This is a genomic window from Flavobacterium sp. LHD-85 (assembly GCF_030929595.1).
Taxonomy (GTDB): domain Bacteria; phylum Bacteroidota; class Bacteroidia; order Flavobacteriales; family Flavobacteriaceae; genus Flavobacterium.
Map to the genome: position 1 here is coordinate 173,015 of NZ_JAVFVR010000005.1, position 57,671 is coordinate 230,685.

53 protein-coding genes and 2 tRNA genes (2 of these 55 running past the window's edge) are annotated in these 57,671 nt (G+C 33.1%); 30 read left to right on the forward strand and 25 right to left on the reverse strand.

Annotated features, from left to right (window positions below; genetic code table 11):
* The 6 genes from RB618_RS10675 to RB618_RS10700 all read left to right on the forward strand — a co-directional run.
* Positions 1–342: the 3' end of a glycosyltransferase gene (locus RB618_RS10675; protein WP_308068717.1), read on the forward strand. It extends 663 nt beyond the left edge of the window; 342 of the gene's 1,005 nt are visible here — the last part of the coding sequence; the start codon falls outside the window, past its left edge; its stop codon occupies positions 340–342.
* Positions 339–1,415: a glycosyltransferase gene (locus tag RB618_RS10680; protein WP_308068718.1), complete on the forward strand. Its 1,077-nt coding sequence runs from the start codon at positions 339–341 to the stop codon at positions 1,413–1,415. The genes RB618_RS10675 and RB618_RS10680 overlap by 4 nt, the downstream gene beginning before the upstream one ends.
* 3 nt (positions 1,416–1,418) lie before the next feature.
* Positions 1,419–2,555, forward strand: coding sequence for a glycosyltransferase (locus RB618_RS10685; RefSeq protein ID WP_308068719.1), 1,137 nt, complete (start codon positions 1,419–1,421; stop codon positions 2,553–2,555).
* Entirely contained in the window at positions 2,555–3,634 is a 1,080-nt protein-coding gene (locus RB618_RS10690) for a glycosyltransferase (RefSeq protein WP_308068720.1), read from the forward strand. The genes RB618_RS10685 and RB618_RS10690 overlap by 1 nt, the downstream gene beginning before the upstream one ends.
* The gene (locus RB618_RS10695; RefSeq protein WP_308068721.1) at positions 3,631–4,971 is read left to right on the forward strand and encodes an O-antigen ligase family protein; all 1,341 of its coding nucleotides are present in this window, start codon (positions 3,631–3,633) and stop codon (positions 4,969–4,971) included. The genes RB618_RS10690 and RB618_RS10695 overlap by 4 nt, the downstream gene beginning before the upstream one ends.
* A gap of 63 nt (positions 4,972–5,034) precedes the next feature.
* Positions 5,035–6,429 carry an exopolysaccharide biosynthesis polyprenyl glycosylphosphotransferase gene (locus RB618_RS10700; RefSeq protein WP_308068722.1) on the forward strand — a complete coding sequence of 465 codons (1,395 nt, stop codon included), beginning with the start codon at positions 5,035–5,037 and terminating at the stop codon, positions 6,427–6,429.
* A 4-nt stretch (positions 6,430–6,433) separates the two neighbouring features.
* Here RB618_RS10700 and RB618_RS10705 read toward each other — a convergent pair whose 3' ends face one another.
* Both RB618_RS10705 and RB618_RS10710 read right to left on the reverse strand, forming a co-directional pair.
* Positions 6,434–7,570, reverse strand: a complete 1,137-nt coding sequence (locus RB618_RS10705; protein WP_308068723.1) for a DUF4105 domain-containing protein — start codon at positions 7,568–7,570, stop codon at positions 6,434–6,436.
* A gap of 33 nt (positions 7,571–7,603) precedes the next feature.
* Positions 7,604–8,587, reverse strand: coding sequence for a PorV/PorQ family protein (locus RB618_RS10710; RefSeq protein WP_308068880.1), 984 nt, complete (start codon positions 8,585–8,587; stop codon positions 7,604–7,606).
* Positions 8,588–8,863: 276 nt separating this feature from the next.
* Between RB618_RS10710 and RB618_RS10715 the strand changes: the two genes are divergently transcribed.
* Positions 8,864–9,574: a CDP-alcohol phosphatidyltransferase family protein gene (locus RB618_RS10715; RefSeq protein WP_308068724.1), complete on the forward strand. Its 711-nt coding sequence runs from the start codon at positions 8,864–8,866 to the stop codon at positions 9,572–9,574.
* 9 nt (positions 9,575–9,583) lie between these two features.
* A complete protein-coding gene (locus RB618_RS10720; RefSeq protein ID WP_308068725.1) occupies positions 9,584–10,438 on the forward strand; it encodes a glycoside hydrolase family 25 protein in 855 nt (284 codons plus the stop codon).
* A gap of 22 nt (positions 10,439–10,460) precedes the next feature.
* Here the strand turns inward: RB618_RS10720 and RB618_RS10725 are convergent, their stop codons facing one another.
* The 5 genes from RB618_RS10725 to RB618_RS10745 all read right to left on the reverse strand — a co-directional run bounded on the left by RB618_RS10725 (position 10,461) and on the right by RB618_RS10745 (position 13,780).
* Entirely contained in the window at positions 10,461–10,682 is a 222-nt protein-coding gene (locus RB618_RS10725) for a DUF5808 domain-containing protein (RefSeq protein ID WP_095929367.1), read from the reverse strand.
* A 73-nt stretch (positions 10,683–10,755) separates the two neighbouring features.
* Entirely contained in the window at positions 10,756–11,496 is a 741-nt protein-coding gene (gene lptB, locus RB618_RS10730; RefSeq protein WP_111379889.1) for an LPS export ABC transporter ATP-binding protein, read from the reverse strand.
* Between the two features lie 160 nt (positions 11,497–11,656).
* The gene (locus tag RB618_RS10735; protein WP_274254318.1) at positions 11,657–12,007 is read right to left on the reverse strand and encodes a carboxymuconolactone decarboxylase family protein; all 351 of its coding nucleotides are present in this window, start codon (positions 12,005–12,007) and stop codon (positions 11,657–11,659) included.
* Positions 12,000–12,815 (reverse strand): twin-arginine translocase subunit TatC, encoded by an 816-nt coding sequence (gene tatC, locus RB618_RS10740; RefSeq protein ID WP_308068726.1) that lies wholly within the window; start codon positions 12,813–12,815, stop codon positions 12,000–12,002. Before tatC ends, RB618_RS10735 begins: the two co-directional genes overlap by 8 nt.
* Positions 12,815–13,780: a KpsF/GutQ family sugar-phosphate isomerase gene (locus tag RB618_RS10745; RefSeq protein WP_308068727.1), complete on the reverse strand. Its 966-nt coding sequence runs from the start codon at positions 13,778–13,780 to the stop codon at positions 12,815–12,817. Before RB618_RS10745 ends, tatC begins: the two co-directional genes overlap by 1 nt.
* Before the next feature lie 86 nt (positions 13,781–13,866).
* Between RB618_RS10745 and recQ the strand changes: the two genes are divergently transcribed.
* The gene (gene recQ, locus RB618_RS10750; protein ID WP_308068728.1) at positions 13,867–16,062 is read left to right on the forward strand and encodes a DNA helicase RecQ; all 2,196 of its coding nucleotides are present in this window, start codon (positions 13,867–13,869) and stop codon (positions 16,060–16,062) included.
* A 91-nt stretch (positions 16,063–16,153) separates the two neighbouring features.
* Here recQ and RB618_RS10755 read toward each other — a convergent pair whose 3' ends face one another.
* A complete protein-coding gene (locus tag RB618_RS10755) occupies positions 16,154–16,390 on the reverse strand; it encodes a hypothetical protein (RefSeq protein WP_111379894.1) in 237 nt (78 codons plus the stop codon).
* Between the two features lie 334 nt (positions 16,391–16,724).
* On the opposite strand from RB618_RS10755, the gene RB618_RS10760 reads away from it, so the two are divergent.
* From RB618_RS10760 to RB618_RS10770, 3 genes are all read left to right on the forward strand, one after another.
* Positions 16,725–18,284 (forward strand): FAD-dependent protein, encoded by a 1,560-nt coding sequence (locus RB618_RS10760; protein WP_308068729.1) that lies wholly within the window; start codon positions 16,725–16,727, stop codon positions 18,282–18,284.
* Positions 18,285–18,359: 75 nt separating this feature from the next.
* Positions 18,360–19,061 carry an SMI1/KNR4 family protein gene (locus tag RB618_RS10765; RefSeq protein ID WP_308068730.1) on the forward strand — a complete coding sequence of 234 codons (702 nt, stop codon included), beginning with the start codon at positions 18,360–18,362 and terminating at the stop codon, positions 19,059–19,061.
* A gap of 22 nt (positions 19,062–19,083) precedes the next feature.
* Entirely contained in the window at positions 19,084–20,166 is a 1,083-nt protein-coding gene (locus tag RB618_RS10770; RefSeq protein ID WP_308068731.1) for a hypothetical protein, read from the forward strand.
* A gap of 260 nt (positions 20,167–20,426) precedes the next feature.
* Here the strand turns inward: RB618_RS10770 and RB618_RS10775 are convergent, their stop codons facing one another.
* From RB618_RS10775 to RB618_RS10785, 3 genes are all read right to left on the reverse strand, one after another.
* Positions 20,427–21,386 (reverse strand): quinone oxidoreductase, encoded by a 960-nt coding sequence (locus tag RB618_RS10775; RefSeq protein ID WP_308068732.1) that lies wholly within the window; start codon positions 21,384–21,386, stop codon positions 20,427–20,429.
* A gap of 142 nt (positions 21,387–21,528) precedes the next feature.
* Positions 21,529–21,888, reverse strand: a complete 360-nt coding sequence (locus tag RB618_RS10780; RefSeq protein WP_308068733.1) for a cupin domain-containing protein — start codon at positions 21,886–21,888, stop codon at positions 21,529–21,531.
* A gap of 563 nt (positions 21,889–22,451) precedes the next feature.
* Complete coding sequence (locus tag RB618_RS10785; protein WP_308068734.1) at positions 22,452–23,864, reverse strand: aminopeptidase P N-terminal domain-containing protein; 1,413 nt, start codon at positions 23,862–23,864, stop codon at positions 22,452–22,454.
* Between the two features lie 263 nt (positions 23,865–24,127).
* On the opposite strand from RB618_RS10785, the gene RB618_RS10790 reads away from it, so the two are divergent.
* Positions 24,128–24,565 carry an META domain-containing protein gene (locus RB618_RS10790; RefSeq protein WP_308068735.1) on the forward strand — a complete coding sequence of 146 codons (438 nt, stop codon included), beginning with the start codon at positions 24,128–24,130 and terminating at the stop codon, positions 24,563–24,565.
* Positions 24,566–24,864: 299 nt separating this feature from the next.
* Here RB618_RS10790 and RB618_RS10795 read toward each other — a convergent pair whose 3' ends face one another.
* From RB618_RS10795 to msrB, 5 genes are all read right to left on the reverse strand, one after another.
* On the reverse strand, positions 24,865–26,109 hold the full coding sequence (locus RB618_RS10795; protein WP_308068736.1) for a DUF6596 domain-containing protein: 1,245 nt from the start codon (positions 26,107–26,109) through the stop codon (positions 24,865–24,867).
* A gap of 63 nt (positions 26,110–26,172) precedes the next feature.
* Positions 26,173–26,511, reverse strand: coding sequence for a YciI family protein (locus tag RB618_RS10800; RefSeq protein WP_308068737.1), 339 nt, complete (start codon positions 26,509–26,511; stop codon positions 26,173–26,175).
* An 81-nt stretch (positions 26,512–26,592) separates the two neighbouring features.
* Positions 26,593–27,045, reverse strand: a complete 453-nt coding sequence (locus RB618_RS10805; RefSeq protein WP_111424460.1) for a carboxymuconolactone decarboxylase family protein — start codon at positions 27,043–27,045, stop codon at positions 26,593–26,595.
* Between the two features lie 366 nt (positions 27,046–27,411).
* Positions 27,412–28,017, reverse strand: a complete 606-nt coding sequence (gene msrA / locus RB618_RS10810) for a peptide-methionine (S)-S-oxide reductase MsrA (RefSeq protein WP_308068738.1) — start codon at positions 28,015–28,017, stop codon at positions 27,412–27,414.
* Positions 28,018–28,024: 7 nt separating this feature from the next.
* Positions 28,025–28,579: a peptide-methionine (R)-S-oxide reductase MsrB gene (msrB, locus tag RB618_RS10815; RefSeq protein ID WP_308068739.1), complete on the reverse strand. Its 555-nt coding sequence runs from the start codon at positions 28,577–28,579 to the stop codon at positions 28,025–28,027.
* A gap of 294 nt (positions 28,580–28,873) precedes the next feature.
* Between msrB and idi the strand changes: the two genes are divergently transcribed.
* The 7 genes from idi (at position 28,874) to RB618_RS10850 (ending at position 31,981) form a co-directional block, all read left to right on the forward strand.
* Complete coding sequence (gene idi, locus RB618_RS10820; protein ID WP_073408979.1) at positions 28,874–29,401, forward strand: isopentenyl-diphosphate Delta-isomerase; 528 nt, start codon at positions 28,874–28,876, stop codon at positions 29,399–29,401.
* Positions 29,402–29,422: 21 nt separating this feature from the next.
* Entirely contained in the window at positions 29,423–29,833 is a 411-nt protein-coding gene (locus RB618_RS10825) for a 6-carboxytetrahydropterin synthase (protein ID WP_308068740.1), read from the forward strand.
* Between the two features lie 3 nt (positions 29,834–29,836).
* Positions 29,837–30,295, forward strand: a complete 459-nt coding sequence (locus RB618_RS10830; protein WP_129749009.1) for a peroxiredoxin — start codon at positions 29,837–29,839, stop codon at positions 30,293–30,295.
* A 57-nt stretch (positions 30,296–30,352) separates the two neighbouring features.
* The gene (locus RB618_RS10835; protein WP_308068741.1) at positions 30,353–31,321 is read left to right on the forward strand and encodes a type I phosphomannose isomerase catalytic subunit; all 969 of its coding nucleotides are present in this window, start codon (positions 30,353–30,355) and stop codon (positions 31,319–31,321) included.
* Between the two features lie 57 nt (positions 31,322–31,378).
* Positions 31,379–31,645: a hypothetical protein gene (locus RB618_RS10840; RefSeq protein ID WP_012022371.1), complete on the forward strand. Its 267-nt coding sequence runs from the start codon at positions 31,379–31,381 to the stop codon at positions 31,643–31,645.
* A gap of 76 nt (positions 31,646–31,721) precedes the next feature.
* Positions 31,722–31,795: transfer RNA gene (locus tag RB618_RS10845), tRNA-Thr, on the forward strand.
* 112 nt (positions 31,796–31,907) lie between these two features.
* A tRNA-Thr gene (locus RB618_RS10850) sits at positions 31,908–31,981 on the forward strand.
* Positions 31,982–32,119: 138 nt separating this feature from the next.
* Here the strand turns inward: RB618_RS10850 and RB618_RS10855 are convergent.
* The 5 genes from RB618_RS10855 to htpG all read right to left on the reverse strand — a co-directional run bounded on the left by RB618_RS10855 (position 32,120) and on the right by htpG (position 38,756).
* Complete coding sequence (locus RB618_RS10855) at positions 32,120–33,376, reverse strand: hydroxymethylglutaryl-CoA reductase (protein ID WP_308068742.1); 1,257 nt, start codon at positions 33,374–33,376, stop codon at positions 32,120–32,122.
* A 228-nt stretch (positions 33,377–33,604) separates the two neighbouring features.
* Positions 33,605–34,327: a DUF4369 domain-containing protein gene (locus RB618_RS10860; protein WP_308068743.1), complete on the reverse strand. Its 723-nt coding sequence runs from the start codon at positions 34,325–34,327 to the stop codon at positions 33,605–33,607.
* Between the two features lie 130 nt (positions 34,328–34,457).
* Positions 34,458–35,291 carry a hypothetical protein gene (locus RB618_RS10865; protein WP_308068744.1) on the reverse strand — a complete coding sequence of 278 codons (834 nt, stop codon included), beginning with the start codon at positions 35,289–35,291 and terminating at the stop codon, positions 34,458–34,460.
* A 149-nt stretch (positions 35,292–35,440) separates the two neighbouring features.
* Positions 35,441–36,706: a patatin-like phospholipase family protein gene (locus tag RB618_RS10870; protein WP_308068745.1), complete on the reverse strand. Its 1,266-nt coding sequence runs from the start codon at positions 36,704–36,706 to the stop codon at positions 35,441–35,443.
* A 166-nt stretch (positions 36,707–36,872) separates the two neighbouring features.
* Positions 36,873–38,756, reverse strand: coding sequence for a molecular chaperone HtpG (htpG, locus tag RB618_RS10875; protein WP_308068746.1), 1,884 nt, complete (start codon positions 38,754–38,756; stop codon positions 36,873–36,875).
* A 202-nt stretch (positions 38,757–38,958) separates the two neighbouring features.
* Between htpG and RB618_RS10880 the strand changes: the two genes are divergently transcribed.
* Positions 38,959–39,465 (forward strand): lipocalin family protein, encoded by a 507-nt coding sequence (locus RB618_RS10880; protein WP_274254294.1) that lies wholly within the window; start codon positions 38,959–38,961, stop codon positions 39,463–39,465.
* Positions 39,466–39,484: 19 nt separating this feature from the next.
* Positions 39,485–40,180: an OmpA family protein gene (locus tag RB618_RS10885; RefSeq protein WP_308068747.1), complete on the forward strand. Its 696-nt coding sequence runs from the start codon at positions 39,485–39,487 to the stop codon at positions 40,178–40,180.
* 71 nt (positions 40,181–40,251) lie between these two features.
* On the opposite strand, the gene RB618_RS10890 is transcribed toward RB618_RS10885, so the two are convergent.
* Positions 40,252–41,097, reverse strand: coding sequence for a thioredoxin family protein (locus tag RB618_RS10890; protein ID WP_308068748.1), 846 nt, complete (start codon positions 41,095–41,097; stop codon positions 40,252–40,254).
* 181 nt (positions 41,098–41,278) lie between these two features.
* On the opposite strand from RB618_RS10890, the gene RB618_RS10895 reads away from it, so the two are divergent.
* Entirely contained in the window at positions 41,279–42,229 is a 951-nt protein-coding gene (locus RB618_RS10895; protein WP_308068749.1) for an ABC transporter ATP-binding protein, read from the forward strand.
* Positions 42,230–42,337: 108 nt separating this feature from the next.
* Here the strand turns inward: RB618_RS10895 and RB618_RS10900 are convergent, their stop codons facing one another.
* On the reverse strand, positions 42,338–44,749 hold the full coding sequence (locus RB618_RS10900) for a prolyl oligopeptidase family serine peptidase (RefSeq protein WP_308068750.1): 2,412 nt from the start codon (positions 44,747–44,749) through the stop codon (positions 42,338–42,340).
* Positions 44,750–45,010: 261 nt separating this feature from the next.
* Here RB618_RS10900 and RB618_RS10905 point away from each other — a divergent pair, with 261 nt between their 5' ends.
* From RB618_RS10905 to RB618_RS10915, 3 genes are all read left to right on the forward strand, one after another.
* Entirely contained in the window at positions 45,011–46,018 is a 1,008-nt protein-coding gene (locus RB618_RS10905; RefSeq protein WP_111379936.1) for a 3-oxoacyl-ACP synthase III family protein, read from the forward strand.
* 367 nt (positions 46,019–46,385) lie between these two features.
* A complete protein-coding gene (locus tag RB618_RS10910; RefSeq protein ID WP_111379938.1) occupies positions 46,386–46,709 on the forward strand; it encodes a GIY-YIG nuclease family protein in 324 nt (107 codons plus the stop codon).
* A 181-nt stretch (positions 46,710–46,890) separates the two neighbouring features.
* A complete protein-coding gene (locus RB618_RS10915; RefSeq protein ID WP_308068751.1) occupies positions 46,891–47,562 on the forward strand; it encodes a copper homeostasis protein CutC in 672 nt (223 codons plus the stop codon).
* A 279-nt stretch (positions 47,563–47,841) separates the two neighbouring features.
* Here RB618_RS10915 and RB618_RS10920 read toward each other — a convergent pair whose 3' ends face one another.
* A complete protein-coding gene (locus tag RB618_RS10920; protein WP_308068752.1) occupies positions 47,842–50,262 on the reverse strand; it encodes a TonB-dependent receptor domain-containing protein in 2,421 nt (806 codons plus the stop codon).
* 333 nt (positions 50,263–50,595) lie between these two features.
* Here RB618_RS10920 and argS point away from each other — a divergent pair, with 333 nt between their 5' ends.
* The gene (argS, locus tag RB618_RS10925) at positions 50,596–52,374 is read left to right on the forward strand and encodes an arginine--tRNA ligase (RefSeq protein WP_308068753.1); all 1,779 of its coding nucleotides are present in this window, start codon (positions 50,596–50,598) and stop codon (positions 52,372–52,374) included.
* Between the two features lie 341 nt (positions 52,375–52,715).
* Positions 52,716–53,423, forward strand: a complete 708-nt coding sequence (locus RB618_RS10930) for a hypothetical protein (RefSeq protein WP_308068754.1) — start codon at positions 52,716–52,718, stop codon at positions 53,421–53,423.
* 71 nt (positions 53,424–53,494) lie between these two features.
* On the opposite strand, the gene RB618_RS10935 is transcribed toward RB618_RS10930, so the two are convergent.
* Positions 53,495–54,397 carry a DUF6607 family protein gene (locus RB618_RS10935; protein WP_308068755.1) on the reverse strand — a complete coding sequence of 301 codons (903 nt, stop codon included), beginning with the start codon at positions 54,395–54,397 and terminating at the stop codon, positions 53,495–53,497.
* 105 nt (positions 54,398–54,502) lie between these two features.
* Between RB618_RS10935 and RB618_RS10940 the strand changes: the two genes are divergently transcribed.
* Both RB618_RS10940 and RB618_RS10945 read left to right on the forward strand, forming a co-directional pair.
* A complete protein-coding gene (locus RB618_RS10940) occupies positions 54,503–56,656 on the forward strand; it encodes a TonB-dependent receptor domain-containing protein (protein ID WP_308068756.1) in 2,154 nt (717 codons plus the stop codon).
* 15 nt (positions 56,657–56,671) lie between these two features.
* Positions 56,672–57,671 carry the 5' portion of an HmuY family protein gene (locus RB618_RS10945; RefSeq protein WP_308068757.1) on the forward strand. It continues 416 nt past the right edge of the window, so the window shows 1,000 of its 1,416 coding nt (coding positions 1–1,000); it begins with the start codon at positions 56,672–56,674; its stop codon lies off the right edge, out of view.

Below are 57,671 nucleotides of genomic sequence, written 5' to 3' on the forward strand. Positions count from 1 at the left end.
GAAGATGCAGATTTTACATTACGAGTTTCAAAACAAGGGAAATTATACTTAAATACAGCAGCAAAATTATTTCATTTTCATGATGAATCGGGCCGACCAAATAAGTATAAATATGGAAAAATGGTTGTAAGAAATGGATGGTATGTGTGGAGAGTAAAAAATCCTAATCCAAAATTTAATGATCGTCTAAAATGGAATTTGATAACTATTTTATTAACTCTTATTAGAGGTATAAATATTATTACAAGTTCTAACAATAGAAAAGAAGCTTTGACTGAAACATTAGGACGATTGGCTGGTTTTTTTAGTTTATTATTCAATAAACCTCGTTTAGAAATATGAAAAAAACAATATTTATTTCTTTTTCTTTGGGAAATACTTCAATATCAGATTATTATGTTTCATTAGCTGAAAAGTTTAAACAAGATTATCAAATAGTTGTATTCTCAGATGTAAAACTTAATGAAACTATTTCTATAAGTGAAGACATTATTATTAAATATTGGCCCTCAAAGCGTCCAACAAAATTTGCTGATGGAATCTTTTTATATGAAAACATTAAAAAATATAGGCCAATAATGACAATATCAGTTTTTGGTTCGGTTAATATTTTTTTAATTGTAGGTTTTTTGTGCAGAGTAAAATTTAGAGTTGCTTGGATCAGTACAATATCAACTCATTTTAGACAAAAAAAAAGTTTGCTGTATAGAAAATCCTTTGCTTACAGACTAGCTACGACAATTGTCACAAATTCTAAGGCGACTAAAGAAGATGCAATAAAAAATTATTATGTCTGTGAAAGCAAGATTAAGGTTTTACCAAATTCAGTCAAAGATTTATATTCGACAATAAATGAAGATGAAAAAGAAAACTATAAAACAATTGTTTATGTAGGACGTTTATATAGCCAAAAAGGCGTTGATGTTCTTATTAAAGCATTTTCTATGGTTTGTCCGCAGTTTCCAGATTTTAAGCTTATAATTCTTGGAGGAGGTCAAGAAGAAAAAAAATTGAAGAAGTTGGTTGATGACCTAAAAATTGGTCAACGTGTAATTTTTAAAGGGAATCAGCCTAAGGTTAAAGTATTAGAAACTTTTAAAAACTCTTATTTGGCTGTGGTTCCAAGTCTTTCAGAGGGTTTTGGTTTTACTGTAATTGAAGCTATGAGTATGAAAACAATGGTGATAGGTTCAAACAATACGGGTATTAAGGAAATTATTCAGGATAATAAGACTGGCTTTCTATTTGAAACAAGTAACGAACATGACTTAGCAGAAAAAATTATTAAATCAATAAAACAGCCAGCTTTAAGAGATGAATTGGCATTAAATGGATTTAAGCACTTTCAGAAAAATTATGAAACAGACTTCGCTGTAGAAAGAGATTGGTCTTTTTTTAATAGTTTAATCAGATAGATTATGAATAAATTTCTCATAATTACAAGTGTTATTCATACGAAAGACAAAAATCGATATTTTGGTTATGGACCATACATTAATGAAATGAATGTTTGGTTACAATATGTAGATCAGTTAGATATTTTGGCCCCTCTCGAAAATAGAAATATAACTCCTATTGATTTAGCCTACAAGTTTGATGTCATTAATTTTAAAAGAGTTGCGAGTTTTAGTTTTACTACTATAAGGAGTAGATTTTTTGCGCTTTTTAAACTGCCAATAATATTTTGGCAAATTTTTCTTGCAATGCGTCAAGCGGATCATATTCATTTAAGATGCCCAGGAAATATAGGCTTAATTGGATGTATCGTTCAAATTTTTTTTCCATATAAAAATAAAACAGCAAAATACGCCGGAAATTGGGATCCAAAAAGTAATCAGCCTTGGACATATAAATTACAAAAACGTATTTTAAATAATAGCTTTTTGACTAGAAATATGCAGGTTTTGGTATATGGAGAATGGGAAAATCAATCTAAAAATATAAAATCATTTTTTACAGCTACTTACTCGGAGTCTGAGAAAAAAGAGGTAGAGAAAAGCAGATTGGATTTGGGAGTTAAATTTATTTTTGTTGGGAGTTTAGTAATTGGAAAAAATCCATTATATGCAGTTGAACTATTAGGTCAATTAATAAAATTAGGTCATAACGCTACATTAGAAATGTACGGAGAAGGCCCAGAGAAAAGTAATCTAGAAAGATATATTCAAACAAATCATTTAGAAGATTTTATTTTCTTAAAAGGAAATCAGAATAAAGAGGCTGTTAAAGAGGCTTATATAAAAAGTCATTTTGTAATACTGCCGTCTAATAGTGAAGGTTGGCCAAAAGCAATTGCAGAAGGAATGTTTTGGGGATGCTTGCCTATTGGTACAAAAGTTTCGTGTGTACCTTACATGATTGATAATGGTGAAAGAGGTATATTGTTAGAAATGGATGCCGATAAAGATATTCAGCAGCTGGAAAGAATAATATTTGACAAAAAAGCTTTTGATTTTAAAAGCTTAAAAGCACTGAATTGGTCACGAAGATATACTTTAAATGTATTTCAGGAAGAAATTAAAAAGGTACTACTGCCTAAAACAATAGCAGATTAATGAGAATTGTTCAAATAATAGATTCTTTAGAAGTAGGTGGGGCAGAAAGAATGGCAGTAAATTATGCCAATAAACTTTCTGAAAAAATTGAATTTTCTGGTTTAGTTGTAACCCGCTGTGAAGGATCACTTTTAAATCAAGTAAATAAAAGTGTACATTATTTATTCTTGAATAAGAAAAGCAGTCTTGATTTGAAAGCAGCTTTTCGATTAAAAAGTTTTATAAAAAAAAATAAGGTAGATATAATTCATGCACATAGCTCTTCCTTCTTTATTGCTGTTTTGGTGAAATTTATTTATCCTAAAATTAGGATAATTTGGCATGATCACTATGGGCCGAGAATAAGTGAATCAAAAAAAGAAAATAAGGTTTTGAGGTTTTCTTCTGTATTTTTTATTTCGATTTTTGTTGTAAATAAGCAATTAAGGGAGTGGAGCCAAAAATATATGCACTGTAAAAAAGTTGTTTTTATTCCTAATTTTATTCAGGAAACTCAATTTGTTGAACAAACAACAGTTTTACAAGGCTCAGAAGGGAAACGAATAGTTTTTCTTGCCAACCTAAAAAAACCTAAAAATCATTTTACAGTTTTAGAAGCTTTTTTTGAACTGAAATTATTTGATTTAGGCTGGAGCCTTCATTTAATTGGAAAAGATTACTTTGATTTATACTCGCAAAATCTAAAAGATTTTATAAAATCTAAAGATTTATATAATCATGTGCATTTGTATGGAGCAAGAAATGATGTCAGTTTTATTCTAAAGCAAGCTTCAGTTGGTATTTTGGCATCAACTTTCGAAGGTTTTCCCGTTACATTAATAGAGTATGGTAAAGCTAAGCTTGGTGTAATTAGTACAAATGTTGGTTTTTGTTCAGAAATTATTAAAGATAAAGAAACGGGGTTGTTGTTTAATCCTTTATGCAAACAAGAACTGCTATCTCAACTTAAAAAAATAACCGAGAATGAAAGTTTACGAAATAATATAGCTGTTAATTTGAAAAAAATAGTTGCGGATAATTATGAAGCGGATATAGTTATTGAAACAATAATTTTAGAATATAGTAAGATAGAAAAATGAAGAATACAAAAATTATTTATCTAGCGTTAGTTTTACTGCATGCTTTAATTGCATTATTGGTTTTTGTGCTTCCTTTTGTATCAAAAATTTATGCATTTTTAATTCTAGTCGTTGGTATTTATTATGTTTATAAAAATAAAAATAAAAATGACGAAGTGCTTTACGTTTGTGCTTATTTAATAGGAGCAGAGGTCTTTTTACGCATGACAGGAGGGAACTTTAATAATGAATATGTTAAATTTTCTGTAGTTTTTTTTATGCTCTTAGGGATGATTTATAATAATTTTTCTAGAAATGGTTTATTGTACCTTCTTTTTTTAATGTTATTGATTCCTGGTCTCTTTGTTACGGTAACTGACGCAGATATCAATTTAGATTTTAAAAAAGCCTTGATTCTTAATTTATCTGGACCGGTTTGTTTAAGTATATGTGCAATGTATATGTTTAAAAGGCCTATTTTGTTTGATAAACTTCAAAAGATAATATTGATGATCGGGTATCCAATCATAACAACAACAGTTTATTTGTTCTTATATACTCCAAACATTCAAAATGTTGTAATGGGAACCCAATCTAATTTTGAAACTTCAGGAGGATTTGGACCGAATCAAGTTTCAACAATATTGGGATTAGGAATGTTTATTTTTTTTACTCAATTAGTCTTTTTTTCAAAATCTAAATTTGACATTATTATTAATGGAGGCCTGTTAGTATTTATAAGCTTTAGAGGGATTGTGACATTTTCTAGAGGAGGTATTATTACAGCTGTAGTTATGATAATTCTTCTTATGGCGGTAGTATACTACTATTCTACTTTCGCAGGAAAAAAAAAGCTAATGTTCGTTTTTATTTTAACAGCCTTGTTGGGGATTGGTGTATGGATGTATAGTTCGTTGCAAACCAAAGGGTTAATTGATAAACGATATGCAAATGAAGATGCAAGAGGTAGATCTAAAAAAGATCGTTTAGGGGGAAGGGAAGAGATAATGGATGCTGATTTTTCTCTTTTTACAGACAGCCCCATTTTTGGAGTTGGTGCAGGAATGGGGAAATCTAAAAGACTAGATAAAATAGGAGTTGAAGTGGCAGCACATAATGAAATTACAAGATTACTAGCGGAACATGGTTTATTTGGTATTCTGGCTTTCTTAGTATTGTTGATTACTCCATTTGTAGTTTATATTAACAATAGGCAACACCTATATTTTTTATCGTTTTATGCTTTTTGGTTGCTGACAATAAATCACGCAGCAATGCGAACAGCTGCCCCGGCTTTTGTATATGCATTATGCCTTCTTTCAGTTCAAATAAAAATCCCTGAAGAAACAGAAAATTAATAGATTAGTTATTTTTTTTACGATACATTTGCTTTGCCCTAACCAAATTAAAACCTATTAGTGATGTTATCAAAAAAGAAAATGCATTTCGAAATTTCGGAGAGGAAAATACTGCTCCTTTCTTTCGATGCTGTTTTTATTCTATTTGCTTTATATTTATTAAGCGCAATCTTCGATTATCATTATTTCGCCTTTGATTTAAGTAGCTCGCTCAGTATACTTTTATTAGTCAGCTATCTTTATGCCTTTGGCGTAATATTCGAAATCTACAATTTACAAGTAGCAAGCAATCATCTTCAGATTCTGCAAAACGTTGTTTTTACTGCTACCGCCACTGTTTTGGCTTATTTGCTTACGCCAGTTCTTTCTCCTGTACTGCCCAAACAAAGATTGGTAATAGTAATATTTTACTTTGCAATACTAATTACATTACTGCTTTGGCGCTTATTTTATTGCTACTTTTTAGCATCTCATCGTTTTTCGCAAAACGTTGTTTTGATTTGCGATCAGAGTGAAGTTGAAGAATTAGTTTTAGGACTGGAAAATGTCGATCCGCATTATAAAATTATTGGTTTTGTTAGTTCGGATTCTGTTACAGATGAGAATTTAGATTTTCATTATGTAAACGAAATAAAGAGAGAAGATTTAGAACGTTTTGTGTCTACACACAATGTCTCAGAAATTGTAATTGCTTCTCAGAAAACAGATGGTATAACTCCAGATTTGTATCAGCAGTTGCTTCATTTATTAGAAAAAGGATATATTATACGTGAATACACTCAAGTTTACGAAAGCAAAACACAGCGAATTCCTGTTCATCATATAGAAAGAGATTTTTATCGATTTTTCCCCTTTAGCAGAAGTAATAGCAATAAACTGTATTTGTTTTTTGTGCGTCTTATAGAAATTATTTTTTCTATTTTGGGGCTTTTAATTAGTCTAGTTTTTGTTCCGATAATTTTTGTTTGTAATTTTTTCGCCAACAAAGGAAGTCTTTTTTATACTCAAGAAAGGGTTGGTAAAAACGGAATAGTTTTCAAGATCTACAAGTTTAGGACTATGACCGAGAACTCAGAAACAAATGGAGCTGTTTTTGCTGCTCACAATGATAAAAGAGTTACTCCTTTTGGTAAATTTATGCGAAAGTCTAGAATGGACGAATTTCCTCAGTTTATTAATGTTTTAAAAGGAGACATGGGAGTAATTGGACCAAGGCCTGAACGACCATTTTTTGTTGAAGAAATTGCTGCTGTAATGCCTTTTTATGAAACACGTCATGTAATTAAACCTGGACTCACTGGCTGGGCACAGGTTAATTATTCTTATGGAGAATCAATAGACGAAAGTTTAGTAAAGTTGCAATATGATCTTTATTACATCAAACACAGAAGTATATTTCTAGATTTGAGTATTACGTTCAAAACCATTACTACAGTTTTATTCTACAGAGGCCAATAAATTTTTAAATTATAATCGGAATTGGTTTTTTGTTGCGAATAGCTGTTCGCACTAAAACCACTCCGCTTGTAATAATCAATGGTAAAGTGATGAAGAAATGTGCTTTATTGATTAGGAATAAAAAGTAAATCACAAGTATTACAAAGTTGATCAACGAAAATCTATAAGTCCATAGTTTGTTTTTGAAAATAGAAAACAAAACTAAAAGCAATAAAAGCGGACTAAAAAGCAATACATTATAATTCATCGCCAGTTCTTGGTGAAAAGAATAAAATCCCATAATAACGAAGAATATCCCAATAAGAGATAAAATCACAAAGTAGATTTTATCGACTATTTTGTTTCTAGCAAAGATTACAAAAAGTAGAATAAAAAGATATGTATAGATATTATTCCACCAAGATTTTGGGGTTTCTTTTGTAAATTCTAATAACGTTTTACTTTTGGCAGCAAGAGGTTTGTTCTGGAAAGTGGTTTTGTCTAAACTGTTTTTCAATTCAAAAGGAAGAAAAATTCTAGTTCCCATTTGATCAACTTTAGTTCCAAAAATAATGCTGGTGCCCAATTGATCGTAAAAATGACCATCAAAATAAGGAAATAGGATAGAACGATAGGTTTTGTCTGTATCTTCTTTTTTGACAATTACATTTTCGCCTAAAGTTTTATTCACCACATCAACAACCATCGAAGTGCAGTTTCTATCGATGAATTTATAAGTGTAATAACGCTCTTCAGAATCTAAAACTGCATTTAACTGATTAAAAAGTTTTTGTTTTAAATCTTGAGATATCAGTAATTCCTGCTCATAAATGCTTCTTTTCTCGTAAGTGTATTCATTAAAAAAATCTGCATACGAATGCACAGTTGCAAAATATTGCAAATCTCCTTTAGCAAACTTTAGAACAAAATTCGGAGTTCTAAAATCAAAAGTTCCGTAATTGTAAACAACGTCAAAATTGTTTGTAGGATCTAAAACTCTAATTCCCGTATGTCCAAAATAAGAATATGTTTCATTTCCAAGACCGCAAGTCAAAATACTTATTTTAGCGTCTTTCGATAAAGCTAAACTCTGGCTGAAACCAATAAAACCGGTTAAGAATAATAAAATAAAAAGTGCTTTTTTGAACATGACAGTTTTCATGATTTAAAATTTTAAATGTTTTATGGTTTCTAATTATCTAAAGATACCTAAATCTACTTTCAACGAAAAGATATTAGAATACAAAGCGGTGCTTTGATTTCCTAAATCGGTCAAAGCGTAATCAATTTGTATGCCTTTATATCTAAAACCTAAACCAATATTAGGTTGAAAATTTACTTTTTCAGTATTATCCAATTGTGTTACATTCTGAAAGTTTCCTGCACCAGCACGTACGAAAACCAAATCGGTATAGCCAAACTCAAACCCTAGAGCTGGGTCTATACTTACTGCTTTTGAAGAGATGATATCATTGGTTTGCTCAAATCTCATGTTTAAATTAGCAGAAGTTACAAGACTGCATTCATTGTGAAAATCAAATCGTTTTGAAACGCCCAATTGTGCTTTTGGCAATGTTATTTCAGTGCTTTCTGGTAAAGTATTGTTTTCTCCTGGAATTGCATTAGCGATTTTTTCATATTCTTCTTCATCAATATTCCAGACGTTGTAAGTTGTAGTGATGTCGCGAAGCATTAAACCAAACTTCCAATCATTTTTTTCAAATTGAAGTCCAATATCAAATCCAAAACCCCACGAATTCGCAAATTTTCCAATTATTCTTCGAATTACTTTTGCATTTACACCATATTGAAACCCGTCAACAGGAAGTTTTCGAGCATAAGAAAAAGTAAAACCATAATCTGCCGTAGAGAAGAGGCTGATTCTATTGTAATCTATATTTCCTTGATTATCGATTAATTGCGTTGTGTCCATGATGTCATCAACTCCAAAACGAATCATCGAAATTCCCCAAGCACTTCTTTCATCAATGGGACTTGCATAACCAATGTAATCGTATTGTGCAATATTGGCAAAATAGCTAGCGTGCATTAAAGCAATTTGATGATCTTCAAGATGTGTCAAACCTGCCGGATTCCAGTAAACAGCATTTACATCATTTGAAGAAGCAGTTACGGCACTTGCCATTCCAAGAGCTGCGGCATCAACCCCAATATTCATAAATTCATTCGAATATTTTCGAGCGGTTTGCGCATACTGAAAAGTACAACTCCAAAAGAATAAAAACACTAAATATTTCTTCAACGTATATGTTTTTGCAGATCGAGGCCTGTTTTAAAATTTTTATCAAAAATATAATATTTTACTCATCTAATAAGTTCCTTTGCTTAAATATTCCCAAAGTCACGTTTAGAAATAAAAAACTCTTGAAAAAACTCGTTTTGCATCGAGTTATTATACTAAATTTGTTCTCTACCATTATCAAATTTTTAAGCTATGAACATTAAAAAGCATATTCCAAATCTAATTACATTAATTAATCTTTTTTGCGGTTGCGTTGCAATTGTGTATGTTTCTCAGAACAATTATTTAATGGCTTTTTATATGGTTTGCTTAGGAATCTTTTTTGATTTCTTTGATGGCTTTTTTGCCAGATTGTTTAAAGTGTCAAGTCCGCTTGGCTTGCAGTTAGATTCTCTTGCTGATATGGTAACAAGTGGAGTAACGCCAGGATATGTTATGTATAGCATGTTTACTAATAGTGCTCACGAATTTGGAACACATCCAGCAATTCCGTTTTTAGGATTTATTATCACTTTAGGATCTTGCTATCGTTTGGCTAATTTTAATATCGATACACGTCAGACTGATTCTTTCATCGGACTGCCAACACCTGCGAACGCTTTATTTATTTTAAGTCTTCCTTTGGTTATCTCTTTTTCAGATTCTTTGATGGTTTTGGAAATTTTGACCAATCAGTGGGTTTTATTAGTAATAACATTGTGCAGTGCTTATATTTTAAATGCTGAAATTCCGTTGTTTGCTTTAAAAATTAAAAAATTCAGTTTGAAAGAAAACGCGCTTCAAATTGTGTTTTTGATTATTTCGGTATTAATGATTGTTTTGCTTCATTACATTGCAATTCCATTGATTATTGCTTTTTACGTGTTCTTGTCGATCATTAATAATCTTTTTTTGAAAAAGTAATTCTGTTTAATGGCAAGAAAAACGACTTATCGTAAAACTTATTCAAGAAAACCAGCTGGAAGATCTTTTCTAAGCAGACTTTTTCGAGGACTTTTATTGATTTTTTTCGCACTTTTATTCATTGGGATAATTTATCATTATCGCAAGGGGCTTGCTTATTATTTAGGTTTTAAAACCGAAAAAGTTTTAGATGAAGATGAGGTAGACAAACATCTTTCTGATGTGCGAAATATTAGAGTTCTCGAAAATCATAAAGGAAAAGTTATTGGAATTGACGTTTCTGAATTTCAAGGCAAGGTAGATTGGGAAGAAGTTGAAATTTTGGATGAAAAATATCCTGTTCAATTTGTTTTCATTCGTGCAACTGCTGGAAATGACCGTGTTGATAGACAGTTTAAAAGAAATTGGGAAGGCGCAAAAGAGAATAAGATAATGCGTGGTGCCTATCACTATTATCGTCCAAACGAAAATTCAATAGAGCAGGCCGATCTTTTTATCAAAACAGTAAAATTGCAAAAAGGAGATCTTCCGCCAGTTTTAGATATCGAGAAATTGCCTAAAAATCAATCTTTAGACAGTTTGAAAAAAGGATTAAAGCGTTGGCTCGTTAAAGTTGAAAAACACTATCAAGTTCGTCCAATCATTTATTCGGGAGAACGGTATTATTCGGATTTTTTAAAAGAAGAATTTGGAGATTATTTGTTTTGGATAGCCAATTATAATTTCTACAGAGAAAAAATTGAAGATGATTGGTTGTTTTGGCAATTTACAGAAAAAGCTTCTTTGCCAGGAATCAAGCATCGTGTTGATGTTAATATCTACAATGGCGATTTAGAACAATTGCATTTTATTACGGTTGAATAACTTTCGTTTATAAAACTTAGATTTATTTCAATAAAACCAAAATAACAATTATTATAAAAGGCAATAAGAGCATTACAGAATACGGATTTGCAAAATTTATAGTATAGCCCATCCATTGAATCTTTTTGGGAGGGAGCAATCTTTTGTCTTTTGGGTTATAATAACAGGTGTTGAAGAAATACCAATTCTTTGGGTCTTTGTGCCAATTGTCGTAATCTTCCTGAGTTGGTTTTTCTGATTTCATTTGTAAATTAGTTTACAGTCTCGGTCACAGTATTCAGTGTTCACTGTGACTGACAACTGAGACTGAATACTTTTTAAAACTCCAATTTCTTTTTACGAAGCTCGAAGTTTTGTCCAAGATAAACACGACGAACCATTTCGTCTTCTACCAGTTCTTCTGGAACTCCAGCTTTAAGAATTCCTCCTTCAAACATTAGATATGTTTTATCAGTAATAGCTAGAGTTTCTTGAACGTTGTGATCGGTAATTAAGATTCCGATGTTTTTATTTTTTAACTGCGCTACAATTCGCTGAATATCTTCAACCGCAACAGGGTCAACTCCAGCAAAAGGCTCATCCAATAAAATAAATTTTGGATCGGTGGCCAATGCGCGGGCAATTTCTGTACGACGGCGCTCACCTCCAGAAAGTAAATCGCCTCGGTTGGTGCGAATGTGTTCTAAACTGAATTCTTCAATTAAACTTTCCATTTTGGCAATTTGCTCTTCTTTAGAAAGTTTAGTCAATTGTAAAACGCTCAAAATATTGTCTTCAATGCTTAATTTTCTAAAAACAGAAGCTTCTTGTGCCAAATAACCAATTCCTTGTTGAGCACGTTTGTACATCGGATAGTCGGTAATGTTTAAATCATCAAGAAAAATGTTTCCTTGATTTGGTTTTACCAATCCTACAATCATATAGAAAGACGTTGTTTTTCCAGCTCCATTTGGACCCAAAAGCCCTACAATTTCTCCTTGATTTACTTCAACAGAAATTCCTTTTACAACGCTTCGTCCTTTATAGGTTTTGATTAAATTATCGGCTCTTAGCTTCATTTTTTTTAATTAGATAATATCTTAATTAGATAATGTGTCAATTTGATAATGAGATAATTATTATCTCTGTTGGCAAAATAAGATAAAATAAATTAATCAATTAAACGAATTAACATATCGTGTGAAAATTATCTAATTGACTAATTATCTCATTTTCTAATTATTTGCCTTGCTCTTCAAGCGCTTCCCAGAATTCGTAAGCTCTTCTTAAATGAGGAATTACAATTGTTCCTCCAACAAGAGTAGCAATTCCCATTGCTTCCATCATTTCTTCTTTAGAAACACCTTCTTTGTAGCTGGTTTCTAAATGGTATTTTACGCAGTCGTCACATCTTAAAACTGCCGATGCTACCAACCCTAAAAGCTCTTTTGTTTTTACATCAAGAGCGCCTTCGGCATACGCATTGGTGTCAAGATTAAAAATTCGCTTTACAATTTTGTTGTTGTCAGCAAGCAGTTTTTCGTTCATTTTAGAACGATAGTCGTTAAATTCTTGAACTATATCAGACATTTTCTTTTAATTTATTTTTATAAACAATCTTCGAAATTAGAATACTAACCTCGTAAATAAGCAACATCGGAATTGCAACAATGGTCTGGCTCACAACATCTGGCGGCGTCACAATTGCAGCAATAATTAAAATAATTATGACAGCATATTTCCAATATTTTCTTAAGAATTCAGGAGTTACTAATCCTAATTTTGTTAAGAAATAAATAGCAATTGGAAGTTCGAAAAAGATCGCGCTTCCAAGAATACTTGTTTTAACCATTCCCATATAAGATTCTAGAGTAAATTGGTTTTTTACCACATCACTGATAGAGAATGTAGCAACGAAGTTTACTGACATCGGAATTACAACAAAGTATCCAAATAACACTCCTAAAAAGAAAAGTAAAGAAGAAACAAAGATGAATAATTTTGCATTTTTTCTTTCTTTCTCATAAAGTGCAGGGCTGATAAACTTCCAGATTTCCCATAAAATATAAGGAAAACTAAGGATGAAACCTGCCAAAAGACACATCCAGACAAAAATATTGACCTGACCTTCCATTTCGGTATTTTGAATAATGAAGTTCAGTTCTGTAATACAGATGCTGTCAGCAAATCCTAATGAGTGAGATAAGTCGCAAAACCAAACATACGTAAAGAATGTTGGTCTAATTGGACCTAAAATAATTTGATCAAATAAATAATCGCTAATAAAATAAGTGACAATTGCCATAATAATTGTTGCAAGTGTACTTCTAACCAATAACCATCTCAATTCTTCAAGATGATCTAAAAATGACATTTCGCCAAGATTTTTCTTTGCCATTATACGATTCCTTCTTTTAAAATGTCATGTAAATGTAAAACTCCTTTATATTCTCCATTATCCGCAACGATCAATTGCGTGATCGAAAAGTCTTCTAAAATATTTAAAGCGTCGACAGCCATAGTTTCAGACGAAACTACTTTTGGATTTTTTGACATAATATCCTTTGCAGTTAAGTCCGCAATACTATCTACGTCGTTTAGCATTCTTCGGATGTCTCCATCGGTAATAATTCCGATAATTTTATTGTCTTCAATTACTGCAGTAACTCCTAATCTTTTTTCAGAGATTTCAAAAATTGCTTTTTTGATTGGAGTATCTGGAGTAACAGCTGGTTTTAACGAATGCTCGATCATATCTTTTACGCGAAGCAGTAATTTTTTTCCTAAAGCGCCTCCCGGATGATAAACTGCAAAATCTTCTGGTTTAAAATCACGCATTTCCATTAAGCAAACAGCCAAGGCATCACCCATTACAAGTTGTGCCGTCGTACTATTTGTAGGAGCTAAATTGATAGGGCAGGCTTCTGTGTCAACAGTTGTATTTAAAACCAGATCGGAGCCTTTTGCCAAAAATGAAGTTGTGTTTCCTGTGATGGCAATCAAGGTATTTCCGAATCTTTTTAATAAAGGAACAAGGACTTTAATTTCTGGACTATTCCCACTTTTAGAAATGCAGATAATAACGTCATCATTTTGAATCATTCCTAAATCTCCATGAATAGCTTCTGCTGCGTGCAAAAACATAGAAGGAGTTCCAGTTGAGTTAAAAGTAGCTACCATTTTTTGTGCAATGATCGCGCTTTTTCCAATTCCTGTAACGATCAGACGGCCTTTGGATTCGTATATGCGTTGGACAGCTTCGTAAAAATTTTCGTCCAAAAAATCAATTAGTTTTGTAATTGCTTCACTTTCAGAGAGTATTGTTTTCTTGGCGATCGCCAATATATTTTCTTTTGTGATCAAAACAGAATATTTAAAATTTGTATGTATAAAAGAAAGTTGTATCTTTATGTGTTGCAAATTTATACAAAATACCATTAATATAGAGAATGAATTCAAATGAAATTGAAATACATAAAGAATTAAAGAAGTATTTCGGCTTTAGCCAATTTAAAGGCTTGCAAGAGCAAGTCATTACGAGCATTTTAGACGAAAAGAATACATTCGTAATTATGCCGACCGGTGGAGGAAAGTCTCTTTGCTACCAATTACCGGCTTTAATTCAAGAAGGAACAGCAATTGTTGTTTCTCCTTTAATTGCTTTGATGAAAAATCAGGTTGACGCAATTCGAAGTCTTTCGTCTGAAAATGGAATTGCACATGTATTAAACTCCTCTCTAACCAAAACAGAAATTGCTCAGGTTAAAAAAGATATTACATCTGGACTGACCAAACTTTTGTATGTAGCCCCAGAATCACTAACAAAAGAAGAATATGTAGCTTTTTTACAAAGCGTGCCTATTTCTTTTGTAGCCATTGATGAGGCACACTGTATCTCAGAATGGGGACATGATTTTAGACCAGAGTATAGAAATCTGAGAAATATAATTAAGCAGCTAGGGAAAGTGCCAATTATTGGACTTACTGCAACTGCAACACCAAAGGTTCAGGAAGATATCTTGAAAAACCTTGATATGGCCGATGCCAATACTTTTAAAGCATCGTTCAACAGGCCGAACTTGTACTATGAAGTTCGAACAAAAACAAAAAACATCGAGTCGGATATTATTCGATTTATCAAACAGCATAAAGGCAAATCTGGAATTATTTACTGCTTAAGCCGTAAAAAAGTAGAATCAATTGCCGAAGTTTTACAAGTAAACGGAATTAGCGCTGTTCCTTATCATGCAGGTTTAGATGCAAAAACGCGGGCCAAACATCAGGATATGTTCTTGATGGAAGATGTTGATGTCGTTGTGGCAACAATCGCTTTCGGAATGGGGATTGATAAGCCAGACGTTCGTTTTGTAATTCACCACGATATTCCAAAATCACTTGAAAGTTATTATCAGGAAACTGGACGTGCAGGACGTGACGGAGGAGAGGGGCATTGTCTAGCATACTATTCTTATAAGGATGTAGAAAAGCTGGAAAAATTCATGTCTGGAAAACCAGTTGCCGAACAGGAGATTGGTTTTGCCCTTTTGCAGGAAGTTGTGGCTTATGCCGAAACTTCAATGTCACGTAGAAAATTCTTGCTTCACTATTTCGGGGAAGAATTTGATAGCGAAACTGGCGAAGGAGCAGATATGGATGACAATGTTCGTAATCCGAAACATAAAGTTGAAGCCAAAGATCAAGTAGTTAAATTGCTGGAAATTGTTCGCGATACCAAACATATTTATAAATCAAAAGAAATTGTCTTTACTTTAATAGGACGTATCAATGCGGTTATTAAAGCGCATAAAACAGATGCTCAGCCTTATTTTGGTTCTGGTTCAGACCACGACGAAAAATACTGGATGGCATTGCTAAGACAAGTTTTGGTGTCTGGTTATTTGTCTAAAGACATTGAAACTTATGGAGTAATCAAAATCACAAAAGCTGGTTTAGATTTTATCAAAAAGCCAGTTTCATTTATGATGTCTGAAGATCATGAATACACTGAAGCCGATGATGAAACTATTGTAACAGGTGGAAAATCTTCTGGAACAGCAGACGAAGTTTTAACGGGAATGCTTCGTGAACTTCGTAAAAAAGTGGCTAAGAAATTGGGGGTTCCTCCATTCGTAGTTTTCCAAGATCCTTCAATTGAAGATATGGCTTTAAAATATCCGATAACAATTCAGGAATTATATAATATTCATGGTGTTGGGGAAGGAAAAGCTAAAAAATACGGAAGCGAATTTGTTGCTTTAATCAGCCGATATGTTGAGGACAACGATATTATTCGTCCGGACGATTTAGTCGTAAAATCGACAGGAGTAAATTCTGCCAACAAATTATATATTATCCAAAATATTGATAGAAAGCTTTCATTAAATGATATCGCTTCCGCGAAAGGACTTACGATGGATGCATTGATTAAAGAAATGGAACAGATTGTTTATTCTGGAACAAAACTGAATATCAAATATTGGTTAGACGATATTCTAGACGATGATCAGCAGGAAGAAATTCACGATTATTTCATGGAATCAGAATCTGATAAAATCGAAGATGCCTTAAAAGAATTTGATGGCGATTACGATATTGACGAATTGCGTTTAATGCGTATTAAGTTTATTAGTGAAGTAGCTAATTAAAAAGTTTACAGTCGCAGTTTACGGTCTCAGTAAACTGCGATTTAAAATTAGTCTCAGTGTAAAACTGTAAACTGTGACCGAAAACTGAAAACTACTCGTAGAGTTCCCCACGATGCGGTTTCAAAGCATCTCTTACCTGAATCATATTTTCGTCTGTTACTACCATAAAAGCTATGGCGTACATTTCGTCTATGATTTTATATCCAGTAATATTTAAAGGTAGTTTTTCAATTGCGATATATTCTTTTAAATGAATTTCGTGATGTTCTGCTGTTTTTGCAGAAGCTGGTCCACGGAAATCCCAGATCAGTTTTATTTTTCTAGACATTTTTTTAAGGTGCAAAGGTTCGGAGTTGCAAAGGTACAAAGTCTATTTGAAAAAAGGTTCTAAGGTTCTGAGATACTAAGGTTCTAAGTTTTTTTCTGTCGAGACATACTGCAGTGCATCTAACTGCTCTTAAAAGAAATCTTTTTAATCCAAATAATCTGTGGCTAAAAATAAATCGCAAAGATTTTATGAAAAAATAAATTAAGGATAAAATCTGCTTAGATCTGCTTAGATCTGCGTGAAAATTTAAAGTAAATATAAAATCTCATTTCAAAATAGTACTTTTGCATGTTCTTTTCATAGAAAGAAAAGCTAATAGAATAAACAAGACAAAATGCCTAAAGAACTTTTACTTCAAGTTACACCCGAAATTGCTGCAAACGAATCATTGCTAAAAGACCATTTGTCTAAGCAGATTAAAGTTTCTGCTCAAGAAATTCAGCATGTTTCAATTTTAAAACGCTCTATTGATGCACGTCAGAAAGCGATTAAAATCAATTTGAAAGTTCTTATTTATTTAAAAAGCGAACCTTTTCAGGAAACCAAACTTGAACTTCCTATATATAAGGATGTTTCGAATGCGCAAGAAGTTATAGTTGTCGGAGCAGGCCCAGCTGGACTTTTTGCGGCATTGCAATTAATTGAATTAGGTTTGAAACCAATTGTACTCGAAAGAGGAAAAGACGTTCGTGGACGCCGTCGTGATTTGAAAGCAATAAATCGCGAGCATATTGTAAACGAGGATTCAAATTATTGTTTTGGTGAAGGTGGAGCAGGAACATATTCTGATGGAAAATTATATACCCGTTCTAAAAAACGTGGTGACGTAACCCGAATATTAGAACTTTTAGTGGCTTTTGGCGCTTCTGAAGATATTTTGGTAGAAGCGCATCCGCATATTGGAACCAATAAACTGCCAAAAATCATTGAAGATATCCGAAATAAAATTAGGGAGTTTGGTGGTCAGGTTTTGTTTGAAACTCGTGTAGCTGATATCTTGGTGAAAAATAATGAAGTTGAAGGAGTTGTAACGCAAAACGGAGATAAAATTCACGCCAACAAATTAATTTTGGCAACGGGACATTCGGCTCGTGATATTTTTGAATTATTAGATAAAAAGAAAATTTTAATAGAAGCAAAACCTTTTGCTTTAGGAGTTCGTGCAGAGCATTCTCAGGAATTAATCGACAGCATTCAATACAGTTGTGATTTCCGTGGAGAACATTTGCCACCAGCGCCATATTCTATCGTAAAACAAGTTAACGGTCGCGGAATGTACTCGTTTTGTATGTGTCCAGGAGGTGTAATTGCGCCATGTGCAACTAGTCCAGGTGAAGTGGTTACAAACGGTTGGTCGCCGTCTAAGCGTGATCAATCTACAGCAAATTCTGGAATTGTAGTCGAATTGAAATTGGAAGATTTCAAACCTTTTGCAAAATTCGGCGCTTTGGCGGGAATGGAATTTCAAAAAAGCATCGAACAAAAAGCTTGGCATTTGGCGGGTGAAACTCAAAAAGTTCCAGCTCAAAGAATGATCGATTTTACTAAGAGCAAAGTTTCGGCAGATATTCCGAAAACATCTTATGTTCCAGGAACCACTTCGGTTGAATTGGGACAAGTTTTTCCAGGATTTCTAACTCAGATTATGCGTCAGGGATTTCAGGATTTTGGAAAATCAATGCGTGGTTATTTAACTAACGAAGCAATTTTACATGCGCCAGAAAGCAGAACGTCATCTCCAGTTAGAATTCCGAGAGATCCGATGACTTTAGAACATTTGCAAATCAAAGGTTTATATCCTTGCGGAGAAGGTGCAGGTTATGCGGGCGGAATTATTTCTGCAGCAATTGATGGAGAAAAATGTGCCTTGATGATTGCGGAATCCTTGAAATAATTGGCCTCAGGTTTTTTGGTGTAGTAAAAAGATTGTTATCTTAGTGGTTTGATTGTAATAGAATTTGCCCCAAAGATGACAATACAAGAAATAGAAAAAAAATACGGATTCCATTTTCCGCTTTTATACAAGCAGTTAGATGCTGACGGTATGTTAGACGTCGGAGAATATGGTCCAAATTGGTATACAGAAGTTTATCCAACCTTAAAAGATAATCCGCCTTTGCTTTTGCATTCGTATGATTTTGAATCGCTGAATTTGAAATCGGTTGCAGAAGAAATAGAAGAACTTCGAGATCCAGACGATTATCGAAATATCAACCCAGAATTTAAATTTATTCCGTTTGCCAAAAGTGGTGGTGGCGATCATTATTGCTTCTTTTTAAACGAAGAAAACAATGGTGATGTGCCGATCGTTTTTGTCTGGCACGATTCCAACGAAGTTAATTATCTGGCAAAAAACCTTCAAGATTTTATCTTCAAAGTTTTATTGATCGATATGTCAAAACAAGATGTCTACAATGAACTTACAGATGAAGAATTTAGAGATGATATTGAATCAGTTTTTAAATCGCACAAAAAGTATTTGACTGAGCAGCAAAATGCAATTCTATCAACTATTTTAGAGCGCGATATAATTGATTATGAAATACATGTTTCGCCAAAAATTGTGGAATCGGCGAGAGGATTATTGACAGATTTCGAATTGGAATCTATTGTCAATGAAGTAATTCCTTTTGATAAAATGAATCAGAGTTTTAAATATTCAAACGATTAATTTTTAATTTAAAATATTTCCCATGGGCTTTTTCTCCAATTTATTTAATAGAAATAACGATCCGAAATCAATCATTTCTTTTGATGTTATTAATACAATTTATAGTCATTTATATCATGAATCTAGTCTAGAGTTCAAAGTAAAAGGAATTCATGACACGGTTACTGTAAATTTATATTCTGTTCCTTCCTCATTGGATCACGAAGAAGGAAGAGCAGAAGTTAAAAAAGCGGGATTTAATAATGCGTATGAAGTTCTGAACGAACTTTATAAAAAACTGAATATTGGAGGCTTGTCAGAAGAAGCGATGCAGGATGATTTGCAGTATGATTTTATTCATATTCAGTTTTATTCGCGCCCAAGCCAGGAAATGAAAAAACACTTTACAAGTGTGATTAATAATTTTATGATTTTCTTTTGCTGCACCAATAGTTTAGAAATAAACGATTTTAGAATGTTATATTCCAGTAATCATTTTTCTGATTATGTAAAAGGTTTGCTAGATTCAGAATATCTTGATTTTAAGAACCCTCAAAATGAAACTCAGGAAATAGGGGTTAAAGATTTCAAAAAAGTTTTGCAAGCCATCTGTGAGTATTTTAATGTCGAAATTCCTGCGGATATTGAGCTTCCGTCTTCAGAAAATTTACTGCTAGATGATAAAGCGGCCGTGGAGGATTTTGAAGAATTTGTCAAATTAGTTTCGAGAAATAATATCGAGGAAGATGACGTAAAAAAATATTCGGAGAAGCTTTTTGATAGTTTTAATCATGAAACGAAAACGTATTACGAAACCACAGAAGATCATTTCAGTTTTTTTGAAGAAATAAATACTTGGCATAGCGATTGGAAATTTGATCCCGAAGATGCAGAATATTTTATTTCGGAGATGCTTGGCGAAGATTTCAAATTTGATTATCCAGAAGAAACCTATAGCCATGATTTGTTTCCATACATTCAATCTGAATTGGAGAAGTCAAATCTGGAGTTGCTGACTTATGAAACTTATGGAGACAGTTATTTGTTTTTTGTGGTAAATAAAGATGAAGTAGAGCGAATTTTAGAATTGTCAGAATTAACAAAAATTGAGGTTACCCAATTATAATTGGATTCTCGTAATAAAATCTTGTTTAGTCCCTACGGGACAATATATCTGTGGCGTTTAATTGTATTCTACCAATATTTAACTCCTAGCGGAGTTTTTTTTGAATCTTCTTTTTAGTGTCTCGTAGAGACTAAATATTGGTAGATCACAAATGATAAGGGAGACGTGTCCCGTAGGGACTATATTTTTCTAATGTAATAATCGCCACGAATTCACGAATTATTTGAAATGAAATTAGTGAATTCGTGGCGAAAACATTTTTACGGTATCAAAATAATTTTTCCTGTGCTTTTTCTGCTTTCTAAGAAATCGTGCGCCAGTTTTCCTTCAGATAATTTGAAAGATGTCGGTTCTGACAATTTGATTTTTCCTTCTGTAATCCAGTTGAATAGTTGAGTTGCTCTTTTGATTCTTTCTTCTTTAGAATTTAAATAACTCCATAAATCGCCACCCGTTAAAGTTTTAGAACCGTCCATAAGCATTCTAGGATCTACAGGTGCTGGGTCTCCGCCCGCCATTCCGAAGAAAACAACTTGTCCGCATTCTTTAGTGACTTCAAAGCTTTCCATTAAAGTGCTTCCGATGCTGTCATAAACAACATCGACACCATTTGGAACTACTTTAAGAGCTTGTGATTTCCAATCTTCATTGTAAAGAAAAACATGGTCTGCACCTTGTTCAAATCCGATTTTTGCTTTTTCAGCAGATGAAGTTAAACCAACAACAGTTGCACCAAGAAGTTTACTGATCTGGGTTAGAATCTGACCAACTCCACCAGCGACCGCGTGTATTAAAACAGTTTCTCCTTTAGCCGTTTTGTGACTGTCGGTTGCAAGATAATGAGCCGTTAAACCTTGAAGTAAAACAGAAGCCGCAGTTTCAAAAGAGATATTTTCAGACAACGGAATAATGTGATTTACATTTACAGCAACCAATTCTGCATTGGCAAATGGTGCATCGGCAAAAGCCACACGATCACCAACTTTGTATTCTGTATGGTTGTTGGGGTCGACCACAATTCCAGCGCCTTCATAACCCGCAATAAAAGGTGGATTTCCTTTTAAATGATAATTTCCTTTTCGACGGTAAACATCAGCAAAATTTAAGCCGATGGCTTTCATCTCGATTAAAATTTCGTCTTGTTTTAATTGCGGATTAGGGATTTCTATATATTCTAAAACATCTGAATTCCCAAAAGTAGAGAAGGTAAGTGCTTTCATTTTTAGTTTTTTGAGTTTACAAATAACGGAAAATATATTGGCTCCATTTTAAAGGTAATCTTAAAAATAAAAAAAAAAGTAACAACTTGAATTCAGGTTGTTACTTTGGGTTGAATTAAAAAGGTTGAGATGCCTTAGTGGTTTATTTTTTAGCTTTAGGTTTTATTTCTGTTACAATCAAATTCATAGTTGTATCTCCTAAATTTTTTGCCATATGTGTAACTGAAGGTATGTACATGGCATCTCCGGCTTTAATATCCATAATAATGGGAGCTTTGCCTTTATCGGTTATTTCAATTTTTCCATCAGCCAATGCATAGATGGTGTGGTCAGGATGATGATGCCATGGAATTGTTTCTCCCGGAGTAATCTGAACTTGCATTATTCTTACTTTTTCATTCTCTAGAAGTACTTTTTTATACGCGTTAGGCGCTACTTTTAAAGGGTCTTGTGCATAGATATTCATACTTAACATCAAAAGTAATAGTATGAACAGAGACATTAAATTCTTTTTAATAGTTTTCATTTCATTTCTTTTTTATTGGTTAAATTTTTCCAGAATTGTTTATCATGTATTCTTTTTGAGAACTTTATCATAGTTGCGTTTTATAAAAAAAGACAAAGCTCTCTTGCAATGCATTTTTTTAAATTAATGCGAAGAGGCAGATTTTTCCTGATTCGAAAAATTGCGGTTAGGATATTTTAGCTAGAAAAATTGGATTTCATTTTGCAGATGTGAGATCCTTGGATTTAGGTAAAGCAGATCCCCATGTTACCTGTTTGAATCCGTCGTTTTTTTCGGCTTACCTTCACTGGTTTGGGAAATTGAAGTGCGATAAATAGTGCCTATTTTGGGACTACTAATTTACGAAAAAAAGAGATGTGGAATGTCTTAAAATTAAACTATTAGTCTTGTTCTTGCTTGTAGCGCATTTGTTTTTGGTTATTTGTATTTGTTTTAATCCGAATATTCATGAAATTATATTAAAAAACCATTAGTAAATGCTCTGTTATTTACTAATGGTTTTATAATGTTTTAGGTTGCTTTTAAAAACTTTTCAGGGTTTATATTTTCGGGAATTTCATATCATTAAAAGTGCTCTTTTGCTTAGCCAAAGCTTCGATATCTTGCCATTTTCTTGGAGAATCTGCAGACAGGTTTTCATAAGAATCTTTAAGCATTAAAATATCATCTTCGATACGAACACCAATATTCCACCATTTTTTATCGCATTTGCTGTTTGCCGGAATGTAGATTCCAGGTTCTACAGTAAGAATCATGTTTTCTTTTATAAGAGTTTGTGGACCATTATAAGTTCCTTTGTCGTGAACATCTAAACCAAGAAAGTGCGAGCATGAGTGAGGATAATATAATTTTACATCTTTTGGATCTGTAATAATTCCAAGTTTGATTAGGCCTTTTGCTATTACATCTTTTGCAGTTTCGTTTAAAGCCACTAGCGGAGTTCCTTCTTTACAGATTTTAAAAACAGCTTCTTGAGCATCATATACTATTTGATAAATCGCTTTTTGTTCTTCGGTAAATTTTCCGTTTGCCGGAATTGTTCTGGTAACGTCTGCTGAATAGCCGTGGTACTCAGAACCAACATCCATTAATAATAATTGATTGTCGATTTTTGTGGCATTGTTTTCCCAATAGTGCAAGATACATCCGTTTGCTCCAGCTCCTATAATCGGGCCATAGCCTTCGCCTTCTGCGCCATAATGCTTATGAATGTAGGCGTGAATTCCGTCGGCTTCGTTTTCGCTCATATCTGGGCCAACAGCTTTCATCACTTCGTTGTGGGCAATACAAGAAAGTTTTACTGTTTTGCGCATCAAAACAAGTTCTTCAGGAGTTTTTATTTCACGAAGAGAACTGGTAATTTTATTGAATAAATCGGTTGAAGTTTCATTTGCTTGCGTAATTCCAGCTTTAGCTTTAAATGATTTTAATAATGCATATAAATTGTCAGGATTACTGTTTTCTGCAACATCTGTTGGGAATTTATCATAAATGATTTTATCAAATTTTGAGAAATCAACGGTAAACGCATTAAAATCTTTTCCGTTATAAACAGCTGTAAAACCTAGTTTCGATTTTGCGCCTTCAACTCCTAAACGTCTTCCTGTCCACATTTCGTGTGTAGCATTTCTTTCTCGTACAAAAAGGACTTCATTATATTTTTCGGTTCCTTGTCCTTCTTTAAAGATTAATAATATTGCATCTGGTTCTTTGTATCCTGATAAATAATACATGTCGGGATTTGAGTGATAATTGTAATCGATGTCTCTAGAAAAGACTCTTTCTGGATAAGAAAAAACAACGGCAACTGAATTAGCAGGCATTAAAGCTCTAAAAGCTTCACGACGCCCTTGATGAAATTCTTTTGTGAGATAATCTGTTGGAAGGTTTTCTTGCGAATGAGCAAATGGTGCTGTCAAGGCAAATACAAACAAAAATAGAATTTGTTTCATTTTTTTAGGTTTTTGTTGATGATTTTGGTTTTTTGATTGATGCAAAATACAAAAAAAAAAGTGTCACTTGTTTTATTTTAAACATTTGACTCATAAAACTTTAAATAATTTGTAGTAACTTAGAGACAAAAATAACAGTTTATACCAAGAACAAAACTTCAATAAACCTGCAAACTGGGCACGAATATTGAGAAAAGAATTTTTATAGAATTATTTTAGTTCAAAAAAACAAAACAAATTATAAATCTTTAAAATCCACTTTTATGAAAAAATACACATTTGCAGTCCTTTCAGTTTTAACTTTATTATTTGCTTCATGTACGGCATCAAAATCTGCTTCTAATGCAGACGATTTATTTGGCACAACTTGGGAGTTGGAATATATCTCGGGACCAAGAATTGCATTTCAAGGATTATATCCGAATAAAAAACCACAACTTACTTTCGATCAAAAAGAAACTAAAGTTTATGGAAATAACGGATGTAATGGTTATAGTGCCTCTTATACCTTAAAAGGAAAGTCTTTGACTTTTGGACAAGAGGGACCAACTACAATGATGTTTTGTGAAGGTGGCGGTGAACAAGTATTTCTAAAACAAATTAGACAAATTACAAGTTATTCTATTGATAAAGACGGTAAACTAAATTTAATTCAGGGCGATATTCCTGTAATGAGATTTAAAAAAGTGGCTAAACAATAGTTTTAAAATCAAAATAAGGAAAATAGGCTGTCTTAAAAGGACAGTTTTATTTGTAAGCTCCGGAGGAGCCAAATATTTATAGCAAAGAATAAATGTTTACAATATAAAGCTCCGGAGGAGCGACATATATTTAAGTTGAAGAAAAAAATATGTCGCTCCTCCGGAGCTTTTTTATTTGTCGTAGTGAAATTCTATAAATATTTTACCCCGCTGGGGTTTTACAGATAAAATAAATTTTATAAATATTTCGTTCAACAAAAAAACTATTCTTTTAAGGAGTCTATTTTTTTACATTAAAGCTAATTGGTTTTCAACTTCAACTGCTCCATATTTTTGCTGATGATGTTTTTGTCAGATGCTGTTTTAGCTAAGCCAAATGCGGTTTCAAAATGCTGAAATGCTTTTTTTGCATCAATTTCCGAATAAAGATTTCCTAGTAGAGAATAATAAAAATGATTATCTGTTAAATTTAATTTTTCGGCTTCTTTGATTGCTTCTTCTTTGCCGTTTACTTTAGATAAAGCATAGGTCCTGTTTAAAGCCACAATTGGCGAATATTCTAAAATGATTAGATTATTGTAGAGTTCTAGAATATTTTCCCATTTCTCGATGGTTTCATTTTTAATAGTGTGCCAATAAGCAATTCCGGCTTCTAAGTGATATTTGGAAAGTGTATTTCCTGTTGAGGATTGGCTAAGGAAATAAGTTCCTTTGTCTATTAATTCCTGATTCCAAAGTGATTGATCTTGATCTTCATATAAAATAATTTCGCCGTTTAAGCTAGTTCGCGCATCAAATCTTGAAGAATGAAAACACATTAAAGCCATTAAAGCATTGGTTTGCGGGAGATTTGTACTTTCATTTTGAATTAATAAATAAGTCAGACGCATGGCTTCGGTGCAAAGATCTTTTCGTAAAGTGGTATTTTGCGAAATCGAGTAGTAGCCTTCGGAATAAAGCAGGTAAATCGTTTTTAGAACGGTTTGAATTCTGTCTTTTATTTCAGAATTGCTTGGATGCTGAATTTTTATATTTTCTTCTTTCAGTTTTTCTTTGGCGCGATTAATCCTTTTGTAAATAACTTCTCTGTTGGATAAAAAAGCATCAGAGATTTCATTTATTCCAAAACCGCAGAGTAAATTTAAGGCAAGAGCAATTTGAGCTTCTTCAGAATTGCACGGATTGCAAACGGTAAAAATCATCGCCAGCTGACTGTCTGCAATATTTTGATCAGATAAATCAATATCTATTTCAGGATTGTTTAACGGAGTATTGTGTTTTATTTCGGTAACTATTTTGGTTTCAAAAACGTTATTTCTTTTCAGGTAGTTTTTGGTTTTGTTTTTGGCAACGGTATAAAGCCAGGCTGAAGGGTTTTCGGGAATTCCTTTAATTGCCCAGGTTTCTGAAGCAGTTAGAAAAGTATCGCTTACAATATCTTCTGCAATTTCGATATGCTGAATTCCAAATAAACTGCAGAGAACTGAAACTATTTTTTGATATTCGGTTCTGAATAAATTGGGGATAAGTTCTTTGTGCTCCATATTTTAAGGAAAAAATGCCTAAGAAAAGATACAAAGGCATTTTTATATAAGTTAGTTCAAAATTTAAACTGCCATTCTAATTTCGACATTTCCGCCAAAATTTAAAACCGGACATCCTTGTGCAATTTCGGCTGCTTCATCATAATCTTTGGCTTTAATGATTATTAGTCCACCAATAGATTCTTTAATTTCAACAAAAGGACCGTCAGTAATTCCTTTGTTTGAATTTACAAGTTTTCCCTGACCGTCCCATTTTTGTAAAGGTCTAGCCAGTTTATCCTGAGCAGCAAGACTTCCAAACCAGTTTTGCCATTGCTGTAAATGTTGCTGCAATTCTTCTGGAGAGGGCTGTGTTTCTTTTGTTTTAAAATCTCGTCTGAAAATCAATAAAAACTCATTCATTTTTTTATGTTTTATAATTGAATAATTTCCTTTTAGTTGTATAAAGTTAATTGTTTTTAGAAAATAAAAATCAATTATTGTTTACCCAAATTGTCCCACTCTGTAAGTTCCAGGTACGTTGGCAAAAGTGATATTAAGACGGTTCCAAGCATTAATAGCAGCAACTGCAAGAGTAAGATCGATTAATTCTTGTTCTGTAAATTCGGCTTTTGCAATTTCGTAAATTTCGTCTGGAACATCACATGCATTTACTGCTTCTGCTAGAGCAAGAGCAACTCTTTCTCTTTTTGTATAATAAGGAGCTTCTCTCCAAACGCTTAATCCGAATAAACGCTGTGGTGTTTCTCCAGCAGCTAAAGCTTCTTTTGAATGCATGTCTAAACAATAGCCGCAATTGTTGATTTGAGAGATTCTGAAATTTATTAATTCCATAAGAGAAGCTTCGATTGTTCCTTTTTTCAAGTAACCGCTGATTCCAAATAATGTGCTAACTGCTTTTTGACCTTGTTCGAATAAATTAAGTCTAGTTTCCATGATGTATATTTTTTAATTGTTTATACCCTAATAACAATCGAACTTTCAGGATTGGACAAAAAAGATGAAAAAAAATAAAATATTTTTTCAATTAAAAGAAAACCCCAATGTTTATAAGGGTTAGCAAACAAAAAAAAAGGATGATTAAATCGAAGAATTTATAAAATTATCTTGTCAGCAAGCCCCAGCGGGGTAAAATATGTATAGAATTTCATAAGACAAATAAAAAAAGCTCCGCAGGAGTGACATATATTAGATTATAAAATATATGTCACTCCTGCGGAGCTTTATATTGTAAAAAACGTTTTTGCTATAAATATTTCGCTCCTCTGGAGCTTTCCAAAAGATAGAAGCGGTTAATATTCTTTATTTCTTTTTGAGTTTGTCTTTAAAAACCTTTTCAAACTTTTCTATTTTCGGCTGAATCACCATTTTGCAATACGGCTGATTTTTGTTGTTGGCATAATAGTTTTGATGGTAATCTTCGGCTTTATAAAAAACTTTAAAAGGTTCCACTTTAGTTACAATTGGACTGTTATAAACTTTCGCTTTATTCAATTCTGCAATAATGCTTTGTGCCGCTTTTTTCTGTTCGTCATTTTTATAGAAAATAACAGAACGGTATTGTGTTCCCACATCTGCTCCCTGACGATTTAAAGTTGTCGGATCGTGAACGGTAAAAAAGACTTTGAAGATTTCGTTTATATCAGTTACATTTTTGTCGTAGGTAATCTGAACCACTTCAGCGTGACCAGTTTCTCCTGTGCAAACTTCTTCATAAGTCGGATTAGCAACTTTTCCTCCTGAAAATCCTGAAACAACAGATTTTACTCCGTCCAGATTTTCGTAAACGGCTTCAACACACCAGTAACATCCTCCACCTAGTGTTATGGTTTCTAGATTCGCTTTTTTATTTTGGGAAATGCCATTTAGCGAAAGCGCAAAAAGACATATTAAAAGTATGTTTTTCATTTGTAGCTTATTTAGTATCGGGAATAAAATCAAGAGCAATCGAATTCATGCAGTAGCGTTTTCCGGTTGGTTCAGGACCATCATCAAAGATGTGTCCTAAATGTCCGCCGCATCGCCCGCAAAGCGTTTCAATTCTTTCCATACCAAGAGAATTATCTTCTTTAAAAACAATACTTTTTTTGTTTTCCTGTTGGAAAAAGCTTGGCCATCCGCAGCTGCTGGAAAATTTAGCTGTAGATCTAAAAAGTAGGTTTCCGCAAGAGGCGCAATAATAAGTTCCTTTTTCGTCGGTATTCCAATATTTGCCTGTAAAAGGTCTTTCGGTATCGGCCTCACGCATTACGGCATAAACATCTTCGGGAAGTACTTTTTTCCATTCGGCATTGCTTACATTTAGTTTTGTTGTGTCGGTATTTGAATAGTAAGGATTTCCGGGTTTACTGATTTTATTTTCCATAACAGCAGTTTGTGCAGTTTGTTTTTTAGTGTTTTGTCCGCAGGCTTGTAAAATAAAAAGCGGAAGTAAAAAACAAAGACTGAAAATTAGGTTTTTAGATTTCATAAGTTCTTAGGTGCATTAATCTGTATATCAAAGATACGTTGAGAACCAGCTTCAAATTACAGACTGTGTTATTATTGAGATTTTTTTAAGTGTGTTTTAACTTTTTATTAGTTACGTAAAACAACGCAATGTAGTTTTTATGTCTTAATTTTAACTGCTTTTAAAATTTAACGTAAAATATAACGTTGTAAATCAGTAGAATAGAAATAGGATAAAAAGCTTAACTTTTGCCAAACTGAATTAGCATTTTTAAGCCATTTCTTTTTTCGTATTTTTGTTTGCTTAAGAAGCCTTATGACAGAAGAAAACGTAATACTAGTTAATCAGAACGATGAACAGATTGGCTTGATGCCAAAATTAGAAGCACATGAAAAAGCGCTTTTGCACCGTGCCTTTTCAGTTTTTATTTTAAATAGTAAAAACGAAATTATGCTGCAGCAGCGTGCTCATCATAAATATCATTCTCCGTTGCTTTGGACAAACACTTGCTGCAGTCATCAGAGAGAAGGAGAAACAAACATTGAAGCGGGAAGCCGAAGATTGTTTGAAGAAATGGGTTTTAAAGCTGAGCTGAAAGAGTTGTTTCATTTTATCTATAAAGCACCTTTTGATAATGGTTTGACAGAACACGAACTAGATCATGTTATGATTGGTTATTATAATGAGGAGCCAAACATAAACCCAGACGAAGTGGAAGACTGGAAATGGATGAGTATTGAAGATGTTAAAGCAGATATTGAGAAACAGCCCGAAATTTATACCGTATGGTTTAAGATAATTTTTGATGAATTTGATCATTATCTGGAAGACCATAAATTATAGCCAAACTAACCAAAAGCATAAATGAGAGTAACCATATCAAGAAAAGCACATTTTAATGCTGCACATCGACTTTATCGAAAGGATTGGTCATTTGAAAAAAACGATGCTGTTTTTGGAAAATGCAACAATCCCAACTTTCATGGTCATAATTATGGTTTAACAGTAAGTGTTACAGGAAAAATTGACCCCGAAACTGGTTTTGTTCTCGATGTGAAAGTATTAGCGGATATTATACGAGAAGAAGTAGAAATTCCGTTTGATCACAAAAATCTCAATCTGGATGTTCCAGAATTTGCAGATTTGAATCCGACCGCAGAAAATATTGCTGTTGTGATATGGAATAAAATTAGACAACGAATTCATGCCGACTTTGATCTTGAAGTTGTATTGAACGAAACGGAACGAAATTTTGTAACTTATAAAGGAGAATAAAAAATGTCATTAAAAATAGGAGATATAGTTCCGAATTTTACTGCGAAAGACAACAATGGTGAACTTTTTGAAAGCCAAAGCGTTTTAGGAAGAAAGCCGCTGGTGATTTATTTTTACCCAAAAGATAATACGCCAGGATGTACGACCGAAGCTTGCAGTTTTCGGGATCAATACGAGGATTTTAAAGATTTGGGAGCTGAGGTAATTGGTATTAGCAGCGATAGTGTAAAGTCACATCATAAATTTGCTGCTAAACATAAATTACCTTTTATTTTGCTTTCAGATCAGGATAAAAGATTAAGAAAACTTTTTGGTGTGCGTAATAATCTGTTCGGACTTCTGCCAGGACGTGTTACCTATATAATTGATAAAAATGGTTTGGTGATTTCGATATTTGATAGCGCAAATGCAGCTAAACATATACCGAAAGCGTTAGAAGCTGTACAGGAATTAGTATCATAGAAAACCAAAATAGTATCAGAATAGAATTAATTAAACAAATATATTAGCCTAAAAAACATGAGTCAAAATTTATACCCTTTGCAATTTGAACCGATTTTGAAAGAAAGAATCTGGGGAGGAGAAAAATTAAAAACAGTTCTAAACAAACCAATCGTTTCTAAGATTACGGGCGAAAGCTGGGAATTATCTACAGTACAAGGAGATGTAAGTGTGGTTGCAAATGGAGTTTTAAAAGGAAAATCTTTAATGGATTTAATCGACGAAACACCAGATGCTATTTTAGGAACTAAAGTTTATGAGAGATTTGGAAAACAATTCCCATTACTTTTTAAATACCTAGATGCAAGAGAAGATCTTTCTATTCAGGTGCATCCAAACGATAAATTGGCTAAGGAGCGTCACAATTCATTCGGAAAAACTGAAATGTGGTACGTAATGCAGGCTGATGCCGATGCTAGAATTATTGTTGGATTTAAAGAAGATTCTAGTAAAGAAGAATATTTAAAGCATTTAAATGATAATACTTTGGTTTCAATCTTAGACGATGTGAAAGCAAAATCAGGAGATGTTTTCTTTTTAGAAACAGGAACCGTTCATGCAATTGGCGCTGGATTGGTAGTTGCAGAAATTCAACAAACATCTGATATTACATATAGATTGTATGATTTTGACCGTGTAGATGCGCAAGGAAATAAAAGAGAATTACACGTAGATCTAGCTCTTGATGCTATAAACTACAATAAAGTTGATACACAAAAGAAATACGATTCAAAAATCAATACTTCAAATGTTGTAGTAGATTGTCCTTATTTCACGACAAATTTTATTCCATTAGAAGATAAAGTAGAAGTTGTGAAATCTGGAGAAACATTTACTGTTTACATGTGTATTGAAGGAAGCTTCGAAATCGAATATGACGGTTTTAAACATACTTACATTAAAGGAGATACTGTCTTGATTCCAGCTGCGATAAATGCATTTGTTTTGAACGGAAAAGCTTCAATTTTAGAAATTTACATTTCTTAGCACTTATTCTAAAGATAATATGTACTTTTGCAGACGCAAATTAAAATTATAATAAAAATGGCAAACGTTAAAAATTTAAAGAAAGACATCAATTTTGTATTAGGAGATATTATTGAGGCAGTTTACTTGTTTGAGATGTCTACAACAGGAAATCCTACTCCAGAAACGAATGCTTTAATCGATGAAGCTATCGCTGCATTTGATACTTTGATTACAAAAGTGAACGCTAAGAACGTTGAAAATAAAAAAGCACACTTCAAACAAATCAATGTTGAATTAGAACAAACTGCTAATCAATTGATTGAAAAAATCAACGCGCTTTAAGCAAAAAAAAGTGTAAAAAAGTGCAAAAATATTTTGGGAAATTGAAAAACCGCTTTATATTTGCACCCGTAATGACGCCGATGTAGCTCAGCTGGCTAGAGCAGCTGATTTGTAATCAGCAGGTCGTGGGTTCGAGTCCCTCTATCGGCTCAAAAAACGGAAACCATCACAGAAATGTGGTGGTTTTTTTAATTATAGAGAGAGGTGTGAAATTTTTTTTGGAATATTAAAAAACATTTATATCTTTGCACTCGCAAAATAGGCCGATGTAGCTCAGCTGGCTAGAGCAGCTGATTTGTAATCAGCAGGTCGTGGGTTCGAGTCCCTCTATCGGCTCAAAAACCATCACAGAAATGTGGTGGTTTTTTTTTTGTTCCAAAAAAGAAATAAACTCCAATATAAAAATTCCAAATCCCAATTTTTAACGAAATTGGAATTTGGAATTTGAAATTTGAATTTTAGGATTTAATTAATTTATCTTCCTAGGGTTTGATGTGCAGCTGTAAATTGTCCTGAAGACATTGCTGCCAAAATTGAAAGTTCGCCAGTTAAACATAGGGCAATTGCAATTTCAGCAAATTTGCCGCTTTTTCCAGCGCCATAGCAGTCTAATAGTTCAAGACATTCTCTTTGGGTAGGAAATGAAGTTCCGCCGCCAACTGTCCCTACAATCATATTAGACATAGTAATGGCAAAATAAATGTCGTTGTCTTCAGTGATTTCCATTCTTGTTACGGCAACAGAAGCTTCACCTGTACAAGCAACATCTTGTCCACAGGCAATAAACAAAGCTGCGAGTCCATTTGAAGGATGCATTCCGCCGCCTACTACACCTGCTTTTTTTGCCCCAGAAACGCATATTCTCCATTGTTCATGCAATAATGCCGGAGTTGTTTTTAAAACCGATTTAATGACCTCTTTTTTCAGTACGATTTCTGCAGTAACTTTTTTTCCGCGAACTCTGGTATTTAAGGGGCTTATTTTTTTATCGCCAGAAAAATTACCTTCAATAGTCCAGAAAACTGGTTTTATTGGACAGTTTTCCAAAATGTATTGGCATATTCTGTCCGAACAAATCGTTACCATATTTTGACCTGAAGCATCGCCCGAAGTAAATTCAAATTTTAAGATCAGAATGTTTCCTTCGATATTAATGCCAATGTCATTTAAAATGGCATAATTACTGGTTTCTCTGGTTAGTGCCGAAAAGGTTTCAGTATGGTCTAAAACCCATGACACAAATTTACCTAATTCAATAACGGTTTTGAATTTAAAAGTTGGAGTTCTTTGTACGCCCTCTTGAAGTGTAACGGCAGTTATAGGTCCAGATTCTCGACAGGCTTTTGCGCCTCTATTATAGGAAGCAAGTAAGGCGCCTTCGGTAGTAGCAAGGGGAACGTAAAAAGGGCCTTGGGCAAGACTTCCGTTTATTACTAACGGACCAATAATTCCGGTAGGAATCTGGCTCATTCCGATGTAATTTTCGATGTTGCCTTTAAGACTTTCGTTGTTAGAGAAAACTTTTTCTCCAGAAAGAAAATCTAGGTCTAAGTTTAATTGGCTGCGAATAAAATTCAAACGCAATTTTTGCCCGTTTAAAGTGTACGGGTCTTGGTCTGGAATTTTTTCTGCTTGGGAGTGTTTGGGATTGTAAGATTCTAGTTTGTGAAAAACAGACGAATCTATAAAATCATGCTTAGGTCGACTGATGTTGTTGATTAAATTTTCCATAAATGTAGTTTTTTAGTTTGAAGCTAAGTTATTACAAATCAGATGAATACGCGTGTATATTCTGACAATTTAACTTTTAATTGTTTAATTATCAGATATTTATGAAAATAAAAGTCAATTGCAAAAAAAAGGGCATAAAAAAATCCTGTTCTTTTAAAAACAGGATTTGTGAGAAGGTAGAAAAAGTGTATTTTTTAGTTGTAACTTATTGTTTTTTATTGGATTAAGTTATTTAGGTTGCTCGCTTTTTTTAATTTCGGCAACATATTTTGTCAATTTCTTTCCGTAAAGAGATTGAGCCACTTTTGGTGTCATTGATTTTTGAATCGTATCAAGAAACTTCAAATTGATATCGTAAATCTCTGCTAAAGCAATATAAGGTGCTACTTCGTGATCTTTATTGTTGATGGCAAAGTTTGTAGCGTATAAATATTTTCTTTTGATGTTTGACTGTTGTTTAGCATCAATGCTGTCAACTGCTTTTTGATCTTGTCTTTTTAATGCTTTAAATTTTGATTCAACCATTGAAAGGTTTTCATCTCTAAAACGAGTATTGATTTTTTGATATTCTTCGTATAGCTCTTGGTTTTTAGATCCCGTAATTTTTGCGCCAGCGATGAAGTTGTCTAAATTGGTTTCGATATTAATATTTCCCGGTTCAGCAAAGAATAAGATGTTGTTGTCTAGTGAATTTGTTACACCTCGATCTAAATATAAATATAACATTTCAGGAGATTCTAATTTAATGTCTCTTTCAAAAGCTGAATTTCCGTCAATTTTAATGCTGTCAATGGCAACAAGAGAAGTGTCAACAACTCTTTGGATATATAAAGTTCCGGTTTTTAAACCTTTAATGTTTCCTGTGATATGTAAATTATCAGCAGCTGTTTCTTTTTTGCTGCAAGATGCTAATACTGCAAGAGTAACAAAAGCAATTAATGTTTTTTTCATTGGTTTTTGAGATTTTGGTGCAAAATAAAGAAAATAGTTTAAAAGTAAAGAGGTAGCTGTTTTATTTTTAAAAAAAATAAATCCCAATCTATTTCTAAATTGGGATTTTAAAATCATGCAGGAAAAGGTCTTACATCGATAAATTGAATGAAGAGCCGTTCTCGTGCGTATACGTATAAATTGCATCACAGTCGTTATTTCCGTAATCTACAACGCCATTTAAAATACCTCCCTGTACTTTTAATTGTCCTTTAGAAATAAAAAGGCAAGAATATTTTTTGATTAATGGTTCTTTTACAGTCAAAGTAAGTGTTTCTCCATTTGAAGCTGTTACTGTGTGTGTGCCTTCTGTAACTTCATATACATTGTCAGATAAGACAAAAGGAGTGTCTACTCCCGCAGTTTGTTTAGTAGTATAAATTCCAGAGTTGGTATAAACGCCTCCTTGTAAATCTGTAAGTTTTCCGTTAGTCACTTTTCTAGTCCATTGTGGTACAGTTGGAGTAGTTGTAGTATTGGTATATTCAATAGTACCTTCCAATTTGATGCCTTTTATAGAATAGTCAATTCTTTCAATTGTCATTTTACTTCCAGTTTCAATAATTGGTCCTGAAAGAGTTACTTTTAATTTTCCTTTTCGTGTAAGATTGTTTCCGTCTGTGCATCCCACAGTTCCAAAATCTGCTAAAAAGACTTTTGGATAATTTCCTCCGTTTGGTGTGGTAACAGTGATCGTTGCGCAAATTCCAGGAGCTGTCTCTGTAGTTTTTCCAGTTGTAGAGGTGCTTGTTGAGATTAAAAGACCAGTGCTAAGGTCCATTTCGTTTGAAGTGTCAACAGCAACTGAAGCTCCAATGTTTGTCAGACTTGTTGAAGCGGTTTCTTCGTGATTGTCACTTGAACAAGATACGTATAAAAGTGCTGTAGCACAAATAGCTGATAATAAAATAGCTGTTTTTTTCATAATGGGTTTTGTTTTGGATTAGATTAATAAGGCAGTCAAATGTAACAAAAAAATAAATTACAATTAAAAAATCCTGTAAAGGTTAATTCACAGGATTTTATAACGGTTTTTTGAAGGAAAAATTATGGTTGGTTATCTTAAAAATAATTTCAAACAGACTTGTAGTAGTTGCTTTTGGCCTTTCTGATTTTTTTATATTCTTCCCAATTAAAGCGGTTTAAGAAAACGGCTGCATTTTGAGCGCCACGAATAAATAGATCAATTTTTGCATCATCGGTAAGATTAAAGTTTAGCCAATTATGGCTTCCAGTGTCTATATATCCGATGAGATTTTTAAAATCTGGGTTTTTTTGCAGGAATTCAGAATCGTAACCATAGCGTGAAGTGTCAAACATTGAGCCTATTAAGCTGGAGAATTTTTCGTTTTTATTGATTTCGCTTTTGTCGTAACCAAGTTTGATTCCGAAAGTTGGAGAAGCAGGCACATTCAAGTTTTCATGAAAAATGTCAATCGGAAAATTTGAAATAATACCGCCATCCATAAACATAACTTCCGAGGGTACCGATGTTCGTAGACAAGTTGCATCGTTCCACTTGTTCCAAGCATCAATTCCGCTTGGAATATTTTTGATTTTAAAAGGAGTAAAAAATAATGGAATCGACATAGAAGCACGAACAAAATCGGCTGGATTTTGAACGTCTGGATTGGCGTAAAATAAGTCGATCATTTTTGGAAATATGATTTTGCTTTCGGTTGTAATATCGGCCGTAATTATGGCCATTTGGCTCCAATGATCTACTCGAGTATATTCTTCTTTGTCGCCATGATTTAAGCGGTTTATTCGATATAGCTGATTTTTGTCTGAAACGCCTTTTTCTCTCAAAGCTTTCAAATCGGCATAATTTTTTATTCCTTTTTGCGAAAGCAGATTGGTCATCCATTGGTGGAAATTGTTTCCTGGATTTAATCCTAAATCATCTTTAAAATTATCCACCACCTGACAGCCTTTCATTACTAATTTTAGATTTCCGGCATCGCTTAAAAGTGCATCGATAAATTCGCGGGCATCATGATCGCCGTCAACAAAATCGTATAAATTTTTATTGCATAAACAGTCTAAAATCCATTCAGATTTCTGTATGTCGCATGTTCCCGCAGCTGCCATAAGCATAGTATTGATGCTTCCTGCTGAGGTTCCTGCCAGGCTTAAAAACCGAATTCCCATTTGTTCCAAAACATATACATAGCCCACTAATGCAATTCCGAGAACACCGCCGCCTTCTTGTACAAGATCAACATATTGGCAATTATTTTTGTCGACAATGTCGGAGAACTTTTTGTCCTTAATCTGTTCTTTTAAATCCTTTATAATTGCTAGAACTTCTCCGTTTTCTGTAAACTTTCTTTTATCCATGATTTCTAGAATTTAGATTTGATTGTTTTTTTGATTAACAAAATTATGGAAAGGGGATTTTGGAGAAAAGGGGAGAATGACCCTTTTTTATAGGGTGATTTTAGGGCAAAAAAAATCCTGCAAAATTTAAATTTGCAGGATTTTAGAAATATTATTTTTCGAATGATTATTTAATCATTTCAAAACTTCTTTTTACGAAAGCAGTAAGTGCTTCACCTTTTAAAAGGTTTTGAGATAATTTAGCCAAATCTAAAGCTTGTTTAACTAAATGTTCTTGGTGCGTTTTGTCTTCTGTATTTAAGATGCTTGAAGCTAAATCAGAATTTGTATTTACGACCAAATTGTACATCTCTGGCATATTGCCCATTCCGAACATTCCGCCACCGCCAGTTTGGCTCATTTCTTTCATTCTTCGCATAAATTCTGGCTGAGTGATAATGAAAGGAGCTGCTTGAGAATCCATAGCTTCTAGCTGAACGCTATATGCTTTTGGAATATAAGCTTCTAAAGAAGTTTTTAAAGCTGCTTTTTCGTCATCAGATAATTTAGAAATAGCGTTTTCTTCTTTTTTGATCAAGTTGTCAACATGATCAGAGTCAACACGTACAAAAGTTAATCCGCTGTTATCGTTTTCGATTTTCTGGATTAAATGTGAAATAATCGGAGAATCTAAAAGCAATACTTCGTATCCTTTTTCTTTTGCAGCTTCAATATAAGAGTGTTGTGCATCTTTGTTTCCAGCATAAAGAACTACAAGTTTACCATCTTTATCAGTTTGGTTTTCTTTTAGTTTTTCTTTTAATTCTTCTAAAGTGAAGTAAGTGTCATCTACAGTTGGATACAAAACAAATGCGCCAGCTTTTTCGTAGAACTTCTCTTCAGAAAGCATTCCGTATTCTAAAACGATTTTAATATCATTCCATTTTGCCTCAAAATCTGCACGGTTCTCGTTAAACAAAGCTTTCAATTTGTCAGCTACTTTACGAGTAATGTAGTTTGAGATTTTCTTAACCGCACCGTCAGCCTGTAAACCAGAACGAGAAACGTTTAACGGAATGTCTGGAGAATCGATTACACCTTTCAACATCGTCAAGAATTCAGGAACAATTCCTTCTACGTTATCTGTAACGTAAACTTGGTTTTGGTACAGCTGAATTTTGTCTTTCTGGATCTGCATGTCGTTTCCTAATTTTGGGAAATACAAAATACCAGTTAAATTAAACGGATAATCTACATTTAAGTGAATGTGGAATAACGGCTCTTCAAACTGCATTGGATACAATTCTCTGTAGAAGTTTTTATAATCTTCGTCAGATAATTCAGAAGGCTGTTTTGTCCAAGCTGGATTTGGGTTATTGATGATGTTGTCAGTTTCAACAGTTTCATTAACGTAATCTTCTGGAGCATCTTCTGGTTTTGGAAGCGTTTCAGTTCTTGTTCCGAATTTAATCGGAATAGGCATGAATTTGTTGTATTTGTTTAATAAACCACTGATTTTAGAATCGTCTAAGAATTCCAAAGAATCTTCTGCAATATGAAGAATGATTTCAGTTCCGCGTGAAGTTTTGTCAGCTGGTTCTAAAGTGAATTCAGGACTTCCGTCACATGTCCAGTGCGCAGCTGGCTCGTCTTTGTACGATTTTGTAATGATTTCAACTTTTTCAGCTACCATAAAAGCAGAGTAGAAACCAAGACCAAAATGCCCGATGATGCCAGAATCTTTAGCAGAATCTTTGTATTTGTCTAAGAATTCTTCAGCACCAGAAAACGCTACTTGATTAATGTATTTTTCAACTTCATCAGCCGTCATACCTAAACCTTGGTCGATAATGTGGATTTTTTTACCTTCTTTGTCCACTTTAACTTCGATAATCGGGTTTCCGTATTCAACTTTAGCTTCGCCAATGCTGATAAGGTGTTTTAATTTTAAAGTAGCATCAGTACCGTTAGAAACAAGCTCACGCAAGAAAATTTCGTGGTCACTGTACAAGAACTTTTTAATTAAGGGAAAAATGTTTTCTACCGAAACATTAATTTTACCTGTTGCCATATTTTTTAATTTTTGATTTAATTTGATGATTTTCATTTGTTCAAATAGAATACCAATTGTTTTTTGGGTGACAAAATGTCGGAAATGTTAATTTTGAAAGAAAATAATTGGATTCTAGAACTAAAAATATCTCAACGAATCGTATATTTGTGGTACAATAATTGTTAAAAAGACAAATATTAATCTAAAAAAATTGTACAAAATGAAGAAGAGTATTTTAATGTGTATGATTGCCGCTCTGTTTTTTGCGTGTAAATCATCTTCGTCCACAACAGCTTCATCTTCTGAGGCTACTACACTTTCAACTAAACTTGACAAGAAAACTCAGGTAGCCCTAAAAGGAAATTGGGTTCTAACTAACGTATCTTATCCGGGTTCAGATTATATCAAAGTAAATTCTTTTGATCTTGCCGATTCTAAATGTTTTATTGGAAGTACTTGGAGTTTTATTTCTAATAATAATAAAGGAAATATGGCTTTAACATCACCAAGTTGTACTGGATTTTCTTCTCCAATTGTATGGAGTATAAACAGCCAAGGTCTGTTTGTGCTTAAAATTCTTAATGCAGGCGAAAAAGCTAAGAAAGTAAGAGATGGTTATTTACTAAAAGTAGCTGGCGTAACTGAAAGTTCATTTCAGTTAGTAGATAATATAAATGTTGGAGGTCAGGTAAAAGATGTGGTCTACCAATTTCAAAGAGCTAATTAATATTTTAAAGGTATAAAAAATGAGAAAGATAACGGTTTTAGGTTTAAGCAGTTTATTGGTATTGGCTAGCTTTTTTACAAGTTGCGATTCAGTACAAAATGCAAATAACACGCAAAAAGGTGCTGGAATTGGTGCTGTTGCTGGTGGTGTTATTGGTGGTATTTTAGGAAATAATATTGGTAAAGGCGGTAACGCTGCACTAGGAGCTGTAATTGGAGCTGCTGTTGGCGGTGGAACTGGAGCTTTGATTGGAAACAAAATGGATAAGCAAGCTCGTGAAATCGATCAGGCGCTTCCAGGTGCCGATGTTGAAAGAGTTGGTGAAGGAATTCACTTGACTTTGAACGAAAATGCGGTTCGTTTTGATACTAACAAATCTACTTTGACTACTCAGGCAAAAGCTAATTTAGATAAATTGATTCCTGTTTTCACAGATTACGGAGATACTAATATTGAAATTTTTGGTTATACTGACAATACAGGAAAACCAGAATATAACTTGACACTTTCAGGACAAAGAGCGGCTTCTGTTCAAGCTTATTTGGTTTCTAAAGGATTGAAAGCAAGCCGTTTTAAAACTTCAGGTTTAGGAATTGCAGATCCAATTGCAACAAATGACACTCCAGAAGGAAGAGCGCAAAACCGTCGTGTTGAATTCTCAATTACAGCAAACGACAAAATGGTAAATGACGCTAAAGCGGAAGCTGGAAAATAATTTCAAGACAAAATAAAATATTAAAAAAGCTGTTTCATAATTGAGGCAGCTTTTTTTTGTTAATGATTCTTTTATTTTGATTTTTCATAAAAAGCATAAAGTTGATTGCAGTTTTCAATGACATTTTCTAAATCATTTTCTTTTAGAAATTTTTCTACAACAACTGCGTCTTCCAGATTATTCTTGACAGACAAATACTTTAAAAACCAATATTGATAATCGTTCAATTCGTTAATTTCTTCCGCTTTAATTGCTGAGATTTTTTTGTTCAGCTTTTCAAAATCAAAGCGATATGCTAATTCGTATAGGCCTAAAAGCTCAAGTTTTTGTTTCTTTTGCAAATAGTTTTCGTCACTTTTCTTTAATTCATCTTTAGCATCTTTTAAATATTCATTAGCAACACGAACTATTCTGCCTTTAATATTGTTATTTACTAATAGAGAATAATTGTAATATTTCTGCGCTATCCGAATAGCTGTATTGTATTTTTGAGTTTGGTAGAAACCAATTAATTCTGTGGCTAAATATTCTGTAGATAAACTATATTGTATTAATTCTCTTTTTAAATCAGAAGCAGTTTGATAACCTGTAAATTGATGAATAATTTTTCCGTTAAGATCAATAATAAATATACTGGGAAGAAGCCTAATCTGGTATTTAAAAGCAATGTCCCGGTTCATATCGACATCTATTTTTAGGGTTACAAAATCTTTAAGAATTGTTTGAATCTGGACATCATTCCAAGCATTTAAATCCATTTGCTTGCAAGGACCACACCATTTTGCAGTAAAATCTACAAGTATCAGTTTGTGTGTGCTTAAAGCCGCCTTTTGAGCATCTTCCATAGAAGTAAACCACGCTGCCTCAATTCTATATGATGTAAAAAGCAATATTATTAAAAGGAGCAATTTTTTCATAAATTAATTATAAATTTCAAACAAATAAAGTAAAAAAAAGATTACATATAAAATTATAATGTTAATTTTTAAATAATTTTTCTGACAATAAACTTACTTAAGAAGAGTTTCATAATTGAAGCAGCTTTTTTTTGACTTTAGAAATTAAACATTGTAAATTTGACGTCTCATATTACAACTCATGCTCGACATACAAAATATATCTTTTTCGTACACCGAAAGCCCCGTTATAAAAAACATTTCTTTTTCTATTGAAAAAGGTCAGAACATTGCCATTATTGGTGAGAGTGGTTGCGGAAAAAGTACGCTGCTCAAGCTTATATATGGACTTTACGATCTGGATGAAGGAAAGATTTTTTATGGGGATAAACCTATTTTGGGACCAAAGTTTAATTTGATTCCCGGAATGCCTTACATGAAATATCTGGCGCAAGATTTTGATTTGTCTCCTTATGAAACAGTTGCAGAAAATGTTGGGAAGTTTCTATCAAATGGTTTTGCAAACATGAAAAAACTTCGTGTTCAGGAATTGTTAGAGATGGTAGAAATGGATCAGTTTGCTAATGTTAAAACCAAATTTTTAAGTGGTGGACAACAGCAAAGAGTGGCTTTAGTAAGAGTCTTGGCTTTGGAGCCCGAAGTGATTTTATTAGACGAACCATTCAGCCAGATTGATGCTTTTAGAAAAAATGCTTTGCGTCGTAATTTATTTCGCTACCTAAAACAAAAGGGAATTACCTGTATTATTGCTACGCACGACAGTACAGATGCTTTGTCTTTTGCAGATCAGGCAATTGTGATGCGAAATGGTGAAGTATTGGTAAAAGACGATCCTTCAAAAATTTACGAAGATCCGAAAGTTAAATATGTAGCTTCTTTGTTTGGAGAAGTAAATGAAATTCCAACTCATTTATTATTGTCTTATGCAGACGAAACGCATAAAACGTTAGTTTACCCGCATCAGTTTAAAATGGTTTCAGAATCAAAACTAATGGTGAAAATTAGAAGAACTTATTTTAGAGGAAGCCATTATTTGATTGAAACGGTTTATAAAAGACAATTGATTTTCTTTGAAAGTGAAATAGATTTGCCGCTCGAACAAGAAGTTTTTCTGGCTTTAAATTATTTGTAATTAGGAAATGTACCAATTAGAAAATTAGATAATTTCTAATTGTTAAAATAATAAACCCGACAGGTTTCAAAAATCTGTCGGGTTTACTTTTGGAATTAAATGATGAATTTAGTTTTTCAGATATTTTTCTAGAAACTGATCTTGTTCCCATAATAAGTGAAGAATGTTTTCTTTTGCTACATAACTATGAGATTCTTTTGGTAGAATAACCATTCTTGCTGGCGCTCCTAAACCTTTTAATGCTTGAAAATAACGTTCTGTCTGCAAAGTAAAAGTTCCAGGATTATTGTCTGCTTCTCCATGAACCAATAAAATTGGCGTTTTCATTTTTTCAGCATTCATAAATGGAGACATTGTATTGTAGACTTCTGGTGCTTCCCAGTAATTTCTCTGTTCAGATTGGAATCCGAATGGGGTTAAAGTCCTATTGTAAGCACCGCTTCTTGCAATTCCGCAAGCAAAAAGATTAGAATGTGTCAATAAATTTGCGGTCATAAATGCTCCGTAAGAATGTCCTCCAACAGCCACTTTTTTACGATTGATATAGCCTAAAGCGTCAACAGCATCGATCGCAGCGGCAGCATTATCAACTAACTGAGAAATAAAGTTGTCGTTTGGTTCTGTAGTTCCTTCACCAATAATTGGAAAAGCGGCATCGTCTAAAACAACATATCCTTTTGTAACCCAATATACAAATGATCCGTAGTAAGGAAATGTAAATTCGTTAGAATTTTGAGTCGATTGCGAAGCGCTGTTTCTATCTTTATATTCAGCAGGATATGCCCAGATCAGTAGTGGCAGTTTTTCTTTTTTAGTTTTATCATAACCCGCAGGAAGATATAAAGTTCCTGAAAGCTCTAATCCGTCTTTACGTTTGTACTTGATAACTTCTTTGCTAACATTTTTAATGCTTTCAAACGGATTTTTGAAATCAGTAACTTGTGTTAAGCTATTTTGTTTTTTAATATTTCTAAAATAATAATTTGGATATTCGCTTTTTGACTGAATTTGAACTAGGACTTTTCCAGACTTAAAATCTTCAATTTCTAAAATATCCTCTTTTTTATCTTTGTAAGGAGAAGTATAAATACGTTTTGATTTTAAAGTTTCCAGATTGAATTCGTCTACAAAAGGAAATTGTCCATTTTTAGTGTAACCTTCGCCAATTCTATATAAGTTGTTTTTTTCGACAGCTAAAACATATTTATTATAAGCATTTTTTCTTGTTTCAAAAACTCCAGGGTCTGAATAAACATCCTGAGAATTTCTATCCGTAATCAGTTTTGGCTGTTGGCTTGGATTTGATGGATTTATTAAAAACGTTTTGGTATTTCTCGTATCGTACCATTCTTCTGAAAGAACCGCTAAATTATCATTTCCCCAAGTAATATCGCTGAAACGCTGTGGTGTTTTTGCCAATGAAGAAGCCTCTTTGTCGAAAGGGGCATCCCAAAGAAAAACTTCATCTCTAAAATCGACTTTGTTAGCAGGATCACCTTCGTCTAAAGCTACCACATAAGATAATGTTGCAGGTTTGTCATTTCTCCATGCCATTTCTCTTTTTCCTTTTCGAACAGCCATAAAACCTTTTGGCATAATTTCGTTCAAAGGCACATCGTTTACAGTTTTGATTTCTCTTCCGCTTAAATCGTAAACAATAGTTTTAGAAGGGAATCTGTATAAAGGAACTACATAAGAAAATGGCTTTTGAATTGTCGTTAGCATAATATAATTGCCATCAGGCGAGATTTTCTCTCCAAAATACATGGCAGCATCTTTATATAAGGCAGCATCACCGTTTAATTTTACTTTGTATAATTCAGAAGTTATGCAGTTTTCAAAATTAACTTCGTCGTTTTTGTTTTTCAGCATATCAGGATAAGTTCTGTTTTGAGATTTTTCTCCTGAAGTGTTTGAAATAATTGGGCCCGTTGGCAGATCTTTTTTAGAATCTAAAAGTGGCTGTCTATTTTTAGGAAGCATTTTTACTAAGATAGTTTCGCTGTCCAAAAACCAGCTAAACGGATTTCCAAGATTTCCATTTACTCTAGCTTCTGTGAGTTTTTCTGCCTGAGCTGTTGCCACGTCTAAAACCCAAAGTTCAACACCCGAATTTGTAGTATGAGAAAACAAGATTTTTTTGTCATTTGGCGACCAAAGAATGTTTGTTATTTTTGGATTATCAGGAAGGCCTTTAACCTGAATTTCTTCCTTGCCGCTTATTTTTCGTAGTTTTAGATTGTTTAGATAAGTTGCAGTACTTGAAATGTTAGTAACGGGATTAATTCTTAAACCTGCTAAACGAACTTCGTCTTGATTGAGATCATCGAGCGTTTTATAAGTATTGCGATACATTAAGAGCATGTTTTCTTTTTTTGTATCCATAGATACAGAAGGTGCTCTTTGATAATCTGCCAAATCTAAAATAGATTTAGAAGGTTTTTGATACCTTAGATTTTCTTGAGCAAAAGAGAAAAAACTTATATTTAAAAATAAAAACAGCGTAACCTTTAATTTCATAGTTTAAATTTTATGGGTTTGTAATGGTATTCAAAATGTTTGTCTAAAATACTTTTATGTTGTTACATCTTGGAGCTTATTTTTAATTTTTTTCAATGTTTGTGTCTTAATATTACCTTTTCAAGAAGTAAATGACGATAAGTCACCGTAGAATTAAAATATATTAAATTGCTAATAACGAAAAAAATAGTATTTTGTACACGTATATTTTAAAGTATGCGTAAATTTGCAATCCAATTTTTTAATAAATAATAATAGATTATGTATCATTCAAAAATAGCTGGTTTAGGATATTATGTTCCTTCCAATGTAGTGACTAACGATGATTTGTCTAAGATAATGGATACCAATGATGAATGGATTCAGGAAAGAACCGGAATTCAGGAAAGAAGACACATCATTAGAGGAGAAGACACTACGACTTCAATGGGAGTAAAAGCAGCTAAAATTGCAATAGAGCGTTCTGGCGTTGCCAAAGAAGATATTGATTTTGTAGTTTTTGCTACATTAAGTCCAGATTATTATTTTCCAGGACCAGGTGTTTTGGTTCAAAGAGATTTAGGTTTAAGAACAGTTGGAGCATTAGATGTTAGAAATCAATGTTCAGGTTTTGTTTACGCAATTTCTGTTGCAGATCAATATATTAAAACCGGAATGTATAAAAATATTTTGGTTATTGGTTCTGAGGTTCACTCTACAGGATTAGACATGACAACTCGCGGACGCGGAGTTTCTGTAATTTTTGGAGATGGAGCTGGAGCCGCAGTTTTAAGCCGTGAAGAAGACTTAACAAAAGGAATTTTATCAACTCATTTACATTCTGAAGGGCAACATGCTGAAGAGTTAGCGTTGCAAGCGCCAGGAATGGGAGCACGCTGGGTAACAGACATTATTGCTGATAATGATCCAAATGACGAAAGTTATTATCCTTATATGAACGGACAATTTGTATTTAAAAATGCTGTAGTTCGTTTTGCAGAAGTAATCAATGAAGGATTAGAAGCAAACGGTCTTCAGGTTTCAGATATTGATATGTTGATTCCACATCAGGCAAACTTGAGAATTTCTCAATTCATTCAAAATAAATTCAAATTAACAGACGATCAAGTTCATAATAATATCCAGAAATACGGAAATACGACAGCAGCGTCTATTCCGATTGCTCTGACAGAAGCTTGGGAACAAGGAAAAATCAAATCTGGAGATACTGTAGTTTTAGCAGCCTTCGGAAGTGGATTTACTTGGGCTAGTGCTATTATTAAATGGTAAAATAATCATCTTACATTTATATTTTTTTTAAAACCTGCTTCTTATTGGGAGCAGGTTTTTTTATACAGATTTGTCAGGCTGAGCGGAGTCGAAGCCCACGTTTCAATAGGAGCGCCCTTCGACTCCGCTCAGGGAGACATAGATTGAGTATAATTGTTTATGATTTTTCAGACTATGCAAAGTCGAAGTCTCATTCCAATAGGAGTGTCCTTCGACTCGGCTCAAGGAATCAAAACGTTAACGATTATAGAGTTCTTGACTCCTAATTTGTTAGGCTGAGCGAAGTCGAAGCCCCGTTCCTATTGGTATATTCCCTTAGTCGAATTTTTGAATTAAATTTCTTACTTTTATTTGCGAAATAGAAATTATGAAAAGATATTACGTTTACATATTGAAATGCTCTGATGGAAGTTATTACACAGGAATGACAAATGATATAAATAGAAGATTAAATGAGCATAATTATGGGTTAAATAAAGAAAGCTATACTTTTAATAAACGACCTTTAGAGTTGGTATTTTGCACCGAGTTTAATGATGTTATCCAAGCTATTGCATTTGAAAAACAAGTAAAAGGCTGGAGTAGAAAAAAGAAAGAAGCTATAATAAAAGATAAATGGGAGGATTTGAAAAAACTTTCTCAATGTTTGAATAAAACAACTCATGAAAATTTTAATAAAAAGGATGTTTAGTAGTAAATTAGCAGTCGATTTTGCTCAGTAGAACACAAGCTATTTGTCAGGCTGAGCGGAGTCGAAGCCCACGTTCCAACAGGAGCGCCCTTCGACTCCGCTCAGGGAAACAAAGATTGAACATAATTGTTTTGAAGTTTGTAAGGCTGAGTGAAACGAAAGCCCTTTTAATAAAATCAAAATGAAAAAAAATCAACTAGAAATAGCTTGTTTTAATTATGAATCGGCACTAATTGCTCAGGCAAATGGCGCGGACAGAATTGAGCTATGTGAAAACATGAAACTGGGAGGAACTACTCCAAATTCTATTTTGGTAGTAAAAGTCCGTGAAAGTTTAAATATAAAAATGCATGTTATTATAAGACCTCGCGGAGGTGATTTTGTTTATTCGGATGAAGAGCTAACCGAAATGAAGCAAGATATTAAACACTATAAAAAACTGGGTGTTGACGGTTTTGTTTTTGGAATCTTAAAGGAGAACGGAAAAGTCAATAAAAAGCAAAATAAAGAATTAGTGCATTTGGCGCATCCACTATCATGCACTTTTCATCGTGCTTTTGACGTGGTTAAAAATCCTGAAAAATCTCTTGAAACAGTGATTGACTGCGGTTTCAAAACAATTTTAACTTCTGGTCAAGGCATAAATGTTGAAGAAGGAATTGTTGCTTTAGAAAGACTTCAAGAACTAGCTGGCGATAGAATAGAAATTATGCCTGGAGGCGGTTTGCGATCTTCGAATATAAAATTGCTTCAAGAAAAATTAGATCTGACTTTTTATCATTCATCTGCAATAACAGATAATTCTGAAATTGCAAATCCAGAAGAAATAAAAGAATTACGCAATTTTTTATAGACTAAAATTTGCAGGACGACACTAACAAATGACTTAAGTTTAATCTGTGTAAATCAGCTTTAATCTTTTTAAATCTGCGTAAAAAATTATTCTCAAAAATATTTCACTCAGATCTGCACAGATTTCAGTAGATTAAATTAGATTTTATTTGTTGAGTAAAACTTTTTTTATTTTTAGTAGATTTAAATAAAACAAAAAAAGTCTGGAGTTGGCAAGCTCCAGACTTTTTTTCTACAAGAAATTATTCAAAAATTATTTAAAAAATCTTTTCAGACAAGATTAGAACATTCCGCCCCCGCCTTTGTTAGTATTGTCGTCTCTTTGTTTACGCTGTAAATTTTTGATTTTTCCACCTCCAAAGTTGTATGTTAAGCCAAAATATACCGTTTGACTTTCCCATTTAAACTGACCTGCTTGAGGATAAGGATTTTCAGTATCGAAAGCATATTTCATAGTGTTGAATACGTCATTGAAACGAACACTTAAATTCATTTTGTTGTCTAGCAATGTATAACGCGTACCAATATCCATTTTGTACATTTCGTGGCTGTTGTTTTGAAGTCCATCTGTAGCGCCTCTATAGAATCCGAAAGCTAAAAAGCTTAAACGTTTGTTTACTTTAAAGTTAGAATTCATACGTCCATTAAATGCAGCAACAGTAACTGTTTTATTTTTAGGCCCAATTTCATTTTTTTCTGGAATAAAACCATATATAACTCCTGATTGATCAATACTAGAAAAATCAATCGATGGCTGGATGTCCCACCATTTTGTAATTTTATAATTGAATGACATTTCAAATCCATAAGCAGTATTGTGATCAAAATTTGTATAACTCATAATTTGCTTTTGCTCACTTGGATCGTTAGGATCTGGATATAAAATTCTGCTGATTTGATCATTAATGCTTCTCACAAAAACACCCGCTGTAAAACTTCCTTTTTCAAGAGTTTTAGTATAATTTACTTCGACAGAGTTAGTAAATTGCGGTCTTAATTCTGGGTTTCCTATCGAAGTTACTAATGGAGTAGCAAACTCACGAATAGGTTTTGTCTGCTCTAAACTCGGACGGTCTACACGACGGCTATAGCTTAATTGCAAAGTGTTTTTCTCAGTCAAATTATAAGTTAAATATGCTGATGGATATAATGTGATATAATCATCATCAAATTTAGTTTGACCATAGTTTAAGTTAGCCTGAACTTTATAACTTTCAAAACGCGCTCCCAATTGGTAACTGAACTTTTTAAATTTTTGTCCAAATGTTACATAAGCAGAATAAATATCTGTGTCATAAGTATAGTGAGACGTTTGGTCGGCTACTGGTAATAAAGGATTTCCAGTTATATAATCATTAGCCGTTCTCGTGATTCTTGCTTCAGCTCCAGCTTCAAGTGTTGTTTTTTCGTTTAACGGATTAACATAATCTACGTTTACAGTGCTTAATTTTCTAGTACCTTGCAGAAAATCATCGTATACAACATCTGAAGCGTTATTGTCAATTTTAGTAGTTTTAGTGTCAAAAGAAGCATTTTGAGTTTCTTTATTATCACTATAATTTGCCTCAAAATCTAAAGTATGACCTTCTTTTTTAAAGATGTGTTTGTATGCCAAATTGTAAGTTCCAACACGGTCTGGTCCCCAATACTTTGATTTTTGCAAAATATTTGAAATATCAGAACCCGTTACATTATTGTAATCAATATCAGTGTCTACATAACCTTTTCCGTCAGATTTGTTTTGGTTGGTATAAATAGATAAAGTATTGTGATCATCGATTAAATAATCCATTCCGATTTTGTACAAGTACGAGTCGTTATCATTTAAAACATTAATTTTTTGAGTGATATCTTCATCAAATCTTTGGATAAAACCTTTGTTGTGGTATGTTCCAAAGTTTTGTCCCACATTTCCAAAGAAGTTTACTTTTCCTGTTTTATAGTTTAAATCTAAAGACTGATTGTATTTTGCAGTTTCGCCAAAAGTGATACCTCCGCTATAAGTTCCATTAAAACCAGTATTCGCGTTTTTATGCAAGACAATATTGATAATTCCAGACATTCCTTCTGGATTATATTTTGCACTTGGATTGGTAATCAACTCGATTTTTTTAATAGAAGTTGATGGAATCTGTTTCAATAACTGAGCAGGATCAATGTTTGTAGGACGTCCATCAATTAATACACGAACATTATCATTTCCGCGAAGCGAAAGCTTTCCATCCTGATCCACATTCACAGAAGGAATATTATTCATAATGTCAGAGGCAGAAGCTCCAGCAGTTGTTAAGTCCTTACCAACAGTAACTACTTTTCTATCAATTTTTTGTTCGATTGTAGAACGTTCTGCAATAATGTTAACACCTTTTAATTGAGTTGCTTCTTCTTCAAGAGCTACATTTACCGTTGCCGTTTTTTTGTTTTCACTCAAAAGAACAGAACCAATATATTTTCTAAATCCGATATACTGAATTTCGATTGTGTAACTTTTTAAGGCGATATTTTTAAATGAAAAGTCTCCGTTATCATCTGTATTCACGCCAGAAACTACTTTCCCATTTTCTTTAAGCGAAACAGTGGCATAAGAAATTGGCGCATTGTTTGACTTTTCTGTAATTTTTCCAGAAACACTTCCAGTATTCTGAGCCTGTGCAGTTGCGATTATACCTAATAACGCAAACAGAAAGAATTTTAATTTCATGATTTTTTTACTGATTATTTTTGATTTGATTGATGATGATGATTTCGTTTTGTTAGTTTTTCTTTTTTTTGTTTTTTCCTGACTTCAAAAAAAAGAAGTCTCTATTAAGACTCTTTTACAGTCGATATGTTACAAGATATCCTAGAAAAAAAAATATTTTTTTTCTCATTGGCTGTTTTGTAAGAGATTAAGCTTTTGATTTTTTGATAATTTTAACAATTAAAAAATGTGCTTTTTTACCAAATTGAAACTCTTTTCTCGAATTTAATATGTTTTTGATTTTCTGTAATTGATGAATAAGCAGTATCTTTGCTCACTTTAAAATAAGTTTACATGTCATTACAACAAATTCTTACACCTTCTATACAAAAAGCAATACAAGCATTATTTGATGTTACTGTTGATAAAATCGAGTTTCAAACTACCAGAAAAGAGTTTGAAGGAGATATTACAATGGTAATTTTCCCTCTGCTAAAAGTGATTAAAAGTAATCCGGCTGAATTGGGAAATAAAATTGGAAACTATCTAGTAGAAAATGTTTCTGAAGTTGCTCGCTTTAATGTAGTTTCGGGTTTCTTGAATATTGTGATTTCAGATGGTTATTATGTGAATTTCTTTAACGAAATAAAAGACCAGAAACAATTTGGTTTTGTGGCTCCAAATCCGGCAGAGAAGGCAGTTATGGTAGAATATTCTTCTCCAAACACCAACAAACCTTTGCATTTAGGGCACGTTCGTAACAACTTGTTAGGATATTCTGTTGCAGAGATTTTAAAAGCTTCTGGTAAAAAAGTATATAAAACGCAAATTATCAACGATAGAGGAATTCATATTTGTAAATCGATGTTGGCTTGGGAAAAATTCGGAAACGGAGAAACGCCTGAAACATCTGGTTTAAAAGGAGATAAACTAGTTGGTAAATACTACGTAGAGTTTGATAAAGCCTACAAAAATGAAATTAACGGTTTAATCGAAACTGGCAAAACAGAAGAAGAAGCTAAAAAACAAGCGCCGATTATTGTCGAAGCTCAAGATATGCTTAAGAAATGGGAAGCTGGAGATGAAAAAGTAATTGCCCTTTGGAAAAAAATGAATGAATGGGTTTATGAAGGTTTTGCAACGACTTACACTAATCTTGGAGTTAATTTTGATAAGTATTACTACGAAAGCAACACGTATCTTTTAGGAAAAGATGTTGTTCAAGTAGGTTTAGATAAGGGAGTTTTCGAAAAAGATCCAGACGGTTCTGTTTGGATTGATTTGACAGACGAAGGTCTTGACAGAAAAATTGTTTTACGTTCTGACGGTACAGCGGTTTACATGACACAAGATATCGGAACCGCAATTCAGCGTGTAAAAGATATGCCAGATGTTGGCGGAATGGTTTACACAGTGGGTAACGAACAGGATTATCACTTTAAAGTATTATTCTTAATCTTACAGAAATTAGGTTTTGACTGGGCTTCAAGTTTATATCACTTATCATACGGAATGGTAGATTTGCCATCTGGAAAAATGAAAAGCCGTGAGGGAACTGTTGTAGATGCTGATGATTTGATGCAAGATATGACAGACACAGCCAAACAAATCTCTGAAGATTTAGGAAAATTGGACAGCTATTCTGCAGAAGAAAAAGCGAAGTTGTATAAAACGATTGGTTTAGGAGCTTTGAAATATTACATTTTAAAAGTAGATCCTAAAAAACGTATTTTGTTCAACCCAGAAGAATCTGTTGATTTTGCTGGAAATACAGGTCCGTTTATTCAATATACATACGCGAGAATCCAATCGATAATTCGTAAGGCAGATTTTGATTTCTCTGCGAAAATAGAAATCGAAGAATTGCATGAAAAAGAAAAAGAATTGGTAAAACAAATCGAGCTTTTCCCAGAAGTAATTCAGAATGCGGCTCAAAATCATAGCCCAGCATTAATTGCCAATTATACTTACGATTTGGTAAAAGAATATAACTCTTTTTATCAATCAGTACACATTTTAGGAGAAGTTGATTTGACTAAAAAAATATTCAGAGTGCAGCTTTCTCAAAAAGTTGCCGAAGTAATTAAATCTGCATTTCAATTATTAGGGATTGAAGTTCCTGAGAGAATGTAGTTTTTGTATATTGTAAAGAAGAGCCGATAATTACTTTAATTATCGGCTTTTTTTATTGTCTTGCAAGAGATAATTACGCTTTCTATACGGAGTGTTTAGAGAAAAATTAAAGTATATGTTATTTTATTGATAAGAAATTTGCTGAATGAATTTTCGGGTAAAAAATAGAAAATAACATTTGTAAATATCGTTTTTATAACTATGTTTACGGTAAGAAAATATTTGATAATAATAGCTTTTAAGGCCAGTAAATATAAGTGTTTAGGTAGTTTTTTACTGTAAAAAGTAACCGAGGAAGCCGAAAATCGCGAGAGTAGGCAAAATTTTAAACCCAAAAACCAATGATCAAAAAAACTTTACTTTTAATGATGCTTTTTTTAGCATGTACAGCAACTAAAGCTCAAGATTTAATTAACCCATCTTATGGATTTTCACACAGTAAAACAGCTTACATTACGCTAACAGATGGAACAGAACTTAGCGGAACTATCAGGGATATTGATAGAGACAAAGGGTTAATTGAATTTATTAAGTTACAAGACGCAGCTGGAAAAAAACACAAACTTAAACCAGAGGATATTAAGCATATGTACTTGCCACCAAGCGGACTTGATAATTTAACTAAAAAACTAGATTTTATTTCAGATTACCAAAAATGGAACGACGATAAATTGAACCAAGAGTACCTTAAAGAAGGTTACGCTTATTTTGAAACAGCAGATGTACAAGTAAAGAAAAAAACTTCAAAACTTTTAATGCAGTTATTGAATCCAGCATTCAGTAAAGAACTTAGAATATATTGTGATCCACGTGCAAAAGAAACTACTTCTTTTGGAGTTGGAGGTGTTAAATTTGTTGGTGGAGATGCTAAATCTTACTATGTTGCTAAAAAAGATGCACCTGCATTTTTATTAAAGAAAAAAGAATACAAAAAAGAATTTGCAACATTATGGAGCGGATGTGATAAATTAATCACTGCATCTTCAGCAGATCCAAAATGGACAGATTTGTCAAAACATGCTGTTACCTACTCTGAGTGTGCTCAGTAATTGAAGTGAAAAAATAAAAAAAGCCGGAAGTTTCAAACTTCCGGCTTTTTCGTTTTAACAACTAATTCTAATTACTTAACAAATTTGTCAATGATTTTATCTGTTTCTGCTTTTGCAGTATCTGGTTTCAAATCAAATAAAAGAGAATAAAGTGCTTTTCTCTCTACTTTAGCTTCTAAGTTTAAGTCTTGGTGTCTGTCAAAAAGAGTTTGCCATTTATCGCGAACGTTTTTCCATAATGCATTATTTTCTTTCCACCATTTTTGAGCAGCAATACATTTTACGTCTGGAACTTTAGTGTAAACATCAAATCCTTTTTCTTGAGCTAATAAAACATTTTTTCCAGCGTCATCACGAACCAGTTTATCATTGTCTTGCTCATGATTCCATCCTGTAGAAGTGATTTCGTGAATGTTTCTTCTTTTTAAAACATTATAATCGTTACGTTTTGTCTGCTCTCTTCTTGGAAGCGGAGCGTCTGCAACGTTTGCCCAGTAATCTTGTCCGTCAACGTGTACCCAAGTTGAAGATCCTTCATATCTTGGACTATCATCTACTTGATATACTTTTTGAGTCCACTGACCTTTAACCGCTTTTTTGTCTAATTTCTTGTATTTCCAAGAATTGCCTTTGTCGAAAGTGTATAAGTCTGTGTTTTCGTAAAGCCAATCTTGTCTCCAGTGTTTGATAATCATATCAGGACTTACAATAAGTAAATGCTGCATAACAATTTTGTTAGGAGTATCTTCTAATAATTCTACCCATTCTAAAGCAGATTCATGTTTAGTTTCAGAAGGTTTATAAGTAAGAGAATCTTTTGGATAAGAGAAAGTTTCTGTGAAATTGAACTTCACCTCATAACAACCACACATCGATTTAATAGATTTTATGTCTTGTTGTTTCTTGTCCTGACTAAAACCAAGACCACATGTTAAAGCCATAGCGGCTGACAAAAAAAGGCTTTTTGAAATCATAACTTATTGTTTTGTTTTTAAAATTTTCGCAAATATATAAATTTAATTTAGAACAATTAAAAATAGTTATATATTTGCAATGATTATTAAGACTGAATAAAAATAATGAAAATTAAAATTACCCTTTTTGCTGGATTTCTATTTTGTACATATTCTTTTGCTCAGCAGAAAGATAGCATTCAATTAGCTGAAAAATTATCAGAAGTTGTGGTTACAGGACAACTGGAGCCGCAATCAATTAAGAAATCTGTTTTTAATGTTCGTGTAATTTCTAAAGAAGATATTAAACAATTAGCAGCAAATAATCTTTCAGATGTTTTAAATCAGTATCTAAATATTACAGTGCAGAATAGCGGAAGCGACGGACGTTCGACGGTTTCAATGTTCGGATTGGATTCGCAGTATTTTAAAATTTTAGTAGATAATATACCATTGGTAAGTGATACAGGAATGGGGACTAATGTTGATTTGACGCAGGTAAATCTTGATGATGTAGAACGCATCGAAATTATTGAAGGTTCAATGGGAGTAACTCACGGAGCTAATGCTGTAAGTGGTATTTTAAATATCATCACAAAAAAAGGAGGGCCGAATAAATGGGACATCAGTGCTACTGTTCAGGAAGAAACTGTAGGGAAAGAATATTCACTTACTGATAAAGGCCGACACATTCAGTCCGCAAAAGTTGGACATAACTTTGATGATAATTGGTTTATTAATATTGGTGGGAATCATAATAATTTTAAAGGGTTTTATGATGATAAGCAAGGAAAAGATTATAGTGTTAATGACGGTTTAAGAGGATACAGCTGGTTACCGAAAGAACAATGGGTTGGCAACGCTATGTTAGGATATCAAAAAACTGATTTCAAGGTTTTTTATAAGTTTGATTACTATGGTGAAAATGTAGATTATTATAGTCCAGTTTTAGTTCCTCAAGATAATTATCCTTTTCCAGAAACTTATTTTGCACGAGATAAACGCTATATCACAAATCGTTTTTACCATCATTTGAATGCAAATGGAAAGCTTTTTTCTAAGTTAAATTATAATGTTTCTGTTTCGCATCAAAAACAAGAGCGAGATGCCGAGTTGTTTGATTATCAAATGGAGACTCAGAAAGAATCAAATAATAATAGATTTACATATCAGTCTAAAGAAGTTCTTTATTCTACAGGGACTCTTAGCAACTTCTTTAATAATAAAAAAGTTGATTTTCAGCTTGGCTATGAGGTCACGAACGAAAATGGATTTTATAATAGTGCCGCAGGAACATTCTTAGACGATCAGCTTCAGTCAAATGATGTTAGAAAAAGACTTGAAAATTATGATATTTTTACGGTTGCCGAAATTAGTTTGTCAGATAAATTGTCTATTCGTCCAGGACTTCGCTACTCGATTCAAACTGCTTTTAAGGATCAGTACGCAAGCTCTTTGGGATTAAGATATCTTTTCAAAAAAGGATTAGAAGCTAGAGCATCATTGGGAAAATCATATCGCACACCTAATTTTGATGAACTATACACCTATTTTGTTGACTCAAATCATAATGTGCAAGGGAATCCAAATTTGGTTCCAGAAAACAGTACTTCGTATGAAGTAAGTTTTAAAAGACTATGCAATTTTAAATCGGGTGCGCAGATTGCAAATAATGTAGCAGTAACTTTTTTGGATGTCGATGATAGAATCGATATGGTATTGACTCAAATTACTCCTTCGAAATACAAATACATCAATATCAACAAGTATAAAATGTGGAATATTTCGACAACAGAACAATTCGCTTATAAAAACTGGAATTTAAAATTGGGCGCGGCTGTAGTTGGGATTTCACAAAAACTTGATTTGGCAGAATTGAATATTACTTCAGATGACAAATACTTGTATTCGCTACAGCTAAATTCGAGCGTATCATACAATATTCCTAAATGGAACACACTATTTGCACTTTATTACAAATATAACGGACAGCAACAACAATTTGCAGCAGGAACAGATAGCAATGGGAATGCTGAATTTTATTTAAACGAAATAAAACCATACAGCTGGATGGACGCTTCTATTCGAAAATCATTCTTTAAAAATCAATTTGAAGCTACAATTGGAGCACGTAACATATTTAATGTCACAAATGTACAGATTACACAAGGTGGCGGTGGATCTACTGGTGGCGCACATGGAGGGGGAGTCTCAGCGATGATGCTTGGATATGGACGCTCTTATTTTCTTAAACTTACATATAACCTAAATTTTAATTAATATATAATAAATACCATGAAAAAGAACTTTATCTTAATTCTTGCTTTCGTCTTTCTTGCTTTTACAGCATGTAATAGTGACGACAATGCTCCACAGTCAGATGTTGCTGTTGCGTTTGCTGAAACTTCATATAATTTGACAAGTGATGCAACGCCAGTTCAAATAAAATTCTCTAAGCCAGCTCCTGTTGCAGGAACGATTACTCTTGAAGTAACTGAAACAGCAGTGGTTTATACTACAGATTATACTACGACTCCTGCAGTTGCTTCAAAAAAAGTAGTTGTACCTTTTGCAAAAGATGCAACTTCGGTTGAATTTACTTTTAATAAAATTAAAAACGCAATTGGATCTGAAGTTAAAAATGTAGTTTTTACTATCTCAGGAACTTCTTTTGGGGGTCAGATATCTAGTAATAAAACAATTCAGTTAAATTTTAATGAAGCGGCTTCTTTAGGTACTGCTTTAGCGCCAGAAGTTGGAGGTCCTTTACAGCCAAATCAAGTTTATGTTGATTTAAGCAGTGGAAAAATGACAAGTGTGGTAAGAAATTCTTGGGATTTAGGATTCTATTCTGGGTCTGATTTTAGAGTAGTATTAAATAGCTCAGTTAAAATGGCTGTAAAAAAACTTGCCACAAGTAATATTGATGAAGTTCAGGTTGCTGACGAAACTATGATTATTGCACAAGGAACAGGATTTTCTGATCAAGTTGATGATTCAGCTGGAGATATTACAAAAACGGCTATTGGAGCAATTTCATCTACAGATTCTGATAACAAAGTATATTTGCTTTACTTAGGTAACAAGCCTGCAGCTACCGCTCCCGTTTTAGGAAAAGAAGGAGCTGCTGGAGGAGAGACAAGAGGATGGAAAAAAATTAGAGTTTTAAGAAGCGGAAGTGATTACAAGGTTCAATATGCTGATATTGCTTCGACTACTCACGAAGAAATTGTAATTTCTAAAAACAGTGCATATAATTTCACATTTTTAAGTCTGATTGATAAAAAAGTAGTAA

What these genes read in the sequence shown, in the direction of transcription:
- RB618_RS10765 (WP_308068730.1), top strand. Translation starts at nt 18,360, where the DNA reads ATGACAATACAAGAAATAGAAAAAAAATACGGATTCCATTTTCCGCTT.
- RB618_RS10930 (WP_308068754.1), top strand. Translation starts at nt 52,716, where the DNA reads ATGATCAAAAAAACTTTACTTTTAATGATGCTTTTTTTAGCATGTACA.
- RB618_RS10795 (WP_308068736.1), bottom strand. Translation starts at nt 26,109, where the DNA reads ATGGAGCACAAAGAACTTATCCCCAATTTATTCAGAACCGAATATCAA.
- RB618_RS10680 (WP_308068718.1), top strand. Translation starts at nt 339, where the DNA reads ATGAAAAAAACAATATTTATTTCTTTTTCTTTGGGAAATACTTCAATA.
- lptB (WP_111379889.1), bottom strand. Translation starts at nt 11,496, where the DNA reads ATGAAGCTAAGAGCCGATAATTTAATCAAAACCTATAAAGGACGAAGC.
- RB618_RS10710 (WP_308068880.1), bottom strand. Translation starts at nt 8,587, where the DNA reads ATGAATATTGGGGTTGATGCCGCAGCTCTTGGAATGGCAAGTGCCGTA.
- RB618_RS10830 (WP_129749009.1), top strand. Translation starts at nt 29,837, where the DNA reads ATGTCATTAAAAATAGGAGATATAGTTCCGAATTTTACTGCGAAAGAC.
- idi (WP_073408979.1), top strand. Translation starts at nt 28,874, where the DNA reads ATGACAGAAGAAAACGTAATACTAGTTAATCAGAACGATGAACAGATT.
- argS (WP_308068753.1), top strand. Translation starts at nt 50,596, where the DNA reads ATGTCATTACAACAAATTCTTACACCTTCTATACAAAAAGCAATACAA.
- RB618_RS10685 (WP_308068719.1), top strand. Translation starts at nt 1,419, where the DNA reads ATGAATAAATTTCTCATAATTACAAGTGTTATTCATACGAAAGACAAA.
- RB618_RS10885 (WP_308068747.1), top strand. Translation starts at nt 39,485, where the DNA reads ATGAGAAAGATAACGGTTTTAGGTTTAAGCAGTTTATTGGTATTGGCT.
- RB618_RS10890 (WP_308068748.1), bottom strand. Translation starts at nt 41,097, where the DNA reads ATGAAAAAATTGCTCCTTTTAATAATATTGCTTTTTACATCATATAGA.
- RB618_RS10755 (WP_111379894.1), bottom strand. Translation starts at nt 16,390, where the DNA reads ATGTCTAGAAAAATAAAACTGATCTGGGATTTCCGTGGACCAGCTTCT.
- RB618_RS10700 (WP_308068722.1), top strand. Translation starts at nt 5,035, where the DNA reads ATGTTATCAAAAAAGAAAATGCATTTCGAAATTTCGGAGAGGAAAATA.
- RB618_RS10870 (WP_308068745.1), bottom strand. Translation starts at nt 36,706, where the DNA reads ATGGATAAAAGAAAGTTTACAGAAAACGGAGAAGTTCTAGCAATTATA.
- RB618_RS10775 (WP_308068732.1), bottom strand. Translation starts at nt 21,386, where the DNA reads ATGAAAGCACTTACCTTCTCTACTTTTGGGAATTCAGATGTTTTAGAA.
- RB618_RS10785 (WP_308068734.1), bottom strand. Translation starts at nt 23,864, where the DNA reads ATGAAACAAATTCTATTTTTGTTTGTATTTGCCTTGACAGCACCATTT.
- recQ (WP_308068728.1), top strand. Translation starts at nt 13,867, where the DNA reads ATGAATTCAAATGAAATTGAAATACATAAAGAATTAAAGAAGTATTTC.
- RB618_RS10835 (WP_308068741.1), top strand. Translation starts at nt 30,353, where the DNA reads ATGAGTCAAAATTTATACCCTTTGCAATTTGAACCGATTTTGAAAGAA.
- RB618_RS10895 (WP_308068749.1), top strand. Translation starts at nt 41,279, where the DNA reads ATGCTCGACATACAAAATATATCTTTTTCGTACACCGAAAGCCCCGTT.
- RB618_RS10705 (WP_308068723.1), bottom strand. Translation starts at nt 7,570, where the DNA reads ATGAAAACTGTCATGTTCAAAAAAGCACTTTTTATTTTATTATTCTTA.
- msrB (WP_308068739.1), bottom strand. Translation starts at nt 28,579, where the DNA reads ATGAAATCTAAAAACCTAATTTTCAGTCTTTGTTTTTTACTTCCGCTT.
- RB618_RS10865 (WP_308068744.1), bottom strand. Translation starts at nt 35,291, where the DNA reads ATGAAAAAAACAGCTATTTTATTATCAGCTATTTGTGCTACAGCACTT.
- RB618_RS10695 (WP_308068721.1), top strand. Translation starts at nt 3,631, where the DNA reads ATGAAGAATACAAAAATTATTTATCTAGCGTTAGTTTTACTGCATGCT.
- htpG (WP_308068746.1), bottom strand. Translation starts at nt 38,756, where the DNA reads ATGGCAACAGGTAAAATTAATGTTTCGGTAGAAAACATTTTTCCCTTA.
- RB618_RS10760 (WP_308068729.1), top strand. Translation starts at nt 16,725, where the DNA reads ATGCCTAAAGAACTTTTACTTCAAGTTACACCCGAAATTGCTGCAAAC.
- RB618_RS10900 (WP_308068750.1), bottom strand. Translation starts at nt 44,749, where the DNA reads ATGAAATTAAAGGTTACGCTGTTTTTATTTTTAAATATAAGTTTTTTC.
- RB618_RS10880 (WP_274254294.1), top strand. Translation starts at nt 38,959, where the DNA reads ATGAAGAAGAGTATTTTAATGTGTATGATTGCCGCTCTGTTTTTTGCG.
- msrA (WP_308068738.1), bottom strand. Translation starts at nt 28,017, where the DNA reads ATGAAAAACATACTTTTAATATGTCTTTTTGCGCTTTCGCTAAATGGC.
- RB618_RS10840 (WP_012022371.1), top strand. Translation starts at nt 31,379, where the DNA reads ATGGCAAACGTTAAAAATTTAAAGAAAGACATCAATTTTGTATTAGGA.
- tatC (WP_308068726.1), bottom strand. Translation starts at nt 12,815, where the DNA reads ATGGCAAAGAAAAATCTTGGCGAAATGTCATTTTTAGATCATCTTGAA.
- RB618_RS10790 (WP_308068735.1), top strand. Translation starts at nt 24,128, where the DNA reads ATGAAAAAATACACATTTGCAGTCCTTTCAGTTTTAACTTTATTATTT.
- RB618_RS10915 (WP_308068751.1), top strand. Translation starts at nt 46,891, where the DNA reads ATGAAAAAAAATCAACTAGAAATAGCTTGTTTTAATTATGAATCGGCA.
- RB618_RS10825 (WP_308068740.1), top strand. Translation starts at nt 29,423, where the DNA reads ATGAGAGTAACCATATCAAGAAAAGCACATTTTAATGCTGCACATCGA.
- RB618_RS10920 (WP_308068752.1), bottom strand. Translation starts at nt 50,262, where the DNA reads ATGAAATTAAAATTCTTTCTGTTTGCGTTATTAGGTATAATCGCAACT.
- RB618_RS10905 (WP_111379936.1), top strand. Translation starts at nt 45,011, where the DNA reads ATGTATCATTCAAAAATAGCTGGTTTAGGATATTATGTTCCTTCCAAT.
- RB618_RS10935 (WP_308068755.1), bottom strand. Translation starts at nt 54,397, where the DNA reads ATGATTTCAAAAAGCCTTTTTTTGTCAGCCGCTATGGCTTTAACATGT.
- RB618_RS10735 (WP_274254318.1), bottom strand. Translation starts at nt 12,007, where the DNA reads ATGTCTGATATAGTTCAAGAATTTAACGACTATCGTTCTAAAATGAAC.
- RB618_RS10715 (WP_308068724.1), top strand. Translation starts at nt 8,864, where the DNA reads ATGAACATTAAAAAGCATATTCCAAATCTAATTACATTAATTAATCTT.
- RB618_RS10780 (WP_308068733.1), bottom strand. Translation starts at nt 21,888, where the DNA reads ATGTCTCTGTTCATACTATTACTTTTGATGTTAAGTATGAATATCTAT.
- RB618_RS10860 (WP_308068743.1), bottom strand. Translation starts at nt 34,327, where the DNA reads ATGAAAAAAACATTAATTGCTTTTGTTACTCTTGCAGTATTAGCATCT.
- RB618_RS10690 (WP_308068720.1), top strand. Translation starts at nt 2,555, where the DNA reads ATGAGAATTGTTCAAATAATAGATTCTTTAGAAGTAGGTGGGGCAGAA.
- RB618_RS10770 (WP_308068731.1), top strand. Translation starts at nt 19,084, where the DNA reads ATGGGCTTTTTCTCCAATTTATTTAATAGAAATAACGATCCGAAATCA.
- RB618_RS10910 (WP_111379938.1), top strand. Translation starts at nt 46,386, where the DNA reads ATGAAAAGATATTACGTTTACATATTGAAATGCTCTGATGGAAGTTAT.
- RB618_RS10800 (WP_308068737.1), bottom strand. Translation starts at nt 26,511, where the DNA reads ATGAATGAGTTTTTATTGATTTTCAGACGAGATTTTAAAACAAAAGAA.
- RB618_RS10940 (WP_308068756.1), top strand. Translation starts at nt 54,503, where the DNA reads ATGAAAATTAAAATTACCCTTTTTGCTGGATTTCTATTTTGTACATAT.
- RB618_RS10720 (WP_308068725.1), top strand. Translation starts at nt 9,584, where the DNA reads ATGGCAAGAAAAACGACTTATCGTAAAACTTATTCAAGAAAACCAGCT.
- RB618_RS10725 (WP_095929367.1), bottom strand. Translation starts at nt 10,682, where the DNA reads ATGAAATCAGAAAAACCAACTCAGGAAGATTACGACAATTGGCACAAA.
- RB618_RS10855 (WP_308068742.1), bottom strand. Translation starts at nt 33,376, where the DNA reads ATGGAAAATTTAATCAACAACATCAGTCGACCTAAGCATGATTTTATA.
- RB618_RS10805 (WP_111424460.1), bottom strand. Translation starts at nt 27,045, where the DNA reads ATGGAAACTAGACTTAATTTATTCGAACAAGGTCAAAAAGCAGTTAGC.